The 57,671-nt window shown below is 36.9% G+C and carries 51 protein-coding genes and 1 other RNA gene (2 of these 52 only partly in view); 20 read left to right on the top strand and 32 right to left on the bottom strand.

Going from position 1 to position 57,671, the window contains the following annotated elements; all coding sequences use genetic code 11:
- The 3 genes from ACXACQ_RS23125 to ACXACQ_RS23135 form a co-directional block, all read right to left on the bottom strand.
- A protein-coding gene (locus tag ACXACQ_RS23125) for a M61 family metallopeptidase (RefSeq protein ID WP_474978379.1) crosses the window boundary here: on the bottom strand, window positions 1–409 show its 5' portion. It extends 1,412 nt beyond the left edge of the window; only the first 409 of its 1,821 coding nucleotides appear in the window; its start codon is at window positions 407–409; its stop codon lies beyond the left edge, outside the window.
- Between the two features lie 167 nt (window positions 410–576).
- Entirely contained in the window at window positions 577–1,905 is a 1,329-nt protein-coding gene (gene ffh, locus ACXACQ_RS23130; protein WP_474978380.1) for a signal recognition particle protein, read from the bottom strand.
- A gap of 73 nt (window positions 1,906–1,978) precedes the next feature.
- Window positions 1,979–3,169 (bottom strand): molybdopterin molybdotransferase MoeA, encoded by a 1,191-nt coding sequence (locus ACXACQ_RS23135; RefSeq protein ID WP_474978381.1) that lies wholly within the window; start codon window positions 3,167–3,169, stop codon window positions 1,979–1,981.
- 19 nt (window positions 3,170–3,188) lie between these two features.
- On the opposite strand from ACXACQ_RS23135, the gene moaC reads away from it, so the two are divergent.
- Both moaC and mobA read left to right on the top strand, forming a co-directional pair.
- Window positions 3,189–3,668 (top strand): cyclic pyranopterin monophosphate synthase MoaC, encoded by a 480-nt coding sequence (gene moaC, locus ACXACQ_RS23140; protein ID WP_474978382.1) that lies wholly within the window; start codon window positions 3,189–3,191, stop codon window positions 3,666–3,668.
- Entirely contained in the window at window positions 3,668–4,207 is a 540-nt protein-coding gene (mobA, locus tag ACXACQ_RS23145; RefSeq protein WP_474978383.1) for a molybdenum cofactor guanylyltransferase, read from the top strand. Before moaC ends, mobA begins: the two co-directional genes overlap by 1 nt.
- On the opposite strand, the gene ACXACQ_RS23150 is transcribed toward mobA, so the two are convergent.
- Both ACXACQ_RS23150 and moaD read right to left on the bottom strand, forming a co-directional pair.
- On the bottom strand, window positions 4,191–4,601 hold the full coding sequence (locus ACXACQ_RS23150; RefSeq protein WP_474978384.1) for a molybdenum cofactor biosynthesis protein MoaE: 411 nt from the start codon (window positions 4,599–4,601) through the stop codon (window positions 4,191–4,193). The genes mobA and ACXACQ_RS23150 overlap by 17 nt on opposite strands.
- A 4-nt stretch (window positions 4,602–4,605) precedes the next feature.
- Entirely contained in the window at window positions 4,606–4,848 is a 243-nt protein-coding gene (moaD, locus tag ACXACQ_RS23155) for a molybdopterin converting factor subunit 1 (RefSeq protein WP_474978385.1), read from the bottom strand.
- 64 nt (window positions 4,849–4,912) lie between these two features.
- On the opposite strand from moaD, the gene ACXACQ_RS23160 reads away from it, so the two are divergent.
- Entirely contained in the window at window positions 4,913–5,830 is a 918-nt protein-coding gene (locus tag ACXACQ_RS23160) for a sterol desaturase family protein (protein WP_474978386.1), read from the top strand.
- A 17-nt stretch (window positions 5,831–5,847) separates the two neighbouring features.
- Window positions 5,848–6,843 carry a GTP 3',8-cyclase MoaA gene (gene moaA / locus ACXACQ_RS23165; protein ID WP_474978387.1) on the top strand — a complete coding sequence of 332 codons (996 nt, stop codon included), beginning with the start codon at window positions 5,848–5,850 and terminating at the stop codon, window positions 6,841–6,843.
- Here the strand turns inward: moaA and ACXACQ_RS23170 are convergent.
- A complete protein-coding gene (locus ACXACQ_RS23170) occupies window positions 6,830–8,347 on the bottom strand; it encodes a hypothetical protein (protein ID WP_474978388.1) in 1,518 nt (505 codons plus the stop codon). The two genes, moaA and ACXACQ_RS23170, sit on opposite strands and share 14 nt — an antisense overlap.
- Before the next feature lie 206 nt (window positions 8,348–8,553).
- Here ACXACQ_RS23170 and ACXACQ_RS23175 point away from each other — a divergent pair, with 206 nt between their 5' ends.
- Window positions 8,554–10,998, top strand: coding sequence for a YfhO family protein (locus ACXACQ_RS23175; RefSeq protein WP_474978389.1), 2,445 nt, complete (start codon window positions 8,554–8,556; stop codon window positions 10,996–10,998).
- A gap of 59 nt (window positions 10,999–11,057) precedes the next feature.
- Here the strand turns inward: ACXACQ_RS23175 and ACXACQ_RS23180 are convergent, their stop codons facing one another.
- Both ACXACQ_RS23180 and ACXACQ_RS23185 read right to left on the bottom strand, forming a co-directional pair.
- The gene (locus ACXACQ_RS23180; RefSeq protein ID WP_474978390.1) at window positions 11,058–11,375 is read right to left on the bottom strand and encodes a ribosomal maturation YjgA family protein; all 318 of its coding nucleotides are present in this window, start codon (window positions 11,373–11,375) and stop codon (window positions 11,058–11,060) included.
- Window positions 11,376–11,522: 147 nt separating this feature from the next.
- Window positions 11,523–14,366 (bottom strand): T9SS type A sorting domain-containing protein, encoded by a 2,844-nt coding sequence (locus ACXACQ_RS23185; protein WP_474978391.1) that lies wholly within the window; start codon window positions 14,364–14,366, stop codon window positions 11,523–11,525.
- Window positions 14,367–14,674: 308 nt separating this feature from the next.
- On the opposite strand from ACXACQ_RS23185, the gene ACXACQ_RS23190 reads away from it, so the two are divergent.
- The 4 genes from ACXACQ_RS23190 (at window position 14,675) to ACXACQ_RS23205 (ending at window position 20,629) form a co-directional block, all read left to right on the top strand.
- The gene (locus ACXACQ_RS23190) at window positions 14,675–15,241 is read left to right on the top strand and encodes an RNA polymerase sigma factor (protein ID WP_474978392.1); all 567 of its coding nucleotides are present in this window, start codon (window positions 14,675–14,677) and stop codon (window positions 15,239–15,241) included.
- A gap of 213 nt (window positions 15,242–15,454) precedes the next feature.
- The gene (locus tag ACXACQ_RS23195; RefSeq protein ID WP_474978393.1) at window positions 15,455–16,759 is read left to right on the top strand and encodes a hypothetical protein; all 1,305 of its coding nucleotides are present in this window, start codon (window positions 15,455–15,457) and stop codon (window positions 16,757–16,759) included.
- A 148-nt stretch (window positions 16,760–16,907) separates the two neighbouring features.
- Window positions 16,908–18,062, top strand: coding sequence for a metallophosphoesterase (locus tag ACXACQ_RS23200; RefSeq protein WP_474978394.1), 1,155 nt, complete (start codon window positions 16,908–16,910; stop codon window positions 18,060–18,062).
- A gap of 113 nt (window positions 18,063–18,175) precedes the next feature.
- Entirely contained in the window at window positions 18,176–20,629 is a 2,454-nt protein-coding gene (locus ACXACQ_RS23205) for a CehA/McbA family metallohydrolase (protein WP_474978395.1), read from the top strand.
- Here the strand turns inward: ACXACQ_RS23205 and ACXACQ_RS23210 are convergent, their stop codons facing one another.
- The gene (locus ACXACQ_RS23210; protein ID WP_474978396.1) at window positions 20,630–20,881 is read right to left on the bottom strand and encodes a hypothetical protein; all 252 of its coding nucleotides are present in this window, start codon (window positions 20,879–20,881) and stop codon (window positions 20,630–20,632) included.
- 187 nt (window positions 20,882–21,068) lie between these two features.
- Between ACXACQ_RS23210 and eutB the strand changes: the two genes are divergently transcribed.
- The 3 genes from eutB to ACXACQ_RS23225 all read left to right on the top strand — a co-directional run bounded on the left by eutB (window position 21,069) and on the right by ACXACQ_RS23225 (window position 25,239).
- Entirely contained in the window at window positions 21,069–23,390 is a 2,322-nt protein-coding gene (gene eutB, locus ACXACQ_RS23215) for an ethanolamine ammonia-lyase subunit EutB (protein ID WP_474978397.1), read from the top strand.
- Between the two features lie 543 nt (window positions 23,391–23,933).
- A complete protein-coding gene (locus tag ACXACQ_RS23220; protein WP_474978398.1) occupies window positions 23,934–24,635 on the top strand; it encodes a CPBP family intramembrane glutamic endopeptidase in 702 nt (233 codons plus the stop codon).
- A 100-nt stretch (window positions 24,636–24,735) separates the two neighbouring features.
- On the top strand, window positions 24,736–25,239 hold the full coding sequence (locus ACXACQ_RS23225) for a hypothetical protein (RefSeq protein ID WP_474978399.1): 504 nt from the start codon (window positions 24,736–24,738) through the stop codon (window positions 25,237–25,239).
- A 118-nt stretch (window positions 25,240–25,357) separates the two neighbouring features.
- Here the strand turns inward: ACXACQ_RS23225 and ACXACQ_RS23230 are convergent, their stop codons facing one another.
- The 9 genes from ACXACQ_RS23230 to ACXACQ_RS23270 all read right to left on the bottom strand — a co-directional run bounded on the left by ACXACQ_RS23230 (window position 25,358) and on the right by ACXACQ_RS23270 (window position 35,532).
- Window positions 25,358–26,467: a phytase gene (locus tag ACXACQ_RS23230; protein WP_474978400.1), complete on the bottom strand. Its 1,110-nt coding sequence runs from the start codon at window positions 26,465–26,467 to the stop codon at window positions 25,358–25,360.
- A 32-nt stretch (window positions 26,468–26,499) separates the two neighbouring features.
- Window positions 26,500–27,492 (bottom strand): hypothetical protein, encoded by a 993-nt coding sequence (locus ACXACQ_RS23235; RefSeq protein WP_474978401.1) that lies wholly within the window; start codon window positions 27,490–27,492, stop codon window positions 26,500–26,502.
- An 18-nt stretch (window positions 27,493–27,510) separates the two neighbouring features.
- On the bottom strand, window positions 27,511–30,576 hold the full coding sequence (locus tag ACXACQ_RS23240; protein WP_474978402.1) for a TonB-dependent receptor: 3,066 nt from the start codon (window positions 30,574–30,576) through the stop codon (window positions 27,511–27,513).
- 114 nt (window positions 30,577–30,690) lie between these two features.
- Window positions 30,691–31,662: a FecR family protein gene (locus tag ACXACQ_RS23245; protein ID WP_474978403.1), complete on the bottom strand. Its 972-nt coding sequence runs from the start codon at window positions 31,660–31,662 to the stop codon at window positions 30,691–30,693.
- Window positions 31,663–31,766: 104 nt separating this feature from the next.
- Entirely contained in the window at window positions 31,767–32,300 is a 534-nt protein-coding gene (locus tag ACXACQ_RS23250) for an RNA polymerase sigma-70 factor (RefSeq protein ID WP_474978404.1), read from the bottom strand.
- Between the two features lie 506 nt (window positions 32,301–32,806).
- Window positions 32,807–33,328, bottom strand: coding sequence for a hypothetical protein (locus ACXACQ_RS23255; protein WP_474978405.1), 522 nt, complete (start codon window positions 33,326–33,328; stop codon window positions 32,807–32,809).
- A 52-nt stretch (window positions 33,329–33,380) separates the two neighbouring features.
- On the bottom strand, window positions 33,381–33,965 hold the full coding sequence (locus ACXACQ_RS23260; RefSeq protein ID WP_474978406.1) for a Crp/Fnr family transcriptional regulator: 585 nt from the start codon (window positions 33,963–33,965) through the stop codon (window positions 33,381–33,383).
- A gap of 970 nt (window positions 33,966–34,935) precedes the next feature.
- Window positions 34,936–35,235, bottom strand: a complete 300-nt coding sequence (locus tag ACXACQ_RS23265) for a hypothetical protein (protein ID WP_474978407.1) — start codon at window positions 35,233–35,235, stop codon at window positions 34,936–34,938.
- A gap of 27 nt (window positions 35,236–35,262) precedes the next feature.
- Complete coding sequence (locus ACXACQ_RS23270; RefSeq protein WP_474978408.1) at window positions 35,263–35,532, bottom strand: hypothetical protein; 270 nt, start codon at window positions 35,530–35,532, stop codon at window positions 35,263–35,265.
- Window positions 35,533–36,516: 984 nt separating this feature from the next.
- On the opposite strand from ACXACQ_RS23270, the gene ACXACQ_RS23275 reads away from it, so the two are divergent.
- Window positions 36,517–36,996: a helix-turn-helix domain-containing protein gene (locus ACXACQ_RS23275; protein WP_474978409.1), complete on the top strand. Its 480-nt coding sequence runs from the start codon at window positions 36,517–36,519 to the stop codon at window positions 36,994–36,996.
- Window positions 36,997–37,058: 62 nt separating this feature from the next.
- Here ACXACQ_RS23275 and ACXACQ_RS23280 read toward each other — a convergent pair whose 3' ends face one another.
- Window positions 37,059–38,459: a tetratricopeptide repeat protein gene (locus ACXACQ_RS23280; RefSeq protein ID WP_474978410.1), complete on the bottom strand. Its 1,401-nt coding sequence runs from the start codon at window positions 38,457–38,459 to the stop codon at window positions 37,059–37,061.
- A gap of 135 nt (window positions 38,460–38,594) precedes the next feature.
- Window positions 38,595–38,753, bottom strand: coding sequence for a hypothetical protein (locus ACXACQ_RS23285; RefSeq protein WP_474978411.1), 159 nt, complete (start codon window positions 38,751–38,753; stop codon window positions 38,595–38,597).
- A gap of 1,033 nt (window positions 38,754–39,786) precedes the next feature.
- Here ACXACQ_RS23285 and ACXACQ_RS23290 point away from each other — a divergent pair.
- The 4 genes from ACXACQ_RS23290 (at window position 39,787) to ACXACQ_RS23305 (ending at window position 44,323) form a co-directional block, all read left to right on the top strand.
- Window positions 39,787–39,996, top strand: a complete 210-nt coding sequence (locus ACXACQ_RS23290) for a tyrosine-type recombinase/integrase (protein ID WP_474978502.1) — start codon at window positions 39,787–39,789, stop codon at window positions 39,994–39,996.
- Window positions 39,997–40,078: 82 nt separating this feature from the next.
- On the top strand, window positions 40,079–42,088 hold the full coding sequence (locus ACXACQ_RS23295) for an eCIS core domain-containing protein (RefSeq protein ID WP_474978412.1): 2,010 nt from the start codon (window positions 40,079–40,081) through the stop codon (window positions 42,086–42,088).
- Between the two features lie 29 nt (window positions 42,089–42,117).
- Window positions 42,118–42,807, top strand: coding sequence for a hypothetical protein (locus tag ACXACQ_RS23300; protein ID WP_474978413.1), 690 nt, complete (start codon window positions 42,118–42,120; stop codon window positions 42,805–42,807).
- A 658-nt stretch (window positions 42,808–43,465) separates the two neighbouring features.
- Window positions 43,466–44,323, top strand: a complete 858-nt coding sequence (locus ACXACQ_RS23305; RefSeq protein WP_474978414.1) for a hypothetical protein — start codon at window positions 43,466–43,468, stop codon at window positions 44,321–44,323.
- An 88-nt stretch (window positions 44,324–44,411) separates the two neighbouring features.
- Here the strand turns inward: ACXACQ_RS23305 and ACXACQ_RS23310 are convergent, their stop codons facing one another.
- From ACXACQ_RS23310 to ssrA, 3 genes are all read right to left on the bottom strand, one after another.
- Window positions 44,412–44,837, bottom strand: a complete 426-nt coding sequence (locus tag ACXACQ_RS23310) for a group II intron maturase-specific domain-containing protein (RefSeq protein ID WP_474978415.1) — start codon at window positions 44,835–44,837, stop codon at window positions 44,412–44,414.
- 382 nt (window positions 44,838–45,219) lie between these two features.
- Window positions 45,220–45,366, bottom strand: a complete 147-nt coding sequence (locus ACXACQ_RS23315) for a hypothetical protein (protein ID WP_474978416.1) — start codon at window positions 45,364–45,366, stop codon at window positions 45,220–45,222.
- Between the two features lie 112 nt (window positions 45,367–45,478).
- Window positions 45,479–45,888: a transfer-messenger RNA gene (gene ssrA / locus ACXACQ_RS23320) on the bottom strand.
- 129 nt (window positions 45,889–46,017) lie between these two features.
- Here ssrA and ACXACQ_RS23325 point away from each other — a divergent pair.
- The 3 genes from ACXACQ_RS23325 to ACXACQ_RS23335 all read left to right on the top strand — a co-directional run bounded on the left by ACXACQ_RS23325 (window position 46,018) and on the right by ACXACQ_RS23335 (window position 48,619).
- Window positions 46,018–46,812, top strand: coding sequence for a DUF481 domain-containing protein (locus ACXACQ_RS23325; protein ID WP_474978417.1), 795 nt, complete (start codon window positions 46,018–46,020; stop codon window positions 46,810–46,812).
- An 80-nt stretch (window positions 46,813–46,892) separates the two neighbouring features.
- A complete protein-coding gene (gene dnaX, locus ACXACQ_RS23330) occupies window positions 46,893–47,996 on the top strand; it encodes a DNA polymerase III subunit gamma/tau (RefSeq protein WP_474978418.1) in 1,104 nt (367 codons plus the stop codon).
- Between the two features lie 212 nt (window positions 47,997–48,208).
- Complete coding sequence (locus tag ACXACQ_RS23335) at window positions 48,209–48,619, top strand: hypothetical protein (protein WP_474978419.1); 411 nt, start codon at window positions 48,209–48,211, stop codon at window positions 48,617–48,619.
- Between the two features lie 9 nt (window positions 48,620–48,628).
- Here ACXACQ_RS23335 and ACXACQ_RS23340 read toward each other — a convergent pair whose 3' ends face one another.
- The 9 genes from ACXACQ_RS23340 to ACXACQ_RS23380 all read right to left on the bottom strand — a co-directional run.
- Complete coding sequence (locus tag ACXACQ_RS23340) at window positions 48,629–49,555, bottom strand: DUF3078 domain-containing protein (protein WP_474978420.1); 927 nt, start codon at window positions 49,553–49,555, stop codon at window positions 48,629–48,631.
- Between the two features lie 52 nt (window positions 49,556–49,607).
- Entirely contained in the window at window positions 49,608–49,988 is a 381-nt protein-coding gene (locus ACXACQ_RS23345; RefSeq protein ID WP_474978503.1) for a response regulator, read from the bottom strand.
- Window positions 49,989–50,244: 256 nt separating this feature from the next.
- Window positions 50,245–52,164: a LysM peptidoglycan-binding domain-containing protein gene (locus tag ACXACQ_RS23350; RefSeq protein ID WP_474978421.1), complete on the bottom strand. Its 1,920-nt coding sequence runs from the start codon at window positions 52,162–52,164 to the stop codon at window positions 50,245–50,247.
- Window positions 52,165–52,174: 10 nt separating this feature from the next.
- Window positions 52,175–52,813 (bottom strand): O-methyltransferase, encoded by a 639-nt coding sequence (locus ACXACQ_RS23355; protein ID WP_474978422.1) that lies wholly within the window; start codon window positions 52,811–52,813, stop codon window positions 52,175–52,177.
- Window positions 52,814–52,842: 29 nt separating this feature from the next.
- Window positions 52,843–54,078, bottom strand: coding sequence for a M16 family metallopeptidase (locus tag ACXACQ_RS23360; RefSeq protein WP_474978423.1), 1,236 nt, complete (start codon window positions 54,076–54,078; stop codon window positions 52,843–52,845).
- An 83-nt stretch (window positions 54,079–54,161) separates the two neighbouring features.
- Window positions 54,162–55,028 (bottom strand): nucleoside phosphorylase, encoded by an 867-nt coding sequence (locus ACXACQ_RS23365; RefSeq protein WP_474978424.1) that lies wholly within the window; start codon window positions 55,026–55,028, stop codon window positions 54,162–54,164.
- A gap of 87 nt (window positions 55,029–55,115) precedes the next feature.
- Window positions 55,116–55,754, bottom strand: coding sequence for an acetyltransferase (locus ACXACQ_RS23370; protein WP_474978425.1), 639 nt, complete (start codon window positions 55,752–55,754; stop codon window positions 55,116–55,118).
- Window positions 55,755–55,796: 42 nt separating this feature from the next.
- Complete coding sequence (locus ACXACQ_RS23375; RefSeq protein WP_474978426.1) at window positions 55,797–57,044, bottom strand: hypothetical protein; 1,248 nt, start codon at window positions 57,042–57,044, stop codon at window positions 55,797–55,799.
- Window positions 57,041–57,671: the end of a DUF2851 family protein gene (locus ACXACQ_RS23380; RefSeq protein ID WP_474978427.1), read on the bottom strand. The gene runs 644 nt beyond the window's last position; only the last 631 of its 1,275 coding nucleotides appear in the window; its start codon lies off the right edge, out of view — the gene reads right to left on this strand; the stop codon is at window positions 57,041–57,043. The genes ACXACQ_RS23375 and ACXACQ_RS23380 overlap by 4 nt, the downstream gene beginning before the upstream one ends.

A 57,671-nucleotide genomic window follows, 5' to 3' on the forward strand; every position in this document is an offset into this window, starting at 1 on the left:
CAGCTGGCATATTAAAATGTACATAAGAACGATCAATACCAGCATAAGTACCATCACCATAGTTAGCAAATATGGTATACTCCACTTTAGCCTTACCTCCGTGCCCTTTAACTTCCCACATTTCTGGCTCTACTCTTTCTACACTTAATAAGGAGTCTTTATTATTACCAGCTTTAACATGATAAACATTTTTACCAAATTGATGCAAAGCATACCTCCCTGGCGAAGAAAGGCTCATCCTTAACTGCAAAGGCTCATCCTTAACTAAATCAGAATACTGCACCTCTACTTTTGCTTCGTGGTGAGCTATATTGGGAAAAGACACATGATAATAAACTGTATCTTGTGCCTGTGTATTATAAGCTACCGCCAACATCAGCATGACCGTGATTATGTATATTTTTTTCATAGGCTATTTAAGTAAATCAAAGTTTAAAACTAACAGTATATATTTTACTAATGAAGTGATCTGATATGGACGGTTATTATCATACACCTATACAACGTAAAAACCCATAGACAAAAAAAATCCCATGATATAAAATACCATGGGATCATACTTCAAATGAAGTTATTTTATTTGAATGGATTTAGAGCGGCTAAACCTCTTTTTCCTCCACCAAGCTTATTCATTGTCTTCATAAGCTTTTTCATATCATTAAATTGCTTAAGCAAGTTGTTCACCTCCTGAACAGAAGTACCACTACCTGTTGCAATTCTTTTTCTTCTACTTCCATTAATAAGCTCAGGATTTTCTCTCTCATCAATAGTCATAGAGCGAATAATAGCTTCTATTGGCTTAAATGAATCATCATCTACATCAATATCTTTTATAGCTTTACCCATTCCTGGTATCATACCAAGCAAATCTTTAATGTTACCCATTTTCTTGATTTGCTCTAGCTGAGATAAGAAATCGTTAAAATCAAACTGATTTTTTCTGATCTTCTTATTTAATCGCTTAGCTTCCTCTTCATCAAAAGTCTGCTGAGCTTTCTCCACCAATGAAACAACATCCCCCATACCAAGGATTCTGTTGGCCATCCTATCGGGGTGGAATTTATCAATGGCATCCATCTTTTCACCAGTACTGATGAATTTGATAGGCTTTTCAACTACTCTTCTAATAGAAATAGCAGCACCACCACGGGTATCACCATCTAATTTGGTAAGTACTACACCATCAAAATCTAATCTATCATTGAAGGCCTTTGCTGTATTTACAGCATCCTGACCAGTCATTGAATCTACAACAAAGAGTGTTTCTGAAGGCTTAAGCGCATCTTTAAGAGCCGCTATCTCGTTCATCATCTCCTCATCTACAGCCAAACGGCCGGCAGTATCGACAATAACTATTTTCTTACCATTATCCTTTGCATGTTTAATGGCATTATTAGCTATCTCTACTGCATTTTTATTTTCAGGCTCAGCGTATACATCTACACCAATTTGCTCTCCCAACACTTTAAGCTGGTCGATGGCAGCAGGACGATAAATATCACATGCTGAAAGTAAAACTTGTCTTCCTTGGCCTTTTAAGTAATTAGCCAATTTACCTGTAAAAGTAGTTTTACCAGAACCTTGCAAACCTGCAATAAGGATTATAGCAGGATTACCATCTATAGCAATATCTTTATGGCTACCGCCCATTAAGGTGGTTAGCTCATCGTTAGTAACTTTTGTAAGTAACTGCCCTGGAGAAACAGATGTAAGTACATCCATACCTAAGGCTTTTTGCCTTATATCATCTGTTACTTCTTTAGCAACTTTATAGTTAACGTCAGCATCAATAAGCGCTCTTCTGATCTCCTTTACCGTAGTAGCTACGTTTACCTCTGTAATATTACCCTGCCCCTTGAGGTTCTGAAGTGCCTTATCTAACTTTATACTTAAATTATCGAACATAGTATTCTGAAATTATGCAACTGCAAAGCTAAGTATTTCGTGGCTCATATTGAAAATTGAACTCAGCTTTTAACTATCTAAAATCAATTCTTTTCAAAATATCACCTTCTTTATAGTGACTTTGCCCTTCCGGAAGCTCTAAGAAAGCATCTGCATCAAGCAAATTTGCCAAATCCCCTGAGCCTCTACCCGCCACTGGAGTAGCAATGACCTTACCATCAACTGTTCTACTTATTTTAACCTGCAAATAATTAGTTAAGCCTGGTTTAAAGTCAAAATCTTGCGATATAGCAGCTGAAGGCAATTCATAATTAAGCCCATAACATGCGTGAATCCACGGAACTACATATTTATAAAAACACAAAAAGGTTGAAACTGGGTTTCCCGGAAGAGCAAAAACAGTGGCCTCTGCATTACTCCCAAACCAAAATGGCTTACCTGGCTTTTGTTTTACTTTATGAAATTTCTTTTCCACTCCTAAATCTTCAAGGGCTTGAGGCACATAGTCCTTTTTACCACGAGAAACTCCTCCACTCATAAGCACCACGTCATATTGAGACAAAATACCCTTCAATTCATTGGTAAGCACCTCAGCCTCATCATGTATATGAAAATTATCCGCCTTTAATCCATAATTATAAAGTGCAGCCTTTAGTGCATGCGCATTTGACTGCCTTATTTGATAAGGGTTGGGTGTTGTATCAACACTTACCAATTCATCACCGGTACTCACAATAGCTACTTTCAACTGCTGATAAACTTCAACTTCAGCCTTGCCTACTGTAGCCAATACCGCCACTTCAGCAGGAGATATCTTTGTATTCTTTTTTATAAGTAAATCGCCAGCTACTCTATCAGTACCTTTCAAGTGAACATTTTGCAAAGCCTCAATATGTTCTAACTGAATGGTGGCTATATTATTTTCTACTGTTACATCTTCGTACCTCACTACAGCATCAGCATTTAGTGGCAGCATAGCACCGGTCATTACTTCTATACAGTTTTGCTTATCCGATAGCGTCATCTGAGGTGCGCCAGCAGTTTGCATGCCTTCAATAGCAAAAGACTTTTTTCCTTGGTGAAAAACCTCCAAGTTAACCGCCACGCCATCCATCATCACCCTATTAAAAGGAGGAAAATCCTGATCTGCATAGATATCTTCAGCTAAAATCCTTTTATTTGAATCATCTACATGCACTTTTTCTGTTTTTGGACGATGCAAATTATTCAACACCTCGTCTAATGCTTTATCTACAGAAATCATTTACTTACTTTTGTTTTATATGGAAAGCGATAAATTTACACACATATCAGAGGACGGCAATCCTCAAATGGTAGATATCTCTAACAAAAAAATCACTAAACGTGTTGCGGTAGCAGAAACTATTGTACTTGTTAATGATACTATTTTAGCTCAGCTCAAAAACAACGACATACAAACCAAGAAAGGGCCTGTATTTCACACTGCAATTATTGCTGGAGTTATGGGGGCTAAAAAAACGGCAGAGCTAATACCTTTTTGCCATCCAATCGCCCTCGATGATTGTAAAATCACTATTGAAGTAATCAATAATAAGATAGTAATCACCAGCACATGCATTACCACATCTAAAACTGGTGTAGAAATGGAAGCTATGACGGGCGCCTCCGTTGCTGCACTTACAGTGTATGATATGTGCAAAGCATTATCTCACGACATTAAGATTACGGAAACCAAATTAATGAGCAAAACAGGTGGGAAATCTGACTTTAAAAGGCAATAATGGAATTAATTGGGCTCATACTTATTGGCGGACAAAGCAAGAGAATGGGGCATGACAAGAGCTTGATAAAATATCACCATGAAACACAGCGTGATTATTTAATTAAGCTTTTAAATCCAATATGCAAGAACGTTTACCTGTCATGTAACAATGAGCAAGCAAAAGACATTCATCACCCGCTTATTATCGATAACGAATGCAAAGGCCCAATAACAGGGATTTTAAGCGGTCTTGAAAATTTAATAGATCACCCGCTATTAGTTATTGCGTGTGACATGCCGTTACTAGACCGCGAACTCCTCAATCAGCTTATTGCACAAAGAGACATTTCCAAAATGGTTACCTGTTATGCTCATGATTGGGTAGAGCCACTTTGCAGCATTTGGGAGCCTGCTAGCTACAAGGCTCTACAGCAATATTATAAACAGGAAAGGCTAAGCCTTCAAAAATTCATAAGAGAAAATCCTTCTAAGCTGATCCAAGCCAGTGAAAGCCAGTTAATCAAACTTAAGAATGTGAACACTATGGATGAGCGCTAACCCACTCTTCACCATCTTCAAAAACTTCTTTTTTCCAAATGGGCACAGTTTGCTTTAGGGTATCAATAGCATACTGACAGGCTTCGAAGCTTTCTTTTCTGTGCGAAGATGAAACTGCTATAACCACGGCTATTTCACCTACAGTTAAAGTACCTATTCTGTGGTGTATGGCTACGTGGTGAATAGGCCATTTATCTTTCATATGATCGATTATTTTTTCAATCTCCTGAATAGCCATATTGATGTAAGCCTCAAACTCAAGCTTTACCACTTTCTTGTTCTTGGTTGTACCTCGCACAGTACCAATAAATGTATTTACTGCTCCTGCCTCATCATCATATACAGTGCCGACAACATTGTCAGGATCTAAAGGGTGTTCTGTAATTTTAATCATTTATTTAACCTCCACTAACAGGTGGTATTAACGCTATTTCGTCTTTACTGTTTATTTGAAGTGCTTCATTTGTAGCGTATTCGTTATTAACAGCAATCATTAAAGATTTAAGCTTTTTAAATTCGGGGTATTCTTTTTCTAAAAACACCTTTAGTTCTCCCACCGTTTCTCCCTCAACCTCCACCGTCATTGAGTCAGAACCAACAATATCTTTAGTAATACCAAAAAGCAATATATTCAACTCCATATCGGGACTAAACTAATTTTAATAATATTGAGTTCATAATATTATTGCCCAAATTTACAGACTAGTGGAAAGAAATTATATAGAGGTAATAGCCAAAGCTTACGCAGGATACTTTAATTATCTTAAAAATGAAATTATATTCAACTATGACTATAAGCCTTGGTGGGAAAATTATTTCTGGCTTTTAATATTAGTATCACTGATGTTTTTTGGCCTTGAATGGATTAAACCCTGGCGAAAAAATCAACCCAAGTTTAGAAGAGATTTCTGGCTTGATGTATTCTACATGTTTTTCAATTTCTTCTTTTTTTCATTGGTCATATACAATGCTCTCTCTGATGTATTCGTCAATATTTTCAATGACCTACTGCACCTTTTCCACCTGAAAAACATTGTAGCCATTGAAATAAATCATTGGCCAAAATGGGCTCAATTACTAACATTATTTATCGTAAGAGATTTTATACACTGGTGGGTGCACCGGTGGTTGCATTACAATTCTACCCTTTGGGAATTCCACAAAATTCACCACTCCGTGAAGGAAATGGGGTTTGCTGCTCACTTACGTTTTCACTGGATGGAAACGGTTATTTACCGCACGACAGAATACATCCCTTTAGCTATGATTGGTTTTGGCATAGATGATTTTTTCTTTGTTCATATGATTGCACTTGCCATTGGCCATTGGAACCACGCTAACTTTAAAATTAATATAGGCCCCTTGCGGTATATCTTCAACACTCCTCAAATGCACATATGGCATCACACCAAGGCATTACCTGAATCTCATAAAAATGGAGTTAATTTTGGTATTTCTTTAAGCCTCTGGGACTACATTTTCCGTACTAATTATATACCTAATAACGGAAGGGACAACAAATTGGGATTTTATGGAGACTCCGAAGTCCCTCCAACGTTTAAACAACAAATTTTGTATGGTTTTAAGAAAAAGACCTCAAAGGATGTTAATATAGACAAATAGAACACTTAGCTTTGAATATGCCAGAAAAACAACTCGTTGATAATTTTGGACGCCCAATAGAATATTTACGATTAGCGGTAACCGACCGCTGCAATCTAAGATGCTTCTACTGCATGCCTGCCGAGGGCATCAACTTCTTGCCAAGAAAAGATATATTATCATACGAAGAAATGCTTCGCCTTGCCAGAGTATTTTGCAAAGCGGGCATATCAAAAATCAGAATTACCGGAGGCGAGCCATTTGTACGAAAAGACATGATTCACCTCATGCGTGAGCTAAGCAAAACACCTGGCCTTAAAGAGTTAAATATCACCACTAATGGAGTTTTAACCCACCAGTACATTGCGGAGCTCAAAGAAATTGGCATTTCTTCAGTAAACTTAAGCCTAGACACCATTGATCCTGAAAAGTTTTTTCAAATTACAAGAAGAGATGAATTTGCTAATGTCTGGAAAACTTTTCAAGGGCTTGTAGAGCATAACATCAAAACAAAGCTGAATATGGTAGTGATGGCAGGGCAGAATGATGAAGATATTATACCTATGGCTGAACTAGCGGAAAAATATCCGGTAAATGTTCGTTTCATAGAAGAAATGCCCTTTAATGGAAGTGGGCAAAACAATTCAAAAATAGCCTTTAACCACATTAAGATTTTAGAAACGCTTAAAGAAAGATACCCGAACTTATCTGCCATTGAAACTGCACCTAACGCTACTGCCTCATTATACTCCTCCTCAGAATTAAAAGGAAACCTTGGTATTATAGCAGCCTACAGTCGAACTTTCTGTGGAAGTTGCAACCGACTTCGAGTAACTGCTAAAGGGGAATTAAAAACATGCCTCTACTCAGGGAATTCCTATGATTTCAAAGAACCGCTAAGAAATAACGCTTCAGAAAGTGACATCATCTCACTGCTACAACAATCCATTAATTCGAGACATAAGGATGGATTTGCAGCTGAAGCCGACCGTGACAGTAGCATTCATGAATCTATGACTACTATTGGTGGGTAGGCTCAATCTTTGCCATTTTAGATTTAGCTTTTTTCACAGTATACCCCATCAATAAATTACGATAAGCACTGTAAAAACCAATTCTTTGAGCATAATAGATCAGAGACTTTTTTATTCCTGGGTTTACCGCTACTTTCAAACACTCTGGATATAGATAGTCTACTATTTCTTTGTATAAGATGCAATACTGCTTTTTGCGGTATTTTTTATTCACCCCCATCATAGTAATGAGCAAATCTCGGGAGTTAAATGGCAACTGGTAAGATATTACAAGCTTAGACTCAGTGGCAGCTTTACCCACCCAATTACAGCAGTTTTCTTCCCAGTAAAGCATATCTAAAATTCTATGCTCTTGACGCTTAAATAACTCTGCATTTTCCTCAATCCACTTCTTATAATAATTGATGGCATAAGGCTGCGTTGGGTACCTTTGCAAAACAGCTACTTTATATTCATCAATGTTAGCTATATCATCAAACTCCATTCTTGCCACTTCACTTACATTTCCAATTATAGCTGTATGATCGGCAAATTTTGACCAGTTGCCAAAGATATAACTCAAAGTCTCCTTTCGAGGGAAGGATAAAGAAGCATTAATTAATTCGGACTTCGACTCATCAAAAACACGATTTCGATCAATAACATCTATTTCCAATCCCAACTGAGGCATTAATTTACTTGGCACCTGCACATCTGGATGTTGATCAGTATGCCCAACATCTTTAAACACATAATAATGACAACGCTCAGTAAAATTCTTACTGGCAGCCAAAAGCACTCTACTCTCCCACCCAGCACTAACTGGCAGTAAAAGCTTTTTCCTTAAACTCATTGCCTCCAAATATCCTTTAAGCATGTCTCCAGCAGCCTTGGCTACTTGCTTCAAAGGCCGCATAGAAAGTTTTTTTACGGGATAAAACCTGTGGATTTCCCTTGTATCTAAATCTAAATAATGATTAGGTTTTAATCTTTTTACATTAAGGTATTCTGTAAGATCTCCTACATACGCTTTTTTCTTCAGAAACTCTGAACTACTATAAAAAGCCAATGCCTCAGGAGACTCATCCTTTTGCAGGTTATAATATTCTTTTAGCAATGTTGGCTGCGAGCCGATGGCCACACTATTGCCTTTATCAAAGATAAATACCTCTTGAATACAAGCGGCATCACCGAAAATCGAGAAATCACCGGATATCTTATCATGGTATAGAACGGTAAATATGCCACAATACCTCCCTAATAAATCAATGGTTTTCAATAAGTTTTCACCAGAACGCGCAATTTCATCTACTATATCTTGATTAGTATGCCTAGGCGTTTTATAATCATACAGATCTCCCAGTATAACTATAGTACTCCGTTCATTATCATTAATAGCCACAGACAAATCTTCATGAGTATACAGATTATACCCTTTAATAGATATAGTTTCGACTCCTCCAAAGGCGGTTAATTTATCAGGTGTTAATAAAAATTGCCCTCGAAATTTATATTCTGCTGTCATGCTATAGTAATGATTTAACCTTAACGATTAAGTTTTAAATAGATATCTAATGTTAAAACTGATTGCCAAATTAACTATTAATAGAACAATAACCTCACTAAATGTCCCTACCTACTTCAATAAAATTTAATATCGACAACGGTTAGAATTTTTTAAATGGATTTTATAATACAATTTTGTATAGCTTAAATAAAAAAGTAACCACAATGAACATCAATTTCAAAAGGGCAATATTACCTCACCTCATTGCTATTTTTGTTTTCTTTATAGTAATGGTTTTATTCTTCAAACCTATTTACCTTGATAATAAAAGCATTAACCAAGAAGACATCAATCAATGGATGGGAGGTGCTAAAGAACTGATAGACTATAGAGATAACACTGGAGAAGAGGCTTTATGGACCAACTCCATGTTTGGAGGAATGCCCGCTTATGTAGTTACCGTTGTATGGCACGATCAGATTCTTGTGGTATTAAAACAAATCATGTCACTGGGCATATCTAACCCTACCAGAAATATATTCGCATCATTTATTTGCTTCTATATACTACTCTTAGCCTTTAAAGTAAGGCCATATTTAGCCATTGGTGGAGCGCTCGCTTTTGGCCTTTCATCTTATATGATAATAGGGCTAGGTGCAGGGCATAATGCACGAATAGGCGCCATTGCATTTATGCCTTTAATTCTTGCTGGTATACATTTAGTATTTAGAAACAAAAAACTCATTGGCTTTGCGCTTACTGCATTAGCTGTAGCATTAGAGTTAAGAGAAAACCATGTTCAAATCACCTACTATTTAGTGTTAATGATTGGAATTTATGGCATTGTTCAGTTAGTAGATTTTGTTAAAAGAAAACAGCTTAAGGAATTTGGCACATATGCAGGCATACTTATGCTTGCGGCTATCTTGGCGCTAGGCACCTCATTTGGGAGGTTATGGGGACTATATGAATTTGGAAAATATTCTCAACGGGGAAAATCTGAATTAACAAATGAGCTAACTGAGAATGACAATGCAGATGGACTAGCAAAAGATTATGCATTTAAATATAGTAATGGTATTCTTGAGCCATTGGTTTTAATTATTCCAAATTATTATGGCGGAAGCAGTGGACACTTATTGGTGCAAGATGAGGACAGCAAAGTACTAAAAGCTCTTCAGCAAAGCGGTAATCCACAAATGGCGAATCAATTAGCTCGATACACCTCTGCATACTGGGGAAATCAACCTTTTACTTCACCATACTATGCTGGAGCTGTAATTTGTTTCTTATTTGCCCTAGGAATAGCCTTTGCAGACAAGAAATTTATCATTTGGCTGGTCTTATCCGCCCTCCTTGGCATAGCCCTGAGTTGGGGTGATAGTTTTAAAGCCTTTAATTATTTGCTATTTGATTACTTACCAGGCTATAACAAGTTCAGATCTGTAACCTTTACAATGATTTTACCTTTAATAGCCATGCCCCTTTTGGGCTTTATAGGACTTGAAAGCTTAATCGAAAAAGGAATATCTAAAGAAGCTCAGAAAAAATTATTAATATCATTAGCCGCAACTGGTGGTTTTTGTTTGGTTGCTATTGTACTAGCGGGTATGGCTTCGTTTTCTAAAGATGCTGAAACACAATTACCTCAATGGTTTTTAAGTGCACTTAGAGCTGATAGAAAAAGTTTGTTCAGAGCTGACGCATGGCGCTCTTTAATTTTCATACTAATCGGGTTTGGGGTTATCTATGCTCACCTAAAAAATAAATTATCGGCCACAGTGCTTTCCATCGCTCTTGGTTTGATTATTCTCATTGACATATGGAATGTAGATACGAGGTATTTTACAAAAGACAACTACCGAAGATCCAGAGATCAAACTTTCTTTAAAGAAACAGATGCAGATAAGCGCATATTGAAAGATAAATCTATTTACAGAGTATTTAATCCGCAAGGGACTTTCATGGATGCTCGAACAAGTTACTTTCACCAATCATTAGGAGGTTATAGTGGAGCTAGAATCAGAAGGTATGAAGAGTTGTTCAACAATTGTATTCAAAAAGAAACATCTACATTAATTCAAGACTTGCAAAATGGAGGAAGAGACATAAGCAATTATAATGTATTGAACATGCTCAACACGAAGTATTTACTTTTAGGTGAGAGCAGCAATGCTGTATTACAAAACAAAGGAGCCTTGGGCAATGCTTGGTTCGTTAACAATATTAAATCAGTAAAAACAGCTGACGAAGAATTAGACTTAACATGCAGCACGGATTTAAGCAAAACTGCAATAATCAACGAAAATCAATTTCAAATTAAAGCCCAGGAATCACCCAACACCATGGGCTCTATTACACTTAAATCATACCAGCCCAATGAGTTGCATTATCAATCGAACAATGATAATGCAGGCCTAGCAGTCTTCTCTGAAATTTATTACCCTAAAGGATGGCATGCAACTATTGACGGCAAAGAGGCTGAAATAATTAGAGCGAATTATGTTTTACGTGCACTAGAAATACCCGCAGGAAAGCATGAAATAACATTCAAATTTATGCCTCAAGCTTATGCGATAGGCAATAAAGTAATGATGATAAGCTGTATAATTATTCTACTTGTACTACTAGGAAGTATAGGCTGGGCTATAAAAACAGAAAACAAATAAAGTAAAAAAGGGCGCATATGCGCCCTTTTTTACTTTATTTGTTTCTTTACAAAAGAATTTTACGCTTGTAAACTATTCCTTCTTTTAATCTCAATACCCTTCTCTACCAGCACTATTGTTATCACCCCTAGAGTATAAGCCAGCATATCACCCCATTCGAAAGACACTCCCATAACTACTCTCGCGACTTTACTATCAGCTAACCCTAATCTACTGACCATCTGCAAATACTGACCTACCTCCACTAAATAAGAAAATAGTAATACTCCAAAAGCAACTGGAATAACAGGTTTATCAATAAATGTCATTACAAAAGTATAAACAAGCATCACTACTAGGTAATCACCTCCGTAAGGCCGAATAACTTTGTCGTGCATATATAATGCAATTAAAACCTCTACTATAAAGAGTAAGACTGTTAAAAGAAAATAACGTAAGCTAAATCGTATCAATATTTTAAATTTTTGCATAAAAAAGCCGTATTACTCTCATAATACGGCTTTTAATTTTAAAAGTTTATATTATTAATTTTTGAAAATCTTCTGTACAGAATTCTGTCCATTTGCATTTAGCTTTATAAAATAAATACCATCTGCGTAGTTAGACAAGTCAATTTTCACTTCTTCTTTATTTGTATCAATCTCCCTAAGCACCTTCCCGTTGTTATTTACCAATGAAATAACTAATGCTTTGTGCCCTTCATTGGAAATGGTAAGTACATCTTTAACAGGGTTAGGGAAAAGCTCAACTCCTAAAGATTTCAAATCATCTTCTATACCTGTAATAGCAACAGTATAGCAGTTAGATGTAACAGTACACTCACCCGTAATGACCACAGCATAGCTACCTGCTTCTGAAGGAGTAAAAGACCTTGAAGTCGCTCCTACAACATACGCACTGCCTTTATTACAATCTACCCACTGATAACTTAATCCAGCTGCATCGGCAACTGCAGTTAAAGTTTTAGCATCTTGCACTACCTCATTACTAATTGAATTAACAGTTACCTTCTGCTCCTGAGTAGTAATTTTACCATTTTGACCGGTAAAAGTCCATGTCACTATAGTGGTTCCATTTTTTACAACCGGGAAAGTCACGTCTGCCACACCATTAACACTAGAATCATCACATTCATCTACTGCAGTAGGTATTTCTGGCTGAGCTACAGAACAGTTTCCAGTTAAATCAGGCAAATTAGCTACATCGGGTGTTGGACCGGTTTCAACGTCAATATTAACCACCTGATCTTGAGTCACTACATTGCCATTTCCATCGTCATAAGTCCAGGTAACAGTTGTGCTTTCATTAATAGGAAAAGATGTATTAGTAGTACCTTCAATTAGTCCTGCACAATTATCTTCTGCCATAGGTGCATCAATAGAGCTCACCACACATTTAGCACTTACTCCCGGTAAATCACTCACTTGTGGCACAGGACTTTCGGTGTCTTCAATTACTACACTTTGCGTTTGAGTTTCTACATTTCCATTTCCATCATCATAAGACCAGGTAATGGTAGTACTAGCCGTAATAGGGAATGTTGTAGTAGTAGTTCCCGTAATTTCTCCCGCACAGTTATCTGTAGCTGTTGGAGCGATAATACTTTCTACTAAACAGTCGTCTGTCACTTCAGTTAACTCAGACTCTGCAGGAACTGGCTTTTGTGTATCATTCACAACTATACTCTGTGTTTGCTCTTCTGTAACACCACCTACCTGGTAAACCCAAGTAATTATTTGATTAGATGTAATAGGGAAAGTGGCATTTGTTGAAGCTGTAACAGACTCTCCACAGTTAGTTTGCCCAACCGGAGCTGTTAAATCAGATTTTGCAACAGCACATTGAGATGTATATGTAGAAACGGTACCTGCTGTAATTGAAGTAGTAACACACTCTGAAATTTTTAAGGAAAAACAATCGACATTCCCAACTCTATAGCCAAATGCCCCTTCTGTCAATGGATCCATCTGAATTGGAGTACCTGCAAAAGTTCCTATCACAAAAAAATCACTTCCATTTAATGCTACACCGATACCAGTATCTACAGCATCATCGGAAGCAAACTGATAAAAATTATCATACTCTCCTGCTGAATTTAATTTCAACATAAATGCATCAGCTTCAACTAATGATCCTTTGACGCTAAAGTTTTTAATTCCTGCTCCCGGATCAAAATCTACACTACCTTGAAAATAACCTGATAAATATACATCTCCTGATGGTTTCACCTTCATTCCGCCTACATTTTCATCATCACCTCCCGAAATTGTTTTTGACCAAACTAATGCCCCAGAACTATTATATTTCTGAATGACTATATCCTTTTTATTATTATTAGAATTTGGAGACGTTATATTATTTACTCCTGCTCCGGGATCAACATCTAAGGTACCTCTATATGCTAAGTCAATATAAACATTATTTGAATCATCAATTCCAATACCACCAACAACTGTAGTTCCTACACCTTGAAGGGCATTACTCCACTGATAGTCTCCCGATGAATTCAGTTTCAGAACAAATAGATCACTATTTGCTCCACTTGGTTCTTTATCTGTATAGACAACTTGACTAGCAGATGGATCTACATCAACCTCCCCATTAAACAACCCCATAGCATAAATATTCTGTGATCCATCAATTACCAACGAATTAACCGATGCTTTATTCTCAGGTATATTTGATTTCAAATTCAATATACCTTTAACCCATACAAATTCTCCATCATCTTTTAATTTTAAAATATATCCGCTGGGAAGTCCATAATTACTAAAAAGTTCACTTACACCAGTACTTGGATCAAAGTCTACAGTATTTTTAAATTCACCTGCTACGTAGACATTACCAACATTATCTAGTTCTATTTCTAATCCACTATCAGCTCCAATTCCTTTCGCCCAAACTGCAGTCCCTGATGGATTAAATTTAACGATATAAGTACTCCTACCTCCATCAACGGTATTCAGTATAATGCCATTCCCAAAGTTAACTGTACCTTCATAAAAACCAGCAATATAAACATTGCCTTGACCATCAGCAGCTATAGATTGACCATATTCTGTAGAAGCACTTCCAAATGATTTCATCCATTGTAGCTGTCCCGAAGCGCTAAATTTCTGTACAAAAATATCATATCCTCCATTTGAAGAAACTGAAGTGCCATTGGACGATATCGTTCCTGTAAAATGTCCGATTGCATATGAATTACTTGCAGCATCTGCCGCCACATCTTTTGGATACATTGTAACACCCGTACCCCCGGTGGTTTTACCCCAACCAAACACGGGCTGGGCTTCCGCTATAATAGTAGAGCAGGTTAAAGCCGCTCCAGCCACTAAGGCAGTTAAAAATCGTAGTTGTTTTACCATAATCTTAAAAGTATAACAGTATTGTAGTAGTAAGTTTAGCCAACTAATTTGTTACAAAAATACAATGTAATTATTGAAGCACATAGGTCTTCCCTATTGATTATATGCAGTTTAAGATAAAAAATATATAAGAAATACATATTATCGATGTAATGTAAATAAATACTATAAACTGCAATAAAGTCACTGCTTAGTCCTTATTTTTTGTGCTTTTGTTAAGAGCCCAACAATAATGTAACAAAGCGATAACTATAAAATATTGATCAATAATATGCTCAAAATTAATTTCGCCTTTCATTATTTAATATATGAATTCGTCAAAAAGCACCTCAGACCATATTCTTTGGAAACTTGTTAGCAACGATGATAAAAAGGCATTTGAGAAGCTCTATAGCAGGTATTTTGAGTCTTTAATTAAACACTGCTCAAAATATAACCTTAATGAATTAGAAGCTGAAGAGGTAGTATCTGATGTGTTTGTGAACCTATGGATCAAAAGAAAAAATCTCACTATCCTTAATTTCAGAAAATACCTATATTCATCCACAAAAAATAGGGTTTTTGATCACACCAAATCAAAACAGTTATCTTTTCTTTCATTAGGTCAGCCCGAATATGACTCCCTAGAATCATACTATAATGCCGATATAGATATCAACCTTAGAGAACTTAAACAACACCTTGGCATCATAATTAAAAAACTACCTCTACAACATCGGAATATCTTCTCTCTCAACAAACTAAGCGGATATAAAACTGAGGAAATAGCACAGATACTCAACATTTCACCCAAAACGGTTAGTAATCGTTTATCTGAAGCCTCGAAAATCATTAGCAAAGAACTAAAAACAAGCCTACACTCTACCTCCTATTAATATTTAAATAACAAATACATAACAAGTTAGTACGGGAAAAATACTCCTTTTCACTGTCTTAGTATTAACAGGGACTAAAAAGCTAAAATTTAAGTTAAAGTGGCCACTTGAGCGAATAGTTAAGCTGAACAAGACCAAGACAATGTCTTACACATTGCCATGGTTTTACTATGTCTAAACCATTATCAACCTAAATATTTATTTCATAATCTAATGAAAAATCTTAACCGATTCGCTTCAATAAGTAGAACACTTTTATTCTGCGGAGTAATAACACTTGCCGCTTGTAATGACAACACTTTTGAGGAGATAGAGCACAACAGCTCCAAGTCAATTAATAAAAACACAACAGCAAGAATAGCTGCAAATGACTTTGAAAGCAGCTTAGTTAAAAGATGGGCTCCCATTCACTATATGGATGTAGATGCTACAGGAAAATATGCTGAAGGTGGTACTTCTGATTACATTACAGCCATTGACTACGATGGTGACTGGCTCGCTTTAAACAATTGGGACAACCTGCCTAACCTAAAAAACAACTTGGCAGCCCATTGTTACTATTCCGTTACCGAAACCAACACTCATTGGTTTATTATATACGCATTTTTTCACCCACGCGATTGGACTGACAACATTTTTCTTTATACCTTAGATCAACATGAAAATGATTTGGAAGGAATGATAATGGCTGTCGAAAAAGACGGCACAGCTTATGGAAAACTTCTTGCTGGAGTCTCTGTTAGTCATTCTGATTTCTTCTCATTTACTACATTTAACAGCAATTTAACTAACGGCCGAGAAACTATAGATGGCGCTTTAGAACTCATTGAATTCAATGGAGACTTACACCCTGTAACAGCCCAAGAGGCGAAAGGGCACTCATTAAAAGCATGGCCTCAGCATGATATTAATGGTGACGGCATCATTTACTACCCTTCTATGAATGATATAGCCGAAATACCCGCAGACAATTACGACAGCCACGTAGAATACAAACTAGTTAACATTTTAGAAACCGGTGGACTTTGGGATCAAAGATTCAATACAGATCTTTTCTATGATGTCAATGGATCTTTTAAAGGTGATGTAGGTAGCGGAGGCGCTAATGCCCCTTGGGCTTGGAATGATGGCAATGATGGCCCAGTAAATGGCGGAGACATGGCTTATGATCCGGCCAATCTTTTTGATATATATTTTGACGGATTCAGCAAATTCTCTCATCATTACATTAACAATAAATATGATAGCAACAGAGGCGGCATTGCCACTATCTACGAGCATTGCGGATATGCAGGTTACGCTGTAGCTCTTAAAGAAGGAAGCTATAACTTAGTACAATTAGAAGCTCTAGGTGTTAAAAATGACGACATATCTTCTATTAGATTAGAAGCTGGCTACAAGGCTACCTTTTACAAAGACGCTGGATTCGCTGGAGCTAGCATTAATGTTAGCACTAGCCAAAGTTGTCTAAACAATTTTAACGATGAAGCCAGTTCAATTATAATTAGCAAAAATTAATAATACCAGAGTGGGTGCAACTATCACCCACTCTCAATTCATTATGAAACGCAACATATTTCTATTTTTCAATCTATCTCTACTAATTTTTTCCCTATCGTGTTCACATCCCGAGCAGCACAGCAGCAATAGCGTTCATTTAATTAGAATGCCCTACCTACAGTGTGCCATAGCAGATAGCATCACTATTTTATGGAGAACCGACAGCACAAGCCGCTGCCATGTAGAATACAAAACCAAAGAGGCTAAAGAATGGCAGACAGCCCAAGGACGCGTACAAACTACAATTACTGGAGCTTATGAAAATGAAGTAGTAATAAAAAGGCTTCTCCCTAATAGTCAATATGATTACCGCATTTTCTCTGACAATCAACAATTACTCACCTCTGAAGCCCTCTGGTTCAATGCTCCTATACAGGCTAAAGACAGCTCTTTTACATTTTTTGCCGTAGGAGATATTGGCGAACCTGTAGACGAAGGTGGTAAACCTGATGTTTTGGCCAATGCATTAGCTCCACAAATAGACTCAATCGACTTTGGACTTTTATTAGGCGATATTGTTTACCCTAAAGGCGAAAGTATCTTATACGACAGCAATTTATTTCAGTATTTCGGAAATGTATTTCCATATGTACCGACCTATGCGCTACTAGGTAATCATGACTGGCATGAACCTGAGCTCAATTTTGTAAAAGAATGGAAACTTCCCAATAACGAACACTATTATAGCCTTTACTTTGGCAATACCAGATTTATTGCCTTGGATAGTAAAAATGGAGACTTCTATGAATACGACAAACAAGTAGAATGGCTACAAAATGAACTAGAAAAAGACAAATCAAAATACACTTGGACGATTATCCTATTACACCACAATGGTAAATCTTGTACTTATAAAGAAGATTATAAAAGAGTAATTAATCTCTATTCTATTTTCACCAAATACAATGTGGATTTAGTACTTAATGGCCACGCACATACCTATGAAAGATTAAAGCCAATGACTGACCAAGGAAGTATCTCCACTATACAAGATAGTGCTTATGTGAATCCGAAAGGTTTTATTAGCATTACTGTAGGAAGTGGAGGCAAATTAAGAGGAGTTGGATCTGACCCTACACCATACACCCCCACCCCAGATAACTGTAGACACGGAAACATTGTAGCAAAAGCGGTACACGAGTGGGCTTATTTAAACTTTAAAATAAATGGAAAAACCATAACAGGCATTACTCAATTGACAAAAGATAATTCGGAGGTAGATCGTTTTAGCATCACAAAAACAAAGGTTGCAAAAAAATAGCTACAACTGAAGTCCTTCAAAGAAGCTATGATAGTAAACAAATTCATCTATTCTTACACTGCTTTAAAAATAACACTTGAGCAAATTAATTTAGAGTGTTATATTACAACGTTATGCAGAAAAGGAAGGCTTTATTTATACTATTTTCATTTACTATTTCATGTTTAACCTTAGTCCTAAGCTCAAAAAACGCTTATTGTCAGACTATTAACAAGCAGAATCAACTTGCTCTAAACAAAATCAGCTTTAAAGAATACGAACTGCCCGTATTAAGTACTGACACCACTTACTATCTACCATCTCCAAATGGCCAATACTCATTCTTTTGCAATAAAGGAGCGATTTTCATCAATTACCCTAATGAATGCTACAAAATCCCTCATCCGAATAACAGTTTTGACAGTGAACCCAGCTGGTCCCCAAACAGCAATCTTGTAGTACTGACCAGAGATAGCGGCAATAACACTGCCATTGTATTGTTCAACATAAAAACAAAAAAACAAACTGTTTTAACAAGCAATAAACCTAATGCCATACACGGGAAATTCAATAAAATCAGCTCTGAAGTTTACTTTTCGGCCCTAGATATTGGCGGGTATAACATTTTTAAATACGAATTAGCGGACAATACCATCCAGCAAATTACAGATTTCAGCTCTGACCAGCTTAGGCCATTTCCTGTAAGTAATGACTCCCTTTTATTTATTTCTAAAGGATCCTTTGGTGATGATTACTTAGAGCTATACATCCCATCAAAAAAAGTACGTCATACTATAAAGAAGTTCAAATACCTAGGCCATGGAGATTATGACTACAGCAGACTTATTAACCATGTAGTTTTCTCCATACCACAAGAAGAGCACTATGCCATCCAGCAGTTTTCATTATCACAGCCCGATGTAATGCAAAACATCAGCAGAAAAACAAATGAAAATTTCCTATACCCGCGGTTTTCGTCAGATGACAGCTCTATCTACATGACTTCCTTTGCCCTAGACAGCACCCTTACTATCCGATATAATAACAATGAAATTCATCAGATAGTAACAGACATTAACAATTGCTCTAAAAAAGAAAAATCAACCACTGTTTCAATTAAAATCACCTCCTCTTTCAGTAACAACGTATTTAGAATATCAGCACATCAGCCAGAAAACAGCTTTTTGCTACCTAAAAGTAACTTCGATTACAAAAGTGATCCTAATACAAATAAATTATACACCTACATAGATTCTGAAACCAGCATAACTCTAAAGAACAGAGACTCTTTATATATTGAATTATGGAAAGGCAACGAATATTTTAAATATAACTATAGCTACAAAGAGCTAAAATCCAATAAATACAAAATTAAACTTTCGCCTACGCCAATCTGGAATAATCAATGGAAAGGTTTTTACTTCCAATCTGCTGACTGTCATTTTCATATTAACTATGGAGGACAAAACATTAAAGACTTAAAAGAGCTACCAACTATAATGAAAGGCGAAAATCTTACTTACGCATTTCCTTTGGTGGCGAACCTAGGCTTGAGACTTGGCGATGTAGAATTGTTTAATACAGGTAACGAACATATTAATGTAGGCCAGGAACTACGAAGCCATTTCCATGGACATTTGGGCATAATAAATGGGAAAAACTTAAAAATACCAGCCTTTTGGGGACCTTACTATGAGCTATTCAGCCAATGGGATCAATCCAATTATGATGTAATTGCTAAGGAAAAACAAGCCATCTATAGCTATGTGCATCCGGTTGAGAATGATAGCCTCAATGATAAGTCACATCAACTCAATTTCGAATCAGACATTATTCAATCTATGATTTTGACTGACTCCCCTATTGGTTTAGAAGTAGTAAATACGTGGAGCGATGAATTAGGAAGCAGCAAATTATATGATTTATTTTTAAGGCTTAATAGACCCGTATTTTTAACTGCCGGCAGTGATGCTTTCATGAATTTCTTCAGAACAGCCCCGATAGGCAATAGTAGAATTTACACCTACAAAAACGACAGTAACGTTAACAAACAAGAGGTTTTAGAAAGCATAAAAAAAGGTAATTCTTTTGTTAGCAATGAACCCATACTGCTTCTATCTGCAAACAATTCATTACCTGGCCAGAAAATTAAAAATAATAATGAAATTCAAATTGAAAGTGTTATTTACTCCTTTGCAGATTCATTAATATTTGAACTATGGAGTTCTAAAGGAAAAATATATACGGAAAAAGTAAATACTAAAGATCACTCACCATACTCCATACAGTACACGCTAAAAGATTTTAAAGATGATTATATCTATGCAAAAGTATATGGTTCAGCCTTAAACAATGACTTCATTTCGGACAAGTATAGTTTCGCTATATCATCTCCCATTCATGTGGGAGACTATAATTACACTAAAAACACCCAAACCAAAAACGATATACAATTGCTATTAAAATTGCTTGATCTGTATGAAAATAAGCTCAAAAACCTCTCTAAGCCATATGGCATTAGGCATCAAATTTCTCAAATAAAACAAACGAGGGCTATATTAAAAGAAATGCTATCAATGGTGCATTAATTACACACCAAACGCATACATAAGATACCCAACAACCATCAATGATATTCTCCACAAAAATTTCTTAAAGAACACACGAGACAAATCTTCTCCTAATGCGATATTTTTCTCTGTGTTCTTATCATTGAATTTAGTCTTCTTACTGAGCTTAGCTCCTGCTGTACCACTTACCGAAAGTAAAAACCAAATTAAAACCCACGCTGCATTTACACCTGCTATTAAACACAAAAATAGACCTACTGTAGCAATCATAACTCACTTTTATATTAAAAAATAAATTAAAGATAAAAAATAGCAATCCAAAATAGATATATTTTATAATATTTATTTTATTAATATAATTATTGCAAGCAAACTTAGTTTTATGATTCACCATAAATACTATTGAGTCTTATTGCTTTAATGCTTAAATTGAAAGAGCATACACCTATATTGACTTATGAGCATCTCCAGAAAACAATTCCTCAACCAGCTTGGAATAGCCAGTACCTCTTTGCTATTATTAAATTCGTGCAATTTTTCCACCAGAAAAGCTACGACCGATAGCCTTAACGTAAAAATAGGCACACCTAAGCCAACTGAAAATGTATTCAGCTACATAAAAAGGGAAAAAGGCCAGTTTGACCTCACATATTATAGGCAAATCATTGGCGCAGCAAACGAGTTTAAAGAAGGTGATGCTACACTAGGATTATCTGCAGATACCACTGAAAGCAGGCTCCATGCTCGAGAATTATTGGCTAACACCACCATAGAAGACTTAGTAAACAGCCCGGTATATGAAGATGAATTATCATCGCTAATTCAAGATTCTACAAACACCGATACCTATAACAGCCTCAAACAATGGACACTAGGTCAACTTAAAACCTATCTATTATCAGAGAAGGAAACTGCTATAAAAAACATACTTCCTGGCCTAACCAGCGATATCATAGCCTGTGTTGTAAAACTCATGAGCAATGAAGAACTTATACAAATTGGTCAAAAAGTTTTCAGCCCCATTCCCAACACACAAATCGGAAGTAAAGGATATTTAAGTGCAAGAATACAGCCCAATTCTCCCACGGACAACCCTGAAGATATTCAATGGCAAGTTTTTGATGCATGGTCATACAGCGTTGGAGATTTGGTTTTAGGAACAAACCCTGTTTCTAGTGACCCCGAATCGGTAGCCAAGATAGAAAGCACATTATTTGATATTTTAAAAGCATTTAAATTAGAAAACACCCTTCCCAACTGCGTACTTTCTCATATTGACATACAAGCAGAAGTAGAAAAACAAGCTCCGGGCAGCACTGGTATTTGGTTTCAAAGCTTGGCAGGCACCGTGGCTGCAAATAAAACTTTTGATGTCACCATAGACAAAATGCTGGAGTATGCGCACCTAAGAAATGGCCAATACGGTATTTATGCGGAAACCGGCCAAGGAGCTGATTTCACGAATGGGCATGGAGAAGGTTTTGATATGGTAATTCACGAAGCTCGAAAATATGGCTTTGTCAGAGCTCTAAAACAGAAAATGAGCAAGGGTAAAACAGAGAATGAAATCCCTTGGGTTCACCTTAATGATGTAGCAGGATTTATTGGACCTGAAGTATTCAAAACTAAAGAACAACTAGTAAGATGCTGCCTTGAAGACACCGTAATGGGTAAATTACATGGCTTACCTATTGGTTTAGACATTTGTAGCACTTTGCATATGGACATAAGCCTAGATGACCTAGATTGGTGCATTAGTGAAATCATGCCTGCCAACCCCGCATATTTAATGGCACTGCCCACCAAAAACGATCCCATGCTAAGCTACTTAACTACGGCTTTTCATAATCACCTAGAAGTAAGAGAAAAGTTCAATTACAAAATTAATGACGCCATGTGGGCTTTTTTCAAAGAGATAGAAATTATTGGGGAAGATAATAAGCCCACTGATCATTTTGGTGACCCAATATGGGTTTACTACAAATACTGTTTGGCCAAAGGTGACGAAATATCGAAAGAAGCGATTTACAAAGAAGGCCTAGCTGCAATTAAAAGAATAGAAGATAGAGGCGTGCCTATAGCAAAAGGCTTTGGTGACAACTATTGGGATTTAGAACCAAGGCTAGCATCACAAGTAAACGCCTTATATGAAGATGCGAAAAAAAGCCTATGGACAGAATTTGACGATAGCATAGTAAAATCAATACCTGCAGCCTTAGCCATAGCTACTACATCAAAAGATAGAAAAGATTATGTATACCACCCTGAAAGTGGAGAAAGGTTAAGCAGAAAAGCATCTCTAGCTTTGCTTAGAACAAAAAATTCTTGGCTTAGCAAACCTGATGTTCAGATAATTATATCTGACGGTTTAAATGTAAGGTCACTAACTGACGAAAGCCACTTACTCCCTTATATTGAAAAATTGAAAGTTCAATTAGCGGAAAATAATTATAGCATAGCTAACGAATCAATTATTATTAAACATGGACGTGTAAGAGCTGGATATGCATGTGGTGAAGCTCTATTTGGAGATGCTAACAGCACTTCTCCACACGCCATCATCCATATTATTGGAGAAAGGCCGGGCTCGGGCCATCATAACTTTTCAGCTTATATTACTGCGGCTAACGCTTCTGAATGGAACAAGAGTGGGCTGGTAGATCATGATATCACCAAAGTAGTTTCGGGCATAAGTGATACAGCCCTCAAACCAGAGATAGCAGCTACACAAACCGCAAAGTTGCTCAACTCTTTATTTAAGCGGGAAGCCATCAGTTAAATAAGCAAGACTATACTACTCAACCACCATCACGCAGAAGGCAGGTTAGTGCTTCAATTAAAAATGTATCAAAAACAGCACCCCACAAGCTAATTTAATTATAAATATCATAATGAATATCCATAAAAAATACATAATCAGTAAATTTTAGGTTATTTTGTTAACAAAATTTGAATTAAAGGTATGTTTTGTTAACTTTGAAATATCAATTAAGGAATTGATTTACAATGTAGGGTGATGAAACTGGCAGACATGCCCTCCGGTCTCGGGGGTGGAGGTCACGGGATAAATTCTTTTAAGTATCCAATAACACATAAAAGCACTAACCGCTCCGTGGAGGTTCGACTCCTCCCTCTACAGCTACTTTAAAAGGATGCTTCTGAATACAAATCAGAGACATCCTTTTTTTTATGTCTTAAATGAGATAGATTAATTGAATAAATCATCTACAGTCAAGTTCGTTCAAGCTACAAAACATCTTTTCTCCCGCCCTTTTTGTCCAACTTTTTTAATTATCTATTTTCAAGGTTCAATACCAAATAAATGAAAATAACATCCGAAGTAAGTCAACGATACAAAACATCAACAATCAGCCAACTGATAGTCATTTACGCCTTTACTTATAACCCTTGGACTACTTTTCCATATACATTTATTATAATTATTATGGCTATATTGGCCATTGTTTTCTCTCAAGACAAATCTCTCCAAACACTTGGCTTAAGCTCAAAATTTAGCCTAAGCAAAACCATTTTCACCGCCATAATACTATTCACCATAATAGAACCGGTATTCGATTTCATAATTCAGCCCATTATTGTTAAAGTAACCCACAGTACAGTAGACTATTCAGCATTTAATAGCCTATTCAATAACTTTCCGAAATTTTTAAAATACTTAACCTTTGTAACTATAAGTGCAGGTATTGGAGAAGAAATATTATTTCGGGGTTTCACATTTAGGCAGCTCAAAGCAGTAATACCAGAATCAAAACTCCAAAACACCATCTTAGTAGCTATATCTGCTACCATATTCAGCTTACCTCATGCCTATCAAGGCGTAAGTGGGCTGCTCACTACGTTTTTATTTGGAGTAATGTTTGCGATTATATACATCAAATCGAATTATAATTTATGGATTCCCATAATAGTACACACGCTAACCGACTCTCTGTTCCTATTTCTAGCCTACAAAGGACGTTTAGATTTTTACACCTTAGCCAACGAGCACTTTTTTGGGTATTAATAAATGTGACCTATAAAACTACAAGTGATACCTGATACAGAATCAACTTGAAACGTATTCGATCACACACCCTTCAATCAAATCAAGCTTTCACAACAATATGGCTACTTTACTAGAAATATTTAGTCTTTATAAATTAACACTGCATAACAATAGTTCTGAATATCTATTGGTAAGGACAGAGCAACCCAGCTATTCAAGCGCAAATCAAACACAGGAGAATATTGCCCTCAAAATTGAGACTGAAAAACGACAGCTATTATTGAATTTATACGTAAGTCAATTTTCTCAAACACCGCAAATCGAATTTATTGGAGAGCTACAAGATCCCCCTATAGGAGACGAACTATTCTCAGAAAACGGCCTGTTTAAGCTACCCATTTTTTACCAGCAGACAGAATATGGATTTCCATGGATAATACTTGGAACTGCCGAAAATATTAGTTCTTTTCAAGAAGCATTAAAAAAAGAAAGCCATTTACTATCCCTTAGCCCCATAGGCGTAATAAAACAGCTAGAAGGTACTTTAATAACCGAGAAAGATTTTGATATATCAGCTGTACAAAACTTCAACATAAAAGATATCAGGGATATTTCGCTTTAAAAGCGGTAAAAGGCATGCAAATTACTATTTCCGGACTGCACATTAGGCAGGCTTATTCACAAAACACAAAGTGACCACTTACAATAAAAGTGGCCACATGAGACAAATACGAATCGTTTTATTTCTGGCTCTTAGCCTTATCTTCTTCTGGCTTCACTTTTCGCCAGTCATATATCTGAAAGGTTTTGTCGTCAGACATCGCTACAAAGAAACCTTCAGGATATTTTGCTCCAATGGCCGTGCTTGTCACTTCATTACCATCGCTTTCTAAAGTGGAAGCATGCAATGATTTTACCAACTTATGCTCATGAGGATTGCCATTACTTCCTTCTCGGGTAAAAAAGTGGAATATATTGGCCGCCTGATCTGAAACTATAATATAGCCAGTGCCATCATCATGTTTGTATATAGAAATACCTTCGTTATCTTCTGTGAACAAATCTCCGCTTCCGAAAAGAGCAAGTTCTACGTTAGAGCTATCTGGGTGGGCATAATATTTTTTTACACCTACTCCTTCATCAGAATAATAAACATAGCCTTTTTCTGAGTCTACGGCTATGGCCTCTATTTCACGACCAGCGTAAGAACCAAACTTTCTCACTAATGTGCCCTTTACATTGCCATTACCATCATCTTCCAGCAGGTATTGCCATAGATATGTACCATCTTTAGGTCCATCTTTTCTACCCGCAATAGCATAAATATTACCAGTGCTAGGATCTGTATACAAAGATATGCCCATGGGGCCTCTTAATTCTTCTCCTTTAAAGATTTCAATGCCACCGTTATCTACAGGCTTCATCTCTGGCAAAGAGAAAATTCGCAGTGAGTTAGTATACCTTTCAGTACAAACGGCTACATCAGTTGCTTTTCCATTCAGCTTTAGGCCATAAGCAATGTCTACATTGTTAGGACGAGCGACATTTTCAATGGTTTTCTCTCTAAGAATTTTGCCTTCCAAATTGAAAACGAATAAAGCACCATCTCCATCATCACCACCTTTATCTGTACCTACAATCAGGCTTTCTTCCGGGTTTTCTGGGTTTATCCAGATAGCTGGGTCGTCAGTATCATACTTTACCAACTCAGTAGTTACGTCTGGAGTTACTTTAGAAATTTCCTGCTGCTCTACTTCTTTAGCCTCTTCCTTTTGCTCCTGCTTAGGGTTATTACATGCCCAACCTAAGGATAAAACTAATGCTGTATAAATACTTAGTTTAATATTCATTTGGTTAAATTTTATTTTATGAGATTAAAAAATTAGTCTTTTTTAAATGTGAAAGCAGTGCCGCTCTCCGAAGCAAAAAGTTCATTTCCTTCTTCATATTGATCTTCATCAATAATTTGATAGAAAGTAATGATTAGCTCCTCTTCATTGATAACGTAAGATGCGGTCATTAGATATTCCAACTCTTCTTCTACACCGTCATCAGTTATAATATGATCTCCCCCAATCTCTAGTTCACCTTCTTCAGCTTCATATTCACCTTCTATTTCCAGGTGAGTTTCCTCCTCTTCTATTTCACCCTCTTCGCAAACTTCTTCTATCTCAGGATTTTGAAGTTCTACTTCTATTTTCATTTCTTCAAACTCAAATTCCAATGATACAGCACCGGTTATGTCAGCAAAAGAAAGATTGGTTAAATCTTCATTTATAGCTCCTAATACTGATTTAAAAGCTTCGAATTCTTCTTCAGAATTAAGTTCTAAAACCCAAGCACCAGCCACATCATTTTCTAGCACTTCATATTCGAAGGTAGCCGCCTGGCTGAGCAATACATTAGCCTGAGAGCTAAGCACTGTTATTTCAAAGGTGAAACCTCCTTCAGCGTCATCAGATCCAGGAAGCGCAAATTCTATTTCGAATTCTTCTGGCACAGTCCCCAAGTCTTCATCTACTATCAATATAATTGTTGATTCTACAAAGGGGAGTTCACGCTCATATTCACAATCACCATCTTCTACTTTATATGTTACTTTACTTATAGAAACATTATTTACAAAGCTGCCTTCCGTGTCAGAAAAAGCGTAGTTCAAATTGATTTGTTGATCAGGCAACTTTCCAATGTAATCAGCGAATTTCACTTCCAAACCATAATCTTCTTCATCGGGCAAAGCGGCTCCTTCTTCAGCATCCAACACTAATCTGAAGGGGAAATTCTCATCATTAGGCTTCACGTCTGGCTCGCTATCATCACAAGCACTTAAAGTAGCGAGGCCTAAGAGAAAAAGGTATATTATTGATTTTTTCATTTTATCAAGTATTATAAATTAAAGGTCAAACTTCAGGCCTATTCTAGACCACCATGAATAAAACTCTCGTTGAACCACCACATCTTCATTGCCCATATAGGCTTCAAAAGGAGCATTAGTCAGGTTAAGGAATTCGGCAAAAACTCTGAATTTATTATTTATAGCATAAGCCATGGTCCAGTCTAGCTGAAGTCTTTCATTTAGATAGAGGTCTTCCCCCGGTTCGGAACCGATCTCTTGTAAGTAAGAACCGCGGTAGTTAGCAGAAATACGAGTATTGAACTTGCCCAAGTCATAACTAAGTGATACGTTACCCACATGCTTAGACTGGCCCGGTAGGTTGATCTCTTCTTGATTTTCTTCTCTGATCAGATCAGCATTAGAGGCTGTATAAGTGTAATTCAGATATAGACCAAGTCCTTTAAGTTTACCAGGAAGAAAGGTCATATTTTGTTGATAAGCGACTTCAATACCTACCAGATCAGCACCTCCACCGTTTACAGATTGTGTAATGCGCATGTTGGTTACATCCTCAATGGTTTGATAATTAGTGCGGCTATAAATGAAATTATCCAACCTTTTGTAGAAAAGCCCTCCTGAAATAATACCTATTGTACCGAAGTATTTCTCTCCCATAAGATCCAGGTTAAAAGCACTTACAGGCTCCAACTTAGGATTACCAATGGTCCCTTCTCTTTCTCTAAGCTCAATTACATTTTGAGGAACTATGTCTTCAAAATTAGGCCTTGCATAAGAGAAGGTGGCTGCGGCTCTCAGGTTAGTGCTGTTGTTTAGGTTATATTTTAAATGAACCTGAGGAAGAATAAAGTCATAACTTGTGCCGCCTTCTTCTGCTAATACTTCATCAAAATCACCGTCTTCATCATAAATAACGGAGTTGGATTTGTAATTAACATTGGTATGTTCATAACGAACACCTCCCAATAACATCAGCTTTCTAAATTGAATTTTTGACATAATATAAGCAGCATATACATCTTCTTCAGCTTCATATGATTCACTGTTTTCGTCTTCTATTTTAGATTCTGTATCCAGTGCAAATCCCGATCTGTTGGCATTAAAAAAGCGCAACACACGATCCATATCCGCATGAGCAGCTATTTGATAATGATCATCAAGAAAGTGGTGATCTACTAAGCCGCCCTCAAACTGACTAAGAAGTAAGTCATCGGCACCCTCCCACTCAAAAGAGTTTTGGGTTACTGATAAGCTTTTATCTTTAAACCTGACTTTACCTCCAAATTTTAATATAGCCTCATTATTGGCCAGATTATAAGGAAGGTTAATGTTAATCTTACCACTGATGTTACGGTCTTTGGCCAGCGTGTTCCCTGTTTCCAGCACATCAAACGCATAGTTATTATTATTTAAATAAGCATTTTGAGGAGTGTAAGTGGTACTACCATTTACTAAGGCCTCTTCATCTTCAAAAACAGAGGTCATAACCGGCCATTTGCTATTACTAAAATCGGTATTTAGCTGATCTGGCTTACCTATGAAATTAACTTCATTGTCAAAGGGAGTATCTTGCTCAGCATCAGAGTATGACGCTTCATAATCAAAAGACAGCTTAGGAAAAGTGTGCTTCCCTCCAGCACTAATACTGCTGATGGTTTGCGACTCAAACCTATCTTTCATAGATCTTTCTATTTCATTATCTTCAAAAGGAGAATTGTCTTCATTAGGGACAAAAACATATCTTCTTCTCCACTCACGATCTGTGAATCGGTTATAAATACCTCTAACATAAATCTCACTATTTTCTGATAAGTGATAATCAACAGTTCCGCTTAGGCCGAGGCGTGTACGAGTCAATTCATAATCTCTAAATTCTAATTCGCTACCATCTCTTTCCCAGTTATCAGAGCCTCTGTCAGTAAAATAATAGCTAGAATTCAGTAAAACACCCAGCTGCTCTGACTTTCCAAAGCGCTGACCATATTGCAATGATCCTTGTGCATTGGCCTTATCCATCAGGTTATTATAACCACCTACAAGTGTACCGCTAAACGAAGCCTCACTATTTTTAGCTGTTCTGGTAATTAAATTAACAGATCCACCAATAGCATCACCATCCATATCAGGCGTAAGCGCCTTAGATATTTCTATAGATGCCAGCTGGTCAGCAGGAATAGCATCCAAAGCAATAAAGCGAACGCCTGCTTCAGGTGATGGTATCTGAGCTCCATTAATATTGATATTGGTAAACTGCGGAGCCAAACCTCTCACCAAAACATATCTACCTTCACCCTGGTCTCTTTCTACAGAGATGGCAGGTACTCGTTGCAATGCTTCCGCTACGTTAGGATCTGGAAAACGACCAATTTGATCAGCTGCCACTACATTTTTAATGTTATCAGCCGTTTTTTGTTGATTCAAGGCTTTAGCTTGCCCTTGCAACACTCCCACCACCAACACCGCATTCAATTCCTGAACATCCGCTTTTAAGGTAAAGTCTTTTACAATAGTCTCTCCTTCTTTAATAGTGATAGTTTCTACAATAGTACTGAAGCCTATATAACTCACCTCAATAGTAACCTCTCCGCCAGCTACCCTCAGACTGTATTCACCTTCGGTATTAGAAGAAGCACCATAGTTAGTTCCCGCCACCCTTATGGTGGCCCCAGGTAGCACATCACCAGTATCACCATCAGCTACTCTTCCTGTTATTATTCCCCTGTCATCATGAGTATTTATCAATGGTGTTTTAGCCTTGCTTACTATAAGGTTATAATTGATTTGCTTAATGCTAATGCCGCTCTGATTAGAAATATCGGCCAGTAAATCACCTAACGTTTTATATGACTTATCTACCTTAACCTGCTGTTGAAGGTTAACACGATCTTCGCTATAGGTAAAACGATAGTCCGACTGCTGCTCAATGTCATGAAAAAATTGAGCGAGTTCACCCTGTGTTCTTTGTATAGACATTTGCACCTGATACACACTCTGCGCAGAAGTAACACTTGCCATTAGCATATTACTCACCACCGCTTGTATAATGAGTCCATAAATCAGGTATTTGCTGAGCATTTTAATAGACTTCAGTAATTTTTTTTTCATAGATTTAAAAAGTTTAAGGTAGTTTCCATTGGTGAATTATCAGCTTTAAACATATTTCCGGTATCTGATCGTATCGTTTCTCAGGCGTGATCAGTATGCCGGTTATTTTAGTCTTTATTGACACCCTTGCCCATACAATATGTAAGTGTCTCCCTGTTTTTTATAATGAATATTAGCACTTAGCTCTAAAGCTTGCAGCACATGAATAAGTGTCTCGTCTTTAAATGAACCAGTAATATGGCAATGGCCAAGGCTATTATCTTGGAGCTTAATTTTAACCCCATACCAATACCTCAACTGGTTAATGACGTTGCTAATTTTGGTATTATGAAACAGTAAATTATTTTCTTTCCAAGCGAGTGCGGTTGTCATATCTGCCGGCTGCTCGGTGAGTAGATTTTCTGACTTTTTATAAACAGCTGCCTCATGGGGCAACAGTGTTACCAGCTTACCAGTATTTTCTGAAACTTCTACCTTACCAGTAGCCACCGTTACAGTTATTTCAGAATCATTAGCAAAAGCATTGATATTAAAAGAGGTACCTAACACCTTAGTACTTACCTCACCAGTAACTACTATAAATGGGTGTTTCTCATCTCTTTGCACATTAAAGAAGGCTTCGCCAGACAGCTGCACTAACCTGACATCGTCATCAAATTCTTCTGGATACTCTAGGCTACTTCCTGCATTTAGCTTTACTATAGTGCCATCAGGTAGTTGGAAGGTAGATTTCTGACCGTAAGGGTTAGCCTTTACAATAGTAGAAACCGGCAATGAACCTGACGAAGAAACTTGCCAAATAATAAGTGAAGAGACGAAAAACAGCGCTAAAGCAGCAGCAACCTTTAACCAAACAGACCTGCTGAGGCGTTGCTTTTTCAGAATTTTATCATTAAGCTTTCCTAAGCCTAATCCACTATCAAAGTATTCTTTATCTCTATATGAGTGCCCCCAAAGTTCAATGTAATGGTTAAGCTTTTTTTGATTCTCCTCATTTTCAGAAAGCCATTGATAAAGCAGGTCCACTTCTTTGGCAGAGGCTTCACTGGCCAGGTATTTAGCTATGATTACTTCTATATCTTGCATTAAACATTAGGTCGTTTAATGATATGAGTGAAATCTCCGCTTCTTACCCCTACTAGGAAATGTTTATGAAATTGTTATCACTAAAAGGTAATGGTAACACTTAGTTAATGTTTCTCTACCTGATAGTTTTCAATAGCCTCTCTTATTAATTTCAGGGCTTTACCCATCTGGCTTTCTACCGTTTTAACAGAAATTTCAAGAATTTTAGCGACCTGAACATATTTAAGACCATCTATTTTATGCATCTTAAATATTAGACGGCACTGGTGCGGCAGCGCCTCATAAGCCCGCTGATAATGAGAGTTGAGCTCATTGAATAATAGGTGGGTTTCCGGATTATTAAAGTCTTCCGCATCAAGAGCATTATCAATATTCTCCACTAAAAAAGGCCTTTTTTTAATGTGTAACAGTGCTTTGTTTCTGGCTATAGTAAATAGGTAAGATTTGACGTTAGTATGAACGTTAAGCTTTTTCCGATCACTCCAGATCAAGAAAAATACATCCGAAACTATCTCCTCAGCACTTTCTGGGTCTGCTATCAGGTGAGTAACAAAGTTACATAACGATGAATAATGCTTCATAAAAAGACTCTCAAGAGCCTCTTTATTGCCTTTTTTGATTTTTTTAAATAATCTCAAATCAGGTTGTGTCATCAACACAAAACTTGCATGAAACACCGAGCACCACAAAAATTACTGATTAACAAATATTTAAGAAATAATGAACAGAAGCCTCATTGAAAGCTAAACTTTATGGGCTTTACAATATGGGATTTGAATTGGCTTTACATGCAGTAGTTAAAATAAGCGAGCCAACATCAGAACTTTTAGCTCCAGATAAGGTCATTACCCTTTATCAACCAGACAAAAAACCATAGATACGCCCGATGTAATTGTTTTAATCACTATAAGAAAATGCAAAAATGGAGCTTAAACATATTAATCCGCTAACTACATTGCAGGCGTTTCACTACAGTGTCTGACTACTCCTAATACATTTTAAACTCCTTAACTATGAAGCCTAAACTAGGTTAAAAACATACACAATATCCTTTAGACATTGTGTATAGTCAAACCTATGAAGCTGAATGGATAAATAAGAATTAACCTATTCACAAAAAGAGAAAACAAAGATTCTTTTTCATTTAAGGATGTAAAACCGAAGGAGCAAAAGTAGTTATGCTTAAAATTCTCCCATCATCTGAAAAGCGAATCTGATCATTCCCTCTAGCAAACTCTTTACCATCTGCCTGAATGATTACCCAAACCAATACAGCTACATTGTGATGCGATGTGACACCTCCTATTTCAAAATGTGCTCCCGGAAATCGTTCATGGAATGTGGCCATATCTTCAATAACCAACGCTCTCCCAATAGTCAAATCATGTCTAGCTGTCTGATATTCGATACCCTCTACCAGCACTTCATTAGCAATTTTCAACCTCTCCTCGATTGACGTTGTATTCCAAGCACCTAAATATTTCTCATATATCATCCAGGCCTTTTTATTTTTATCTATGTTAGTATCTTTCATCTCTTTCTTATTTGGTGTTATTGTACTTTTACTAGTTAAAGGCAGCGCCATTAATCCCTCTGCACCATCCACTTGAGAGGGTAAACAAAATGTGGATGTCATTATAAAAACCATCAACAGGCTCTTCATCATATTATTATTGTTTAATTAAATTGTGTATTGCTATAGAAAGCATTTGAAAAACTCATAGCTCATTTGTGAGTTCATTTTTTCTTAGTAAGCTCAAAAACTCAGGAGTTATCCCTAGGTATGACGCAATGATTTTCTTTGAAATTCTATTTTCAAGTGCAGGAAACAACTTTTGAAAATTATGGTATCGTGTCTTTGCTGATCGGAAAAGCGCTGAAGTCATTCTTCTTTGATAAAGCACATATCCATTTTGTATTAGTATTCTAAAAAAACGTTCGAACTTGGGAGAAGCATCATACAACTCTTCAAGCACATCTATGCCAAGAGAAAACACTTTTGAATCTTCTAGGGCATCAATTGCATAAAACGCAGGCGTCCTAGAATAGAAACTGGCCACATCGGTAGCCCACCAGTTTTCAATAAAAAAACTTACCGTGTGTTCCTCCCCTTTCTCATCAGTGTGGTAAATCCTTAAACAACCCTCAGCTACAAAGAATATCTCTTTACACACAACTCCTTCCAATAAAACTTTTTCCTTTTTCTTATACTCTTTTGGCTGCAAACAACTTAATAGAGCTTGTTTTTCAGGCTCATTTAATGTTACATGTTTTGCAAAATTGCTCAGAATTGAATCGTACATAATATCTAAATTCATAATTGACGGCACATACCTAAAACTTTATGCAGCACCAGCTATTAACTACACCTGTGTTCGATCAGAAAATTTATAGCCAATCTGAACTTTAACTCCAGTTAGCTTAGCAAGAAAATACTATTTTAGGCCTCTACTCAGACGCCATTAACCAACTTCAAATAGTGTTTAATTCGTGCTATATTCTTCCACAAAGAAAGGAATATCAAATTTGCCATTTCTTAATCTACATTAATAAACACCCATCACCTCCAACAAATCATTAACTAAAATGATGGGCTTCAGCATTAAAATAAGACAAAGCACCGCTCTCATTCTACACATGTTACATCCCAAATAAATAAGTAAACAACCTATGCAAAACAAATTTTACTACTTAGAAAAAAGTAACATCAGAACTTATAAAAAGAAAAATAGCACTGCTTAATTGGGCAGTGCTAACTGTAACGCTTATTTAAGCCTAGTCACTTAATAGCATTATTAATTCAACATGTGACAAACTTTCAAATTCTTAGAAAGAGTTTTATAAAACCATTGATACAGACTCAGGAATGCCAACTACTGCACCGAAATAGATCAGTATCACGCCCAGTACCGTTAAGAGAGTGATTTATTGAGAACTCCTTTGCAAGAGATGATTAATGATTACATAGATCTACTTGCAAATTATGTTGAGCATATTAGTGTCATAAAGCCCGATTATCCCCACTGCCGCGAGTTTCGAAATGAAGTCAATGATTCGATAATTAGATATCATCAAGAAATATCGCGCACCAGACAACTAAAAAAGTTCTATTGGGAGATACTTCGACCAATTCAAGTAAGAGAAACCAATATTTCCAGAACTGACAAAAGGATTTGAAATTGAGGACTTTGGTAAAAGAATTTCCTCTCAGTACAATTATTAAAAAAACTCGTTATGGAGTTTAGGTTAGACTACAGAATTAACTGCATTTTCTCAAGCAGTCTCCATTATCATTTGTTTTATGCGCTTTAGCTGCACCATGCCACGGAAGCTTTTGAGCTGCATTATCTGTTCTTTAAACTGGTCATGCAGCATAGTTACCTGATGTTCATATGGAGTAATGAAATGGACATCGTTCATTATAGAATTCATAGCATCATCATAAATGATTTTAGAAAATTCCATATGGCTTTCTTCATAGCGCTCAAACAGCTCTTCCATTGATTCTATAAGTTGATTATACACCAGCAAAAAGTGTTGGTAATCAGCAGCATTAAATGTATTGTTGGTCATATCAGAGAGGCTTTTAGGTAAATACTTTTAGGCTTGCAGCTTTTCACTATTGCTTTTAAGAAAGGCTATATGCGCCTGCATTTTATCATACATTTGCTGAAATCCACCCTCAAAGTCAGCCAAAAAAGCCTTAGGTTTAGGGCTATTATAAAGGCCTTTCTCATTAATACAGGCCACTAGTTCAGTATTAAGCTCAACATAAGCGTGCAGCTGCGCCTGCATATCCACTATAAAAGCATCTAAAAGATTTCTTAATTCCTTAACCTCCTCAGATTGGCTATTTTCCTTTTCACGCATAACTTAAGATTTTTACTTACTCAATAGAATAACTTCTTTTCACCTAAGCCTAATAGGAAAATTATCATACCTTTTCCCTTAGACAATGGTTAACTCTTATATAAGGTCATGATTAGCAAAGAGGGAACGTTTTACTTTACGTTTCACACCTACCTGAATTACTCACCATCAACACTCAGGATTTTCATCATTCATTTTAGCACTTAGTAGAAAATGGAGGGTAGCGCTGAGACTAACTCACACTACCTTCCTTATATCAGCCTTACAAATTGCTTTTCAATTACCATTAGCGCAACGGCCGTCAGATTAAAGCCGCTGCCGCTAATGGCATTCAACCTAAACCCGCCCTTCCGTTTGAAGGGCTTGAATAACCTTTATGATTCATAAAGGATGCCCATTGTTACACCCCTGCAGCGATGGGACTTATCTTCAACCTAAACCCAATTGTTGATTTCATTTATTGTCATCATATTCTGAAATTTCATTATGTACCTTAAGTATGTCAAGCACAATCTCGATTCTCAGATAGCTTCTATTCTAACAGAAACAAAGCATTGATAAATACATACAGCTTTTTTATAGCCAACTCAAAGACACTGCATCAGAAAGTGCACCTCACAATACATGGTTTTAATTTCTCAAGGGTCTTAGCCAACTCACTGTCCATAGCCCGTAACTCTTCACCCTTCTTTTTACTCATTAAGATGTAAACAGCTCTATTTCGTTATCACAAATCAAATAACATATTAATTTCTCACATATCAAAACATATTCGAGATAATTTCGCGATAATAGAGAAATTATATATACAAAAACGCAAAATAAAAACCTTAAATTATATTTTTAAGATAAAAACCAGATCAAAAGGCGCCCTAAGGGGTTTAATTGATGCATTTATTGATAAGGAATATTTTTTTTAACTATCTTTATTCCTTAAGAACAATTTTTTAAACTAGTAGCAGCACACATATCGCTTATATTCAAATGAATAAAGATATCAGAGAATCTATCGGTGAAAACATTGCCGAATTAAGAAAAGGCGAAAAATTATCATTACAACAATTTGCAGATAAGCTCAACGCACACGCAGGAAAAGATATCTATTCAAAAGACACAATATTTAGAATTGAAAAAGCCAGCATGAAAGCTACAGCCGAATTTATGGCTCATGTAAACAGTGTGTTCGACATTTCTATTGAAGAGCTTTTCTATGGAAAAGGCAATATAAATTATGAGTTTCTGGAAGAAAACCCTGACCACAACATCCAATCTGAAAAGTATAAGCACTTTCTTACCTATGCAAAAAGCTTAAGAAAAGAAAGTGACCCACCTATTATAGAAGAAACACTTGAAAAGTTGGAAGCCGCAGTACTGGACATGGACACCGTACTAAAAAATAATATAGAGCTAAGAGCCAAACTAGACGTATGCCTCAATTTTATGAAAAATAACATATCAAAATAAAAAAGCACCTCATTGAGGTGCTTTCGCCTTGTAAATTAAAGGTTAAATGATTGTTCTATCTGTTAATACTTCCTCTTGCCCATATGTTTATCCCAGTTTTCCACCAAGTCTATACAATAATCGGCTTTAGATTTTAGTATAAGTTTTTTTATCCTCTCATTGAAAATAATAAAGGCTATTACGCTCAATAAAATAAACACCACCCCACTAGCCACACCTGTAATCAGCCTATTATAAGCATTATTTTCCAATGCCTGTATTTTTGCATGATACTCATTAGCCTCACCTGCAAGTACTGATAAAAGTGGCTTTTTATCTATAGTATTAAACTCATCTCGCAGTTCGTTTTGACGGGCTTGCAAATCCGTGAGCGCAAAAATTTCACCATTACTAATTTTTGCTCCTGCTTTACTCATCATCTTCTCACTAACTATTGCCAATGCTACAGCCCCTTGCAATGGCTCATTAACCATGTCTTTGTCTGATATTTCTATAGCCTTGCGAGAAGTAGCCAAGGCACTAGCATAATTTCCTTCTTTTTGATAAAGCTCAGTTTCAATATTTAGTCTTCGCACCATCAAACGGCTATTATCAACATCCGCATTTGAAAGATTATGCGCTACATCCAACCAATTACGAGCCTCACTGAGATTTTCTTTATACAGATAAACTTCCGCCATATTATGGTAAATGTCTGACTTAGTTACATTATCCATATCCTTTTCGTACGATAGCGCAGCACTGTATTGCTCTAGTGCTTCAGCATACTGCTTGTCCATGAAATAAATTCTACCCAGTTCGTTATACAAATAAGCCAACCTAGACTCATTACTTATATCCATTTCTTTTTGAATACTTATAGCCTCAGTTAACTCCTGCTGCGCATCGGCCATTCGGTTAACTGATGGAGCAGAGTAACAAATAGCAAGATTAGTGCGTGAGATGATTTCATAACGCTGATCTCCTGCTTTTTGATAAATTGCAGCCGCTTTAGAAAAGTACGGAATAGCTTCCTGAAATCCCTTGGCATGCATAAACAAGAAGCCAACATTATTAAGATCATCTGCTTGCCGCGCCTCCTCTCCAAGCTTTCCGTATAGATTAATAGCTTCTAAATAATTATTTAAAGCCAATTTTAATTGACCATCTCTTCTTAAAAATATAGCAACTCCTGAGCGAGCTTTAGCTTCATAAAAGACATCTCCTTCTTGCTCAGCTAATGACAATTGCTTTTCTAAATAATGCTTTGCCAAGTCTGGATCTGACTTCTCATATACAAATGACAATTTATAATAAATCTCCATCTGCTCTTCGGGAGATTCAGAGGTTTTTAATAGCTTTTCTAACGATGCAGCATCGTCAGGAAGGGACTGTGGCTCTACAGCAAAATCAGAACATGCACTTAGCAGACATACCAGCGACATGAGCCATGCTGACCAGTACTTACCAAACGAATTATACATTAGAGGTTGGTTGTTTTAGGTTAAGATATAATATGCCTGCTAAGTTGCCCAATAATACCCCACTTAACAATTTAAAATGCAGTATTATATTACATTCATTCAATAATGAATGAGGGAATCATCTTAATATACTTATTAAGGCCTTCTTATTTCTTCACCTTCACCGCCTACAGTATCAGCCAGCTCGTCATGCTGTTTTTTAGGAGCAATATCCTCATTCGAGTCCGAACAAGAGAAAACACTTAATAATGAGAAGGTTAACAATAGCCCTAGTAATATTTTACCTAGTTTCATATGAGTTGTTATTTTTGGTTTTTATTATATTATCGCCTGAATTTAAGCATTTTATTCAGCACTTCAAGTTTACATAAATCATCATTAGGTTATGATAACTATTATTGCATAATAGTACACAAATATTGCATATACGATAATTAGTATAAAATATACGCTCTCCAGAATAAGTAATTTCATATTTCATTAAAAAACCTCATAAATAGCACGTAAAAGCATATGATTTTTCAGTAATATTTTAACATACATTTGCTACTGAATATAAAAGTGCATTTTACTATACTTGAAAAATAGAAAAGAATAGAGTTGCGAACTCCTTTATATGTTTATCATATAAAAAAAAGCTAAAAACAACAATAAGAACAACTCTTATCGAATAGCCTTACGAGCACTACAAATTATCAAAAGCAACATGTAATATACATACAGCCGTGAGTGATATCATTAAAGATTAAGGAGTTATAAAAGCAAAACGTGCGCTTTCTTACATATCTATATATGACTAATCCAAGTTTTATAAATTTACACCTTCAAAATTTAGCATAATGAAACGACCAACAACTTCCCTTGCCTGACTCTTATTGATTCTGTTTGCACTGATAATGAATTCCCCCATACGCCAAGCACGAAACGCACAAAAGCAAAAAATAAGTAATTGAAGTCGACTCCGACTAGTCATTACCTTTTGAGCAATACCATTCTTTCGAAACGTCCCCATGTGGGTATTGCTCTCTATTATAATTTACTAAGCGAGGTGGATTATATTTATATTTCATGACTTTAGCTAACTTCATTAGCATCGGAATCTATACTATTAGTTTAATTACAATTACCTCTTAAGTAAATAGATACCGTTATTATAACCACATATTCTAATACCGGATTAAAATTGCATCACACTTAGGCTTCTTACAGCCAAAAATGATGTAATGTGCAGTAGGGTATTATTGATTTAAGAGATTTACGCAAGAGATTATCAAGGAGGAGAAATGAGGGTTTTGATTAAAGGTTAAAGGCTTTTATTATTTCATAAATCAATGACACTAAAGTCAGGCAAGCAAAGATAACCAAGTCAGTTGTTCCTCACATGCTACGACATAGTTTTGCTACACATTTATTAGAGGCCGGAGTAAATCTTCGTCAAATTCAAGTGCTGTTGGGACATAATTCTAGTAAAACGACAGAGATCTATACTCATGTAGCCAATACCACTATGAAATTAATTAAAAATCCTTTAGATTGACCACCATAATAGAAATAAGGGAATGTTTGTGTACCTTATACAATTGTTATAGGCGATTCACCAAAACCGAAAAGAATTTATTATGCATACTCACGTTGACAAAATTCAAGAGAACAAAATTCAAGCGGTTGCGAATGCTATCTCTCAAAAGCAAAATGGTAGTAAGTCAACTTTTCAGTTTGTGGACAATCGACCTGAAGCCGTTGCTCAGCGGAAACTGCAAGAGGTGGCAAATAACCGTCCTCGCGTTACACAACTAAGGGCTTTTCAGGACATGACGAATGATCATGCTATTAAACAAGAACAGCCTGTTCAAAAGAAAGAAAACAACACCGGTCTTCCAGACAACCTCAAATCAGGCATAGAAAATCTTTCCGGTTATTCTATGGATGATATAAAAGTGCATTATAATTCTGATAAACCTGCTCAACTGAATGCCCATGCTTATGCTCAGGGAACAAATATTCACATAGCTTCAGGACAGGAAAAACATCTCCCTCATGAGGCTTGGCATGTGGTGCAGCAAAAGCAAGGACGGGTAAAGCCTACGAGGCAGATGAAAGGTGAAGTGAATGTGAATGACGATGCAGGATTAGAGAAAGAGGCTGATTTTATGGGAAAAAAGGCATTGTCATCAGGCAACAACGATGCGATGCACAAAAAAGGTCCAGTCGAAAAAAACACCAAAAGCTCCATAAGTCAAAAAGGGGAATTTGCAATACAGAGGAAATTAACCGATGGACAGGGAGAACCTCTCAGCGATGCATCAATCGAAAAATTGAAAGAGCTCTTCTTATATCGTCATGGTAAAGCAGATTTTGAGAGTTTTCACACAATGATCGATCGTCATCAAGAAAAAGAGGAAGGCATGACACTTGAAAACTTGGTTGACGAAGTTAAAGGAAACAAAGACAAGAAGCTCAAAAGAGTATCCTATCTCCTAAGTCTCATACTTCATCAATTTCAAGATTGGACTGGTAATGAGAAAACCGCAATCAGTGGGAATGATGCTTGGGATACTTTTGAGAAAGGGACTAATCTTATTCGATCCTGGGTTCGGAACTTTCCTTTGCTCAATGAGCCTGGAGTTGATGAGGAAGCGATCCCTCTGTTACATCCTGAACTTGCTAAATTCAACATTCCCCATGATCATCTAGGGCAGGTCACTAGGATCAAACAAGATCAGTGGCAGGCAGCTGCAGTGGCTGAAAGAAGGGCCGGACGTCTTTCAACGATGGGGTTCTTGGAATTGAAACGAGCCCTTGAAGAGTTAACTTCTGGGTCTGAGAATGTAATAAAGTTAAGACTTAGCCGCGATGTTGTTCACGAAGGTTTTGAAAGTGGCCCTCCAAAAATGGTGAAAGTCGGGACAGTCGAAATTCCAAAGTACGCGGTAAGCGCTGAAGCTTCATCAAAGGCTTTGCGATTTTTCAGTCTCACGTCACTCTTTAAGTCTGGCAAATATTCCGAAAAGTTTAAAGTGATACTTAAAGAATTGGATGTTGGTCATAAATTCGTTGACCAAGTGGAAAATGTGTTGCATAGGAAAAAAGGAGCACAAGTAGATGCAAAGGTCGATTTCAGTTTTTTGGCTTTGCTATCTCCAAAAGATGGTAGCCAAGAAGTGATGGGTGCTAACGGCCAAGTTCTGGGTGATGGTTCTTATATGTTCACTATCGACCCATCTTTTAGAGTCCGATACATGCCAGCGGCAAATTATGTTGGGGAAGGAGGAACGGCTAAGAATTTCTTCCAGTTTATTCCTCATTCGCAGTTGGCTTCTCTTGGAGCAGTTGTGGCTGCGGGTAATTTTGTCATATCAAAAGGTAAATTCGTTTGGGTAGACAATGGTAGCGGTCATTATCGTGTAACCCCATCTGTTAATACAAGTAATGCGAAAGCAGGATTGAAAAATCTAGGATACGACATCTCCGGAGTACGTTTCTTGTCCCGCAGTGATGGCGAATTAGATGACACCTACAAAGAAGGAAATGCAATTTTAGACGGGCTTCCTGAGGGTGAGCACAGACCTGTAATGACACCTGAAATTCAAGCACTACAGAGAGCAATGGATCAGATGAAGTCAGCTTAATTTGTCTTTCAGTAAGGAACTTTGTTACTATGAATGAAAATCTAAACTCTTTCTTGACAGCGGATAACCTTGATAGATTACAGCACGCAAAAAGAGAACTGAAGGATTTGGATGAGAAAGATATAGACCTTATAAAATCCATCTTAAATAAATGGGAAGATTCAAATGCCGTATCAAATATTTTGATTTATCCCTCCCTGTTACCGCAAGATATTCGCCTTAAAGCTATTCTCAAGGCATTAGGAAATCAACAAAATCCATATATCACTTTGGCAGCAACCTTGGGTTTGGAAGATTTGAGCTCTAATTCTTTTTTAGAAGAAGAAAGAAAAATGGTGATAATTAGTGTTCTGAAAATCATTGAACAAAATGATAAAATAATAGCAGATCGTGCCTCTTTATCAATCTTACCTTTTCTGAAAAAAGAGAACGTAAAATGGGTCATTAAATTACTATCAACAAAGTCAGACACGATTTTTCATAACTTGCTCAGCTGGTTATACAATTCAGTTGCATACTCAAGTTATACTGAATTGAGGGAGATATTAGAGGAGGAAAACGCTCCTAAAGAGGTGCAGCTCAAAATAAACAGAATTCTCGAAAAGGATGAGCAGGGTGTAGCAAGAGGCTTTCCTAGCCTTATAGCTTTACCTCTTTACTCATACATACCAGATCGATATGAAATTCATAATCTCAGATATAGATTAGATTCCGAATAATGCCTATAATCGTGTAGACGGCCGTGAGCTTTAAGCCCACGGGTGCGCCTCACACACCACGTAGCGTACGGGTCTCGTTCTACACGGTTCATTGAATCTCGGGTTGTATTCCTTCTGTCTGCTTAAGAAAAGGCTATAAAGGCTCAAAGACCAGTATTCCTAATCGAATTACGACACGATTCAATGTTCAGCCCTTCATTATCTAGTGAGGCCTCCTTGTTTTTCAAGGCTCGTTACCAATAACTACTATGACTTCGGCTGACTTCTCCCTACCCAACCCGTGAGCGAGAGACCTCCCCAGGTAAGGGCATATTCCTTCACCCAATATCCACTGGATCTATTGCATAGGTGCTGAGTGGATAACCACTTTTGGACGTCAGTATGATGTGCTACTTCATCCGACTCATGCAGCCTCAGTATCCAGTTCCTGTTCGTTGGAACCGGGATTTGCAGTCTCACTTCCTTCAGTGCATGCCTCACGACAAACCACCTTGCGACTTGCTAATGCTTCGGGACACGACTCCCGCGCATAAGGGACTTTCACCCTCTGGAATAATTTGGTATCTTAGATACCATATGCCCATGCTGGGCACACACAAAACCTAAACTGCATTAAAACGCAGTTTAGCTGGAACGTTGTGTGTAATTTTACGACTATATGAAACAAATTTTACTCTTTGCATTATTCTTAATTGTTATAAATTCTGTCCAAGCCAACAATTTAAAAGACGATTTACAAGGCAATTGGCTATGCACAAAGATAATTGACAGTAATTCACAACCAACTGTCGGGAAATTTGGAGCGTCTGATGAATACCTTAAATTCAGTTTTAAAAAATCTAAACTGTCAATTACCGAATCTCCATTTGACCCTAGTCTATTAGGATTTACTATAAAGTATGGCTCAAATTATATCGACCTGATTCCTGGTAGTGTTTATAAAATTCCTGAGCAAGTATATTATATTAAAGATGTCTCAGACGAAAAATTGGTTATGGCGACATTGAATCCATCAGGCGATTCTATTTATTACCACCTTATTAATGAAAAATCGCTTATTAAGGAATTTGACCCAAAAAACGACATTGTTGATTTAGGACTGATCGTGATCAAGCATTTAAAACTAGATGATGGAAAAGGAGCAAATAGAGTCTCTCAATATATTATTCCAAATACTAGGGAGTTTTTAAACCCAAGCCCAACATTTAATGATTCTAAATCTGCCTCATTTGGGCATTATTTTTCGATTAATTTTAAATTTCCTGATTCTTTCCCAATTGATAGTTTGTCAAAAGAATTGATAGTTGATTTTGATATTAAAACTAAAGACATTGATAACATAAAAGTTATTCAGGGGATTAGTACAGATTTTGATCAAAAGGTAGTAGCAATCCTTGAAAAAACTAGAAAGAAATGGCTTCCATTAAAAATTGAAGATGTAGAAACGGACTGTAGGGTAAGATTTCATTTCGTCTTCTATCTCGGTAAGATGGAAATGATAAAATTTGGAAAGTAACTACACACAATCGTGTAGACGGCCGTGAGCTTTAAGCCCACGGTGCGCCTCACACACCACGTAGCGTACGGGTCTCGTACTACGCGGTTCATTGAATCTCGGGTTGAAGTTTGAGGTAATAATCCAGCATGCTTTTATAACCTTTCTTTCTTAGTCGTGATACGGTAATGGTAGTTCTAAGAATAGGACTTTGGGCTACCGCCCAGCCTCCCATTCTGGTTCTACTCCAGGCATAAGCCTGTCCTTGTTTCACTCGTAATTGGATGAGGTTTTTACGTTTTCGCTCTGGCTTTTTCCAGTCGTGCCAAATACAGTATCTCAGTCTATTGCGTAACCATTCGTCTAATTCCTTCACCTTGGCTTGTATACTAGCCAATCGGTAGTGTTGCAGCCATCCGGTAAATACTTCTTTCAGTTTGGTCAGTCGTTCAGCTAAGCTGTATGGTTTGGTCTTTTTTGAACAAGCCTTGAGCTTGCGTTTCAAGGTTTTCCATCCTGACTTATTGACTACCATTTGGTACTTGCCTTTCTCTCCCTTTTTGTAGGTAGATACGAAGCCATACCCTAAAATCTTGAAGTTATTAGGCCTGCAATTGCTATTTTAGTCATTGCCGCAATTTATTAGAGCGGAATTTTGATTGCAAATAGAATCGTGTTAACTACAACATCACAGAAAATATGCTAAACACTTCATTAGATATATCATAATCAAATGCCTCAATTATGGCCATTTTCTTAACATTGACTCCAACCTGAATTTTTTCACCTTCCACATCTTCCCCACCTATCGCATATCCATCGGAGAGCAGAGCACTTAATTCAGATATTACCTTCCTAGCTACAGAATTTCTTTTAACGATATTATTCGTTTCATTTATACCTTCAGAAAACCTCCTTCATTTCAATTCCTCCTTACACTCATTCCAAACATGATATACAACATGCCATCTTTTTTTAATGTCACCGTGCGGATTATCCTCATCACTAAAGTTTACCAATCTAGCAGGTACATACATGTACTTTTTTCCTTTACCTTGCTTCATTTAACCTTTTATGAGAGTGCAAAAAACGACCTAGGAGTGGCAACTTTAGTGGCAAAAACCGCCATTTCAAAATAAAAAAACCCGCTTTACTTACTGTAAAGCGGGTTTTTACGTGTGGAGCCGGAGGGATTCGAACCCTCGTCCAGTGAAGGCCACTATCGTGTCTTCTACATGCTTAGTCGTCTTCAAGTTTTCGAGTAAAGCCAGGTAGACAACAACCAAACTTCACCTTATTTGCGCTTATTTTCGCACCGGCATCACAACCCTACCAGCACTAGTTCTACTGAGTCGACATTCCATGATCAGTACCTGTAGAACATAGGTCCTGGGGAATGTGGCTCGGTACCGCTTTGGCGGTTACCGCTTAAAGCCTTTAGATTTCAACTACTGAGCTGAAATTAGGCAGCCATGGCGTAATTAGATTCGCCAATTGTGTTGTGGAACTATCTTTCAAGGCTCTCATCCCATGAGCCTGCATGCTTACACACGTAATCACACATCCTGTCAAAACCGGTCGGCCCCGGATTTTTGCAAGGGTGCAAATATACAAGGATTTTATATGCCATAACAAATATCCTGTAAAGAATATATTGAAATAAGTTTTTCTAATCTACTGTGTTTTTTATTTTCGCAGGTAAACCTCAATAAAATATGAAGACATCAATAGTTTTTATTCTTTTTTCGTTAATAACACTTAACGTTTCTGCCCAAATACTTAAAGTCAAAAAGGGCAGCATAGATTCAGACTCTTCCAATTATTTTATGGGAGGCATTGGCACCGACTTTAAAGTCAACAATAAAAGTACCACAGCAGAAAAGCAAGTAACATATGTAGGCTTAGAGGCTGAGAGTGATGTTATTTATGTAGGTAAGAAGCACGCTTACATACTCATTAATGAACTTGATTATTATAAATCTACAGGTGGCCCATTAATAAGCACAGGATACACCCATTTCCGTATCAATCTAATGCGCAAAAACAGACTATCTTACGAACTATTCACACAGGTTCAGTACGATGATGGTCGTAACATGCCCCTAAGGTACTTAGAAGGAGGAGGCTTAAAATATAGACTCATCAGTAATGAAAATGCTCAACTATTTATGGGCATTGGAGCCATGTATGAACGCGAAAATTGGAAACGCCAGACTGAAGATGGAGGTATTATTGAAAAAGGAATTCTAAAAACCAGTAGCTACATAAGTGGTAACTTCCCCATTAAGGACATCATGAATATCAATGTCATTACCTATTATCAAGGCGGGTATGATAATGACAGCGATGTTTTCAGAAACAGATTTAGTGGCGATTTGGTAATAGCATTTAAGATTACCAACAAACTAGCCTTTAAAACCTCATTTACCGCACAGTACGAAGACAAACCTATTATCAACATCAATAAGTTTGTATATGAAGTAACTCAAGGCCTCGCCATAAGCTTCTAAATTTTAATTAGTTGAAACAATTTCATCACTAACTTTAATTGTTTCTTTTCAGTTTCACCAACACTTGTTAACTTCGAGCGATGGATAAATTTGTTGTTTCAGCACGTAAGTACAGACCAACCGGTTTTGAAGAAGTAGTAGGACAAAGTCATATTACAACTACCCTAAAAAACGCTATAGATAATAATAAGCTAGCACAAGCTTTATTATTTTGTGGACCTAGAGGAGTAGGAAAAACTACGTGTGCGCGAATTTTAGCCAGAATGATCAATGGGTTTGATGAAAAAAGTGACGGCAATGCTCTCAATATATTCGAACTCGATGCTGCATCTAACAACTCGGTAGATGACATCCGTAACTTAATAGATCAGGTAAGATACCCTCCTCAATATGGAAAATACAAAGTATATATCATAGATGAGGTTCACATGCTTTCGAATGCGGCTTTTAATGCTTTCCTTAAAACACTAGAAGAACCACCAGAATACGCTATTTTCATATTAGCAACTACTGAAAAGCACAAAGTAATACCTACTATTTTATCGAGATGTCAGATCTTTGATTTCAACAGAATTCAAGTATCAGACATATCAGATCATTTAAAAAGAATTTCTGAAACAGAAGGTATTAAAGCAGAAGAGCAAGCGCTTCACCTTATTGCTCAAAAAGCGGATGGCGCGCTAAGGGATGCCTTGTCCATTTTCGATTTGATTGTAACATTTTCTTCAGACAGAAATGTTACGTATCAATCAACCATAAACAACCTACACATTCTTGATTACGAATATTATTTCAAGGTTGTTAACTATCTGCTTCAAGAAGATATCACTAATTCATTATTGATATTTGATGAGATTATAAAGCAAGGTTTTGATGGACATAACTTCATCATTGGCCTCTGCGAACACCTAAGAAACCTTATGGTATGCAAAGACAATGCTACCGTACATCTTATGGAAGTACCTGCTAATACCAAAGAAAAATACATAGAGCAGGCCAACCAATGTAGTAAGTCCTTTTTACTTACTGCTTTAAATATTGCCAACCAATGCGACCTCAATTATAAAGGAAGCAAAAACCAGCGTTTACATGTAGAGTTGACTTTAATGAAGTTAGCTCATATTAATGCTGCCATATCTTTAGCTGCCCAAACTGGTGACAGCCTAAAAAAAAAAGTGAATTAGAGGATAAACAAGAAGAAGCACCTGCACCGGAGAGTGAGGCAAGGGAGATTCCTACTACAGGCAATAGCAGCCCTACCAGCACACCTGCAAGTGCTCCAGCCCCTAACACACCTCCTCCAACAAAAAAGCTAAGCTCTTCTAAACTAAAGAAGACCGCAAAAATACCTACTAACTTAGATGCTCTTCTTACAAAACCTTTTGAAGAAGAAGAGGTGAAGAAAAAGGATGAGCCTGATATCAGTGAAACTTATGGAACTGATCCTTTTACTACTGAGCAGCTAGCCAAAGTTTGGAATGACTACGCTGAAAGTAGAAAGGTTGAAGGAAAAAATTCTGAGTACATGGTTATGAAGCAGCAAAAGGTGATGAAAGGCCCCACTAATATCATGCTTCAGCTCAACAACCCTGTTAACTTCGATATTCTGGATAAATTTAGAGCTGACCTAATAGGACACCTGAAAAAGACTTTAAACAACAGGCTAATCACTCTTGATGCTGAACTTTTAGAAGCTAAAGCAACAAGAATGATATATACTAACCGCGAAAAGTTTGATTATTTGGCAGAGAAAAAGCCTATCCTTAATCAACTTAGAGATAGGCTTGGATTAGATACTGACTTCTAATAGTCAGTATCATTTAGTCTCTTTGTAGTTCTTAAACTTGTATACTATACCCAAATTCATAGCTTGACTTAGCTGTACATCATCCACCTGATCATAATCATAGATTAATATACCTCCAAGCGATACATCAACAAATTTATTGACCTTCGCTGCTATATTAACATCTAACCTATGATCAAACTTTCTGGCCTCCATATGCTTATAGTTAGCAAAAAACATATATTTCCATTTCAGGTTTAAGTTCTCTGCAATGTCCTTATTAAAATCTGCCACCATCTGAAAAGCTAAAAGCTCAGTACGGATTTTATCTCCCGGATCTACCCCGTATGCACCTGCATCAGAGAGCTCCTCATTATTCACCACTGTTAACCGCGGAGAAAATGGCCCGAAGCGAACTTTAAAGTACTCTACCGGATGGTATTCCACCCCCCATGATGAGGTAATAAAGGCTGGAGCCAAAAATGAAGATATCAAACTATCATACACCGAGCCATCAGCACGCTCTACTTCATACTCATAACCATCATCAAACTGAGTAAGAACGGTTAAGGAAGTAAAGAAATCCCATTTCTTAGATAATTCTCTGCCATATTTAGTATCCAAATAAAGGCGGTCAACAGATTTTCTACTACCTTGTCCTTGATTTTTAAGAATACCATATGCCAAGTCAATAGTATTATCCCAAGAATGTACGTCTCTAGTGTAATTCGCCTTATAAGTAAGGAATGTATTTAACCCAATAGAGTTAACTCCACCCCCCTGCCAGTTATCAGAAAATGATGCTTGGTTAAAACTTAACCCTGCTCTAAAATCTTTTTTCCAGTAGGTGGTATCGGGGTTGGCCGTAGCCTGCTGCTGCGCTCTCCCTGGGACTGCTATTAGAAAAAAAGCTAATATCCCAAGGAATGAAATGGTCTTGATGTGTTTTAAATGCATTTATACTCTTAATTTAACAATTTATGCTAATTTAAGAATATAACCTGTAGTCTTACAAATTGTTTACCTTAACTTCTTCTAATGCGTTTTCAGTTAAAGGTTTGGTGATGAATTTGATAACGTGATTGTTATTTACAATTTTATCAATATCCCTTTTATTATCAGAACTAGACAGAATAATTACTTTACATTTATCCTTAATGGTATCGCTGAATTTTTCAAATTCATATAAGAAAACAAACCCATCTACAATAGGCATGTTAATATCAAGAAATATTAGATTGGGTAAATCTTCTATACGATCCTGATTTTCTCGTAAGTAATCCAATGCACTTTTGCCAGAGTTTTTCACCTCTACTCTTTTAGCAAACTTTGTGATTTCAATGATTCTTTTACTAATAAAGTTATCAGTGTCATTATCATCTACAAGCATTACCAAATCTATCGCCTTAGAGTCACTCAACGTTATTGCTGGTTTAGTTAAAATTTATAATGTCTAAAAGTACAAATTAGTATGAAAATTACCTTTTCATTTGAATACTAATTTTGCCCTTACAGACATATTTACAAACATAATGATTAAAAATATTTTTTCTAACTGATAAAAAAATACTAACTCATAAATTATGTAACATTATCCAATAAGTCCTATAAATTACTCAATTATAAGAGAATAACAATCAGTTATTTTACCTTTTTATAATTTTTATTTTCTCTCCCTGGTGAATGTTATAGTCCGTTTTATTATTCCATCTTAAAATATCTTGCAAGGAAACTTCATACTTTCTAGCTATACTATACAATGTATCTCCCTGGCTTACAGTATGGTAAATTTCTTCGCCTTTATCTAAAGGCTGTACTTTTGGCTCATTTTTAACCGGTGGCGCACCGTTAGAGTAAATCACTAATTTTTGATCAATGCTCAACCCATCAGAAATAGTCATATTATTCCAGTCTAGCATTTCTTTAATAGTTACTCCATATTGTCGGCTTATTGAATAAAGCGTTTCTCCTGGCTGCACCACATGCACTTGCCTACCTCCGCCTCCTTCAAAAACTTTTTCTTCTACCTGTTCTTCAACACTTTCATACTCATTTCCATCAACAGCTTCTTCCTGATCATCCTCTACATGAATCACCACTACTTCTCGCTCCTCCTCAACCGGGTCAGCTTCCGCACGGTCACCATCTTGCTGCACCTGCCCCACAGGATGCTGCAAATCAACAGGAGGTGTTACTCGTGCTGGGTCTGGTGCTATTTTAGTTTTGATTGTGGTTATCACTTTCTCTTCCACATTAGGGTCATTTTTCACCTCACTATATTCTACCCCTACCCTTGCAGGCCTGATGTAACGCAACCAAAGCACTCTTCCAGGTTTCACCTGAGATGTCTCCCCATTTTTTATTCTATTCTTGGCTTTAAGTTTATTCAATTTAATGCCAAACTTTTGAGAAACGGACCACAGGTCTTCACCATACTGCATAGCATAATAATGCGTTTTGGCTTTATTTCTCTTCTTTTTAAAGTAATAAACCTGACCTGGCTCTACTTTATCACTAATATCTATATCATTATATTTCAAAAAATCACTAAGATCAACCCCTCCCTTTTCGGCCATAGCCGCATATCTATCTCCAGCGGCAGCTATCATACCAGGCATTCCATTAATATCTGTTACCTGACCTGACTTTGCCTCAGCTATATCATCGAACTTCGGAAAGCTTTCGGCATTAGGAAAATCATAATTTACTTTCCTACTTACATTTGGCTCATCATTATCATTATCTAAAGCTGCAAGATTTACATTTTGCAATTTGGTAACGGGCACTATTACGGTATACCTTCTATCATCCGGAATTTTACCCTTCTTCAGCCATTTATTATAATCTTGCAACTGAGCCAAGCCTACACCTATTTCATCAGCGATATCTTCTAATGACTTATTAGCTCCTTTTGTATACTCTTTTAACTGTGTAGTGGCATTTCCTGAAATAGCTCCTTCGAAAGCTACTTTATGCGCAAGGTACTTTTTCACATACCAATAGGTCTTTTTATCTACCACCATTGAATGCGCCCCTTTTTCACCTTTACCCAATACCCTCATAGCACCTCCGGCTCCCATCTGATACGCCTGCAATGTATGTAACCAGTTGTCAAAAAACTGATTGTTCTTTTTCATGTATCTTGCCGCACCCCGTGACGAGGATACGATATTCATCCGTTCGTCCACATGCTTATCTACTCGCAGCCCCACTTCCATTGCTGTAAAATCCTTAAACTGCCAGAAGCCTACAGCATCAGAAACAGACACCGCATCTGAGATTAATGCACTTTCCTGAAGCACCAAGTACTTAAAATCATCATGCAAACCTTCTTCTTTAAACACTCTCTCTATTATAGGAAAGTATTCACGAGCTCGCTCCACCTTAATATTAAAGTACTTAGGACTCTTTGTTAAAGCATCAACATCTTTTTGAATTTCCTTACGGGCACTTTCCATAATACGAAGTTTGATTCCTGCAAACTCCATCCGCGTAGGAACACGCGGCCCCTGAGCTAAGGCTAGCCCAGGTAAAATGACTAATAGAAGAAGTAGTCTTACTGGCATTAATTTTATATTATAATTTCCTCATAACCATTAAACCATCTCTGATTGGCAAAAGAACGTTTTCCACCCTAGGATCATTATGTACTTTGGCATTAAAATCTAATAATACCTGAGTATCTTTTGTCACGTTCTCTTGATTGGCAACCTTCCCTTTCCACAATACATTATCTGCGATAATATACCCGCCACTACTAATTTTATCTATAACCATATCATAATAATTAGTATAGTTCTTCTTATCAGCATCGATAAAAACAATATCGAACTCCATATCTAAAGTAGGCACCAACTCCATAGCATTGGCTATTCGGTAGTCTATCTTATCAGAGACATTGGCCTTATCAAAATACTGCCTTACCATGTCTTCTAACTCCTCATTGATATCTATAGTTAACACCTTGCCGCCTTGCTGCAACCCTTCTGATAAGCATATGGCAGAATAACCAGTAAACGTGCCTATCTCCAATATATTTTTAGGTCTTATCATGTGACTAAACATTGACAGCACCCTACCCTGCAAGTGCCCAGATATCATGCCCGGCATTAAAACCTTGGTATAAGTGTCTCTGGTTAGTTCTTGAAGAATAACGCCTTCTCCTGTAGAATGTTCTTCTACATATTTCTGCAATGCTTCTGAAAGTATTTCCATATTGGTATACGATTTACAGTTATTATCAATTAATCGGCAGGAAGATAAGTTAACAAGCTCATTTTATCTTCATCAAACATCTCATTCGCAATATCCTGAAGCTGTTCGGCTGTAGTAGATTTAATGACCTTAAAAATAGATTCTAACGGTTCTATTTCTTCCTTATCTAGCAAACTTTTGGCCATCATCAGCATAAAACTAACGTTATTCTCCTCCGCCATAGCCAACTGCCCCATTAGTTGCTCCTTGGCTGCATGCAGCTGCAGCACCCCCAAAGACTTTTCTTTTAGCTTAGTCAGTTCTTTCTGCACTAGCTTTATACTCTTCTTTAACTGGCGAGGCTCAGTAGCAAAAAACACAGCAAAAAGCCCGGTATCTATATACGATTGGATACTCGCATCTATAGAATAAACAAAACCATACTTTTCCCTTAGCGCTAGGTTAAGCCTACTATTCATACCAGGCCCGCCTAAAATATTCACTAACAAAAAGAAAGGAAGTCTATTTTTATCATTTAAAGGATACGAATCTCTACCCAATGCACAGTGAGCCTGTGTTATGCTTCTAAAAACTTCTTTAGAAACGGGCTTATAGGTATTAAAAGTTTTGCGTTCTCTTTGAGCAGTTAATCGAGGTATTGGCTTTAAGTATTTCTCCGCCAATTTCACCACTTTTTTAAAAGGAATATTGCCTACCGAACTGAATATGATCTTATCAGTATTCATATTCTCCTTTATAAACTCCTGAAAGTCCCTTTTATGAAATGAATTTACGCTATCGGCTGTACCTAATATATTTCTACCTAAAGCATGGTCTTTATATATCAGCTCATCAAATTCGTCCTGAATAGCATCCTCTGGGCTATCATAATACATGGCCATTTCTTCCAGTATTACATTCCTTTCTTTTTCAATTTGCTTTTCAGGAAACACAGAATCAAAAGTGATATCTGCCAGCAGCTCTACCGCCTTATCGTAATGTTTATCGAGAATAGAAGCGTAAAAAGCTATTTTCTCTTTTGTAGTGTAGGCATTGAGCTCACCACCCACAGAGTCTATTCTATTTAATATATGAAAAGCTTTGCGTTTTTGAGTGCCTTTAAAAGCCATATGTTCCCAAAAATGGGCAATACCCTGATTTTCGAAATTTTCATCTCTACTTCCAATATCAAGCATAAAGCCACAGTGCGCAATCTTTGTATTTGTAACTTGTCTATGAATTACCCTTATACCGTTGGGCAGGGTCATCATCTCAAAATCATCCATCGTTCATCCTTTTCAGACCCGCAAAGCTAAGGCATTTTTTATTTTACAAAGCCAAAATATCAGGAGAGATATAACTCGTTAGCTTATTCGCACAACCTATTTAAGACCTTCTGTATTAGTGAATCTACCACATCGGTAGCGTTATCAGCAAACTCATTAGTTATTCTATTGGCTATTATAGCATTAGCACTTAATACTTCGTGCCCCAAAAGCCTGCCCATTGAATAATAGCCCGAGGTTTCCATTTCAAAATTGGTGATCCAAAAATTATCGTTATGGTAATAAGTTAACCTTTCTAATAATTTAGGATTTTTGAGATCTAGCCTCAATTTTCTGCCTTGAGGCCCATAAAATCCAGGACAGGTAACGGTATTACCAATGATCATGTCATCTCCTTTGATTTTATTTTTTAGTGTTTCTGAGCCCCTAACCACATATGGTTCAAACGGAAGCTCCAAACTCTTTTGAAGTTCAGCTCCGCGTTGCTTTTCAAATGCATCTTGCGGCAGGTTATAAAAGCACATAAGTGTATCTAGGCCTATAGCATAATCAGACAGTAAATGCGAACCTAGTGGTATGTCTTGTTGCAATGCCCCTGAAGTGCCTACTCGAACAATATTCAGTTTCTTCTTTTTATTCTTCACTTCCCTCTTCTTCAGGTCAATATTCACCAAAGCATCGAGTTCGGTAAGAAATATTTCAATATTATCAGTACCCATTCCGGTACTGATAACTGTGATTTTTTTCCCTTTATAAGTACCCACATGCGTAATGAACTCACGCCTGTTCATTTCAAAATCAATATCATCAAAATATTTGCTGACCATGTATACTCTACTAGGATCTCCTACCGTTATTATATTTTCGGAGATATTTTCTGGCAACAAATTCAAGTGATAAACACTATTGTCTTTATTTAATATTAATTCAGACTCTGGAAGTTTATTCATTTCTATTTCAGTGGGCGTTTAAAGCGAAATATAGCTATTTAAAGGTGATAATAAAATAAAATACCACTTTAATAACAACTTAACTCTTTATCGATTAACCTCTTGTGCAGGATTACCAAACACCGTTTTCCCTGCAGCCACATCTGCTATTACTATAGACCCTGCTCCTATTCTGGCTCCTTTTCCTATTTTCACTCCACTTACTATCACCGCTCCTGATCCTATAAACACCTCATCTTCCACTTTTACACCGCTATTGATTACACTTCCTGCTCCTACCTGCACAAAATCACCAATCTCGGCACTATAGTCTACCACTGAATTAGTATTTAAAATACAATGGTTAGATACTTTTGCATTATCTGCTACCCTTGCTCCCATATTAATGAAGTTACCATGACCTATATGAGCCGTTTCGGCTATTGTAGATGCCTGATGAATAGCATTAACAGGCATAATCTTTCTTCGCTCATTGAGCAACTTCACTATGCTTTTTCTCACCTTGTTATCATCAATAGCAACAAATGCTTCACATTTTTTGCCGATAAACTTAAGGTAACCATCATCATCCATAGCTCCTAAGACAGATATTTCATCTATTTCAGTACCATGTAGTGCCTCATCGTCATCCAAAAAACCATAAATAAGTATTTCGTTGCTATCAAATATATCTCTTGCTGCACGCCCTAAATTATTGGCGCCAAAAATCATTACCGGATTCTTCATGCTTCGTTATCTTTATGAAGCTGCAAAGTTACACGCATGGTTTTATTTAACCAATCTATTGAGCTTATTACACAAAGGATTATCCCACAAAGCCATGAGCCAAACAAAAGAAAAATAACCTGCTTTGTACCTTGATAAGGTACCAAAATTAGGCACAGAAAGTCCCATAAAAACAGCCAACAGCACAACATAGAGCAGTATAGAAATTGCAAGAGCAGAAAAATGCTTTTTATTCTTCAGGAGATGATATACATTAACCATCAAAAAGAAGAAAAGAATAGTATTTTCGAGAGAACATAATAACTTTAGCCCATTAAAGAACTCACCGAAAAAGGGCCGAAACAGTCCATTAAAACATGCCTCTGGGCTATGCATTATTAAGCTCACCAAAGTAGGTTCAAGCTCATTATAAACGAATGTATCACCCTGCTCTGAAATCTCTTGAAATGTATAGTAGTTTCGGGTTACTACTTCGGATATATAATCTAATTTAAAATTAGGATGCAGAAAGCTTACCGAAACCAAAACAACTGAAGCCACTAGTGGAATAGTCACTATTCTCAACCAAAGATTGAACCGCTCACTCCATTTTAGCCAAAGCCATAGTAAGCACACCAATATTAACACTGCCAAGTAGTAATACTTAGTCTGCCAAAGCAAAAACAGCATTAAAACAGACAATAAGACATCATAGTACCTGAAGCGTGCCTTAGCCTGAAGATATTTTATAATTAAGGCCATTAAATAAAAAAGCGCCCCTACAGATATAGCTTCTTTAAGGATTCCTGCACTCCAAAACACAACAGATGGCAATATGAGGAAGGAAAATATAATGGCTACTTTTTGACCTTTCCACTGAGCCAAAAGCTGGCGCACCAAAGTGATACTTCCAAAATAAGAAAACACAGAAAACCAAACCGAGGTCATCCAATAATTATTGCAAGTAAAAAGATTAACTATACTTACTATTTTGGCCATAAAAATGGCTCGCGGCTGTTCGTAAAACATCGAAAATGAGTCACTCGACTGGCCACACATGATTTTAAAGTAAGCGTAAGGACTTTCATACAATTGATCTGCCACCGCAGCCCCAACTTCAAAATAACGGAAGGTATCACCTGTAGAATAGTAATGCGTATATAATAAGCCTATTGCAAACCCCGCAAAGATTTTCAATAAAATGGTAAAACAAAAAGTAAATACCCCGAGTACTACCCCCTGATACCTGTATAATAAATAGATGACAATTGAAAAAGCTACAATATTGAGCAGCAAAAAAATAACACTCATGAATTACGAATTAAACTAATGCCTACATTACAGGACAAACATCGCTTTTCCATACAATAATTATTATATAGCTGAATGTAGGCTTGACTATCAAAGGCACTCTTCACCTCTCTTCCCTGTGTTTTCCAAAGCTTAACAATCTTATTATTCTCTGCAGAAGTAGCCTCCAACAGGCTGATGGCATTATCGATATATGAATCATCTCCGGTGTACTTTCCATACGCCACTTGCAGAGGCACCGCAGTATTGATTAATAAATTTTCAATGCTACTTTTCCCTAGCATTGGCAGCTTTTTATCAGACTCTCGACCAAACATATAATGATGTTGCCAATATGTAGGAAGCTCCATTCTAACCTTAGTGACCAGATCTTTCAAACTCTTCAAATTAATCAGCATGTCAAAAATGCTATAATTATGCTTTAACACAGTGAGCCATTGAGCCAAACGTACAGTGGGAAAATTAGCAGGCCGCAATCTCAAAAACAGCCACTGGTGTTCATCCATAGAGACTAGCCCATACTTGTGCGATAAAAATTGGTATTCATTTCTAAGGAGTGCGCGGTATTCTCCTTGATCATCATTATCTAAAAAACCTGCTACACCAAACACCAAGGCCTGCAGCTGC

The organism is Fulvivirga sp. AWR4_260 (genome assembly GCF_056158185.1).

Bases quoted from the DNA above. Each gene is read 5' to 3' on its own strand.
- ACXACQ_RS23205 (WP_474978395.1), top strand. From the start codon at position 18,176: ATGCAGAAAAGGAAGGCTTTATTTATACTATTTTCATTTACTATTTCA.
- ACXACQ_RS23200 (WP_474978394.1), top strand. From the start codon at position 16,908: ATGCCCTACCTACAGTGTGCCATAGCAGATAGCATCACTATTTTATGG.
- ACXACQ_RS23230 (WP_474978400.1), bottom strand. From the start codon at position 26,467: ATGAATATTAAACTAAGTATTTATACAGCATTAGTTTTATCCTTAGGT.
- moaC (WP_474978382.1), top strand. From the start codon at position 3,189: ATGGAAAGCGATAAATTTACACACATATCAGAGGACGGCAATCCTCAA.
- ACXACQ_RS23355 (WP_474978422.1), bottom strand. From the start codon at position 52,813: ATGGAAATACTTTCAGAAGCATTGCAGAAATATGTAGAAGAACATTCT.
- ACXACQ_RS23345 (WP_474978503.1), bottom strand. From the start codon at position 49,988: ATGCTTGTAGATGATAATGACACTGATAACTTTATTAGTAAAAGAATC.
- mobA (WP_474978383.1), top strand. From the start codon at position 3,668: ATGGAATTAATTGGGCTCATACTTATTGGCGGACAAAGCAAGAGAATG.
- ffh (WP_474978380.1), bottom strand. From the start codon at position 1,905: ATGTTCGATAATTTAAGTATAAAGTTAGATAAGGCACTTCAGAACCTC.
- ACXACQ_RS23180 (WP_474978390.1), bottom strand. From the start codon at position 11,375: ATGCACGACAAAGTTATTCGGCCTTACGGAGGTGATTACCTAGTAGTG.
- ACXACQ_RS23260 (WP_474978406.1), bottom strand. From the start codon at position 33,965: ATGTACGATTCAATTCTGAGCAATTTTGCAAAACATGTAACATTAAAT.
- moaD (WP_474978385.1), bottom strand. From the start codon at position 4,848: ATGGAGTTGAATATATTGCTTTTTGGTATTACTAAAGATATTGTTGGT.
- ACXACQ_RS23325 (WP_474978417.1), top strand. From the start codon at position 46,018: ATGAAGACATCAATAGTTTTTATTCTTTTTTCGTTAATAACACTTAAC.
- dnaX (WP_474978418.1), top strand. From the start codon at position 46,893: ATGGATAAATTTGTTGTTTCAGCACGTAAGTACAGACCAACCGGTTTT.
- ACXACQ_RS23175 (WP_474978389.1), top strand. From the start codon at position 8,554: ATGAACATCAATTTCAAAAGGGCAATATTACCTCACCTCATTGCTATT.
- ACXACQ_RS23170 (WP_474978388.1), bottom strand. From the start codon at position 8,347: ATGACAGCAGAATATAAATTTCGAGGGCAATTTTTATTAACACCTGAT.
- moaA (WP_474978387.1), top strand. From the start codon at position 5,848: ATGCCAGAAAAACAACTCGTTGATAATTTTGGACGCCCAATAGAATAT.
- ACXACQ_RS23265 (WP_474978407.1), bottom strand. From the start codon at position 35,235: ATGACCAACAATACATTTAATGCTGCTGATTACCAACACTTTTTGCTG.
- ACXACQ_RS23240 (WP_474978402.1), bottom strand. From the start codon at position 30,576: ATGAAAAAAAAATTACTGAAGTCTATTAAAATGCTCAGCAAATACCTG.
- ACXACQ_RS23280 (WP_474978410.1), bottom strand. From the start codon at position 38,459: ATGTATAATTCGTTTGGTAAGTACTGGTCAGCATGGCTCATGTCGCTG.
- ACXACQ_RS23340 (WP_474978420.1), bottom strand. From the start codon at position 49,555: ATGCATTTAAAACACATCAAGACCATTTCATTCCTTGGGATATTAGCT.
- ACXACQ_RS23195 (WP_474978393.1), top strand. From the start codon at position 15,455: ATGAAAAATCTTAACCGATTCGCTTCAATAAGTAGAACACTTTTATTC.
- ACXACQ_RS23135 (WP_474978381.1), bottom strand. From the start codon at position 3,169: ATGATTTCTGTAGATAAAGCATTAGACGAGGTGTTGAATAATTTGCAT.
- ACXACQ_RS23305 (WP_474978414.1), top strand. From the start codon at position 43,466: ATGAAACAAATTTTACTCTTTGCATTATTCTTAATTGTTATAAATTCT.
- ACXACQ_RS23350 (WP_474978421.1), bottom strand. From the start codon at position 52,164: ATGCCAGTAAGACTACTTCTTCTATTAGTCATTTTACCTGGGCTAGCC.
- ACXACQ_RS23315 (WP_474978416.1), bottom strand. From the start codon at position 45,366: ATGAAGCAAGGTAAAGGAAAAAAGTACATGTATGTACCTGCTAGATTG.
- ACXACQ_RS23190 (WP_474978392.1), top strand. From the start codon at position 14,675: ATGAATTCGTCAAAAAGCACCTCAGACCATATTCTTTGGAAACTTGTT.
- ACXACQ_RS23225 (WP_474978399.1), top strand. From the start codon at position 24,736: ATGGCTACTTTACTAGAAATATTTAGTCTTTATAAATTAACACTGCAT.
- ACXACQ_RS23275 (WP_474978409.1), top strand. From the start codon at position 36,517: ATGAATAAAGATATCAGAGAATCTATCGGTGAAAACATTGCCGAATTA.
- ACXACQ_RS23235 (WP_474978401.1), bottom strand. From the start codon at position 27,492: ATGAAAAAATCAATAATATACCTTTTTCTCTTAGGCCTCGCTACTTTA.
- ACXACQ_RS23185 (WP_474978391.1), bottom strand. From the start codon at position 14,366: ATGGTAAAACAACTACGATTTTTAACTGCCTTAGTGGCTGGAGCGGCT.
- ACXACQ_RS23310 (WP_474978415.1), bottom strand. From the start codon at position 44,837: ATGGTAGTCAATAAGTCAGGATGGAAAACCTTGAAACGCAAGCTCAAG.
- ACXACQ_RS23370 (WP_474978425.1), bottom strand. From the start codon at position 55,754: ATGAAGAATCCGGTAATGATTTTTGGCGCCAATAATTTAGGGCGTGCA.
- eutB (WP_474978397.1), top strand. From the start codon at position 21,069: ATGAGCATCTCCAGAAAACAATTCCTCAACCAGCTTGGAATAGCCAGT.
- ACXACQ_RS23375 (WP_474978426.1), bottom strand. From the start codon at position 57,044: ATGAGTGTTATTTTTTTGCTGCTCAATATTGTAGCTTTTTCAATTGTC.
- ACXACQ_RS23210 (WP_474978396.1), bottom strand. From the start codon at position 20,881: ATGATTGCTACAGTAGGTCTATTTTTGTGTTTAATAGCAGGTGTAAAT.
- ACXACQ_RS23285 (WP_474978411.1), bottom strand. From the start codon at position 38,753: ATGAAACTAGGTAAAATATTACTAGGGCTATTGTTAACCTTCTCATTA.
- ACXACQ_RS23300 (WP_474978413.1), top strand. From the start codon at position 42,118: ATGAATGAAAATCTAAACTCTTTCTTGACAGCGGATAACCTTGATAGA.
- ACXACQ_RS23270 (WP_474978408.1), bottom strand. From the start codon at position 35,532: ATGCGTGAAAAGGAAAATAGCCAATCTGAGGAGGTTAAGGAATTAAGA.
- ACXACQ_RS23150 (WP_474978384.1), bottom strand. From the start codon at position 4,601: ATGATTAAAATTACAGAACACCCTTTAGATCCTGACAATGTTGTCGGC.
- ACXACQ_RS23365 (WP_474978424.1), bottom strand. From the start codon at position 55,028: ATGAATAAACTTCCAGAGTCTGAATTAATATTAAATAAAGACAATAGT.
- ACXACQ_RS23255 (WP_474978405.1), bottom strand. From the start codon at position 33,328: ATGATGAAGAGCCTGTTGATGGTTTTTATAATGACATCCACATTTTGT.
- ACXACQ_RS23360 (WP_474978423.1), bottom strand. From the start codon at position 54,078: ATGGATGATTTTGAGATGATGACCCTGCCCAACGGTATAAGGGTAATT.
- ACXACQ_RS23295 (WP_474978412.1), top strand. From the start codon at position 40,079: ATGCATACTCACGTTGACAAAATTCAAGAGAACAAAATTCAAGCGGTT.
- ACXACQ_RS23245 (WP_474978403.1), bottom strand. From the start codon at position 31,662: ATGCAAGATATAGAAGTAATCATAGCTAAATACCTGGCCAGTGAAGCC.
- ACXACQ_RS23220 (WP_474978398.1), top strand. From the start codon at position 23,934: ATGAAAATAACATCCGAAGTAAGTCAACGATACAAAACATCAACAATC.